Raw genomic sequence first — 56639 nt, 5'->3', positions numbered from 1 at the left:
GCCCCGTCAGGCCGGCGCAGCCGGCGAGGGAGGCGGTGGCACCGGCGGCGGCGCCACCGATCAGCTGTCGACGGTTCAGCATCATGGCTCGTCCTCCCGGGCGCTGTGCAGGGTCTGCAAGGCCTCCGGCGCGTCGTCGCGCGGACCCGTCGAAGGGTGCACCGGGGGAGTACCCGCTGCGACCGCGGCGACTCCACCCGGCTGGGCGTCTGGACGTAGGTTGGGCCGGTGCCCTCCCAGCTGCCCGACGGCGACCCCGTCCCCGCCGACGGCAGCCTGCCCCCCTCGGCGCTGGCGGAGGTGCCCGCGACCCCGCTGGGGATCTACCTGCACGTGCCCTTCTGCGCCACCCGTTGCGGCTACTGCGACTTCAACACCTACACCCCGCTGGAGCTCGGCGAGGGCGCGGCGGGTGCGCCCTCGGGAGCCACCCGGGCCGGCTACGTGGACGCCGCGCTGGCCGAGCTCGAGCTCGCCGCCCGGGTGCTCGGCCCCGACGCGCCACCGGTCAGCACGGTCTTCGTCGGCGGCGGCACCCCCACGCTGCTGCCGCCGGACGACCTGGGCCGGCTGCTGGACGGCGTCCGCAGCCGCTTCGGTCTGACGCCCGACGCCGAGGTGACCACCGAGTCCAACCCGGAGTCGGTGGACGCCGACGGGCTGCGCCGGCTGGTCGGGCACGGGTTCAACCGCATCTCGTTCGGGATGCAGTCGGTGCGCCCCCACGTGCTGCGGGTGCTGGACCGGGTGCACTCGCCCGGCCGGCCCCAGCAGGCCGCCCGGGAGGCCCGCGAGGCCGGCTTCGGCTCGGTCTCCCTCGACCTCATCTACGGCACCCCCGGGGAGAGCCTCGAGGACTGGCGGGCCAGCCTGGAGGCGGCCCTGGAGGGCGGGCCGGACCACGTCAGCGCCTACGCGCTGATCGTGGAGGAGGGGACCCGGCTGGCCCGGCGGATCCGCCGCGGCGAGGTGGCCATGACCGACGACGACGACCTCGCCGACAAGTACCTGCTGGCCGAGGAGGTGCTCACCGGTGCCGGCTTCAGCGCCTACGAGGTGAGCAACTGGGCCCGCACCCCCGACCACACCAGCCGGCACAACCTGGCCTACTGGCGGGGCACCAGCTGGTGGGGGATCGGCCCGGGCGCGCACAGCCACGTCGGCGGCGTCCGCTGGTGGAACGTCAAGCACCCGGCCCGCTACGCCCAGCTGCTGACCGCCGGCACCACCCCGGCCGCCGCCCGGGAGGTGCTCACCGCCGCCGACCGCCGGGTCGAGCAGGTGATGCTCGGCCTGCGGCTCGCCGAGGGGCTGGACGCCGCGGTGCTGACCGCCGGCGAGCGGGCCCGCGTCCCCGACCTGGTGGCCCGCGGGCTGCTCACCGGGACCGACCGGCTGCGGCCCACCCTGCAGGGCCGGCTGCTGGCCGACGGCCTGGTCCGCGACCTGCTCGACTGACCCCCGGGCCAGGGCGCGCCGACGCTCCTTCGCCGGGGAGCGGAGGTCCGTGACCTAGGCTCCTCGGGTGCCTCGACCGACGAACCGCTACGGCTCCGACGTCCTGCGTCCCGGCTGGCAGCAGCAGGGACGCAAGACCTCCACCGACCAGGTGCTCAGCGTGGGGATGGTCGTCGAGGACGCCGCCTCGGGCTTCTGCGGGGCGGTGCTGCGCTGGGAGAACGGCATCGTCGTGCTGGAGGACCGTCGCGGCAAGGTGCGCAGCTTCCCCCTCGGGGCGGGGTTCCTGCTCGAGGGCCAGCCGGTGGCGCTGCGGGCGCCGTCGCGCTCGACCGGGGCGGGGGCGGCCCGGGGCGCCACCCACACCGCCTCCGGCTCGCGGGTCGGGCCGCGTCGCCCCGCCCGGGTGGCGCTGCCCAGCCGGATCTACGTCGAGGGCCGCCACGACGCCGAGCTGGTGGAGAAGATCTGGGGCGATGACCTGCGCCACGTCGGCGTGGTGGTGGAGTTCCTGGGCGGGATCGACGACCTGCCGGCCGTGGTGGAGCAGTTCGCCCCCGAGCAGGGCCGCCGGCTGGGCGTGCTGGTCGACCACCTGGTCCCCGGCTCGAAGGAGTCCCGGATCGCCGAGCAGGTCTCGGCCGGCCGGTTCGGGCCGTGGGTGATGGTCAACGGGCACCGCTTCATCGACATCTGGGAGGCGGTCCGGCCCGAGCGGCTCGACATCGACGCCTGGCCCACCGTGCCGCGCGGCGAGGACTGGAAGAGCGGGGTCTGCGCCCGGCTGGGCTGGCCGCACCGGGACCAGGCCGACATCGCCCGCGCCTGGCAGCACGTGCTGGGCCGGGTCCGCAGCTGGAACGACCTGGACCCGCGGCTCAACACCGAGGTCGAGAAGCTGATCGACTTCGTGACCGCCGACCACCTCGAGACGGAGTAGCCCGCTCCGGCGCCCGGTGCCGGGCCGGGGCCGCCGGGCTCAGGCCAGCGCCAGCAGCAGCTCGGCCACCAGCCGGCGCCGCTGCTCCAGGGCCGCCACCTCGAACTGCTCGTGCTCGGCGTGCGCCCCGGCACCCCAGGGGCCCAGACCGTCCAGGGTCGGCACCCCCAGCGAGCCCGTGGTGTTGGTGTCGGCGCCGCCGGCCGCGGGCGCCGGGTCCAGCTCCACGCCCAGCACGGCGGCCACCCGCAGCGCGGTGGTGAGCAGCTCGTCGGACCCGGCCGGCACCCACGCCGGCCGGGAGCTGAGCACCTCGACCTCCAGCCGTGCCCCGGCCCGCACCGGTGCCATCGCCCGCACCGCGGCCATCACCTCCTGCTCCACCGCAGGGTCGGCGAAGCGCAGCCCGATCTCGGCCTCGGCGGCGTCGGTGACCACGTTGGTGCGTCCCGGGGCGGTCAGCGAGCCGACGTTGCACAGCACCCCGGGGCGGTCCACCAGCGCCCGCAGCCGCACCAGCTGGTCGACCAGCTCGTCCACCGCGGAGATCCCCGAGCCCGGGTCCAGCGCGGCGTGGGCGCTGCGCCCGCCCACCCGCAGCCGCAGCCGGGTGCTGCCGTGGCGCCCCCGCTTGAGCGGCCCGCCGGGGTGGGGCGACTCGAAGCCGAGCGCGGCGCGGGCGCCCTCGGCCAGCGAGCGCAGCAGCGGCGTCGAGGTCGGCGAGCCCACCTCCTCGTCGGCGACCACCACCAGCCGCACCGGCGGGTGCGGGCGGCCGGAGGCCAGCACGTCGGAGAGCGCCGCCGCGGCGACCACGAGCCCGCTCTTCATGTCGTAGCCGCCGGGCCCGCGGGCCACGCCGTCGGCGACCGTCCAGGGCATCCGCTGCAGCGTGCCGACGGGCCAGACCGTGTCGTAGTGCCCCACCAGGAGCACGGGCGCCGAGTCCGAGCCGTGGCCGTCCAGCTCCAGCACCAGGTGGGTGCCCATCTCGCCGGGGTGCTCGCGCAGCCGCCCGCCCAGCGGCGCCAGCAGCGCGCGGACCGCCTCCGCGGCGGCGGCGAGGGCCTCCAGGTCACCGGTCGGGCTCTCGACCGCCACCAGCGCCGCCACCCGGTCCAGCAGGTTGTCCGTCATGCATCCGTACCTTATCGGCGTGGTGCCGACGGCGACACCTCCTCGCCGTCGGGCACGTGTTCCCCGATTTGGACGGCCGTCCCACAGCGTGGGACGCTCGGGCAGCGAGGTCGCGGCGACCGTCACGACGCGCATACGTTCCGTATCGATGACATCCGAGGAGGGCACGGTGGGAGATCCCACGCTGGTCGAGGTGACCGGCGCCGAGGAGCTGGCCGAGGCCTCGGCGCTCTACCGGCGCGTCTTCGGCTACCTCGACCCCGGCACCGCGCTGAACCCGCGGCTGCTGCTGTCGATGCTGCGCCACGGCGGGATCGCGCTCGGCGCCCGCGACGGCGACGGCCGGCTGGTCGCCTTCGCCTACGGCTGGACCGGGCTCGAGGCGGGACGGCCCTTCCACTACAGCCAGGCGGTGGTGATCTCCCCGGAGTGGCAGTCCCGCGGCCTGGGCCGGCGGATCAAGCACGCCCAGCGCGAGCGCGCCCTGGCCCTGGGGCTGCAGCAGATGCGCTGGTCCTTCGACCCGCTGCTGGCCGTCAACGCCCACTTCAACCTCGACGTCCTCGGCGCGGTCGGCCACGAGGTCGTCCCCGACCTCTTCGGCCCCGGCGAGCACCGGCTGGTGGTGCAGTGGGACCTGCGTCACCCCCGGACGCCGCTGGACGTCCCCGGGCTGGACGACCTCGTGGGCCCAGACCTCGGCCCGGGTGGGGTGGCCGCCGCGGCGGGGCTGCGGCTGCTGGTCGTGCCGGCCCGCCCCCGCCGTGACCCGGGGCTCTCGACCCGGGTGGTGCACACCCTGCAGCAGCAGGCCGCCGAGGGCTTCGTGGCCGCCGGCTGCCGGCGTCTGGACGACGACCGCTCGGTCTACCTGCTGGCCCACCCGGAGGAGCGGTGACCGGCCGCGCCGACGTCCCGCCGCCCGAGGACACCCGGCTCAGCAGCCCCTCGCAGCGCTACGGCGCCCGGCTGGGACGCCCGACCACGGCCGAGGCCCTGCAGCAGCGGGTGGTGGAGCGCGAGCTGGCCACCCTGCAGCGCGGCCTCGGCGACCTGGTCGCCGACGGCTCGGTCCTGCGGGCGGCCCAGCAGGTGGTGGCCGCGCGGCGCCGGGTCGTCGCCGGCGCCGGCAAGTCCTACGCGCTGGCCCACCTGCTCAGCACCGACCTCGGGGTCGGGCTCTCCCAGGTGCAGCTCGTCGACGCCGCCTCCGGCCGCGGTCTGGACGTGCTCACCGACGTCCGCACCACCGACGTCCTGGTGGCGGTGTCGCTGCGCCGCTACCGTCCCGAGACCGCCTCGCTGGCCCGGCTCTTCGCCGAGCGGGGCGGCACCGTGGTGGCCCTCACCGACGCCGCCGACTCGCCCGTCGCGCAGGTGGCCGCCACCGTGATCACCGTCCCCACCACCAGCGCCAGCCACGTCGACTCCGCGACCGCCGTGGTGTCGGTGGCCCACCTGCTGACCACCCTCTCCACCGCCAGCGCGAAGGGCGCCCGTCGCCGGCTGGCGGAGCGGGAGGCCCTCAGCGACCAGCTCGCCCTCTACACCCGGGAGACCCCGTGACCGAGCAGACCACCACCCCGTCGAGCGACGCACCCCTGACCGTGGTGACCGCGGTGCTGCACCGGGTCCGGCTGCCGCTGGTGCACACCTTCCGCACCAGCAGCCACGCCAAGAGCCACCTCGAGCACGTGCTGGTGGAGCTGCACGCCTCCGACGGCACGGTCGGCTGGGGCGAGATCGCCTCACCCAGCGCCCCCTACTACTGCCCCGACACCGTGGGCACCAGCTGGCTGGTCGCCGAGCAGCACCTGCTGCCCACGCTGCTGGGCACCGAGCTGAGCGGCCCCCGCGACGCCTCGGCCACCTGGTCGCGGGTGCGCGGCCACCAGTTCGCCAAGGCCGGTGTCGACGCCGCGGTCTGGACGCTGCACTCCGCGCGCACCGGTCGCCCGCTGGCGGAGCTGCTGGGCGGCACCCGCACCGAGGTGGTGGCCGGAGTCTCGCTCGGCATCGAGGACACCCTCGACGAGCTGCTGGCGCAGGTGCAGCACCACGTCGACCTCGGCTACCCGCGGGTCAAGCTCAAGATCGCCCCGGGCTGGGACGTCGAGCCGGTCCGGGTGGTCCGCGAGGCCTTCGGCGACCTCGCCCTGCACGTCGACGCCAACGGCGCCTACTCCGGCAGCGAGGAGCACCTCGCCGTGCTGCGCCGCCTCGACGACTTCGGGCTGACCATGATCGAGCAGCCCTTCGCCCCCCGGAACTGGCTGACCTCGGCCCGGTTCGCCGCCGAGGTCGACACCCCGGTCTGCCTCGACGAGTCGGTGGAGGAGCTGGACGACCTGCGCACCATGCTGGCCCTGCGCGCCGGCTCGGTGCTCAACATCAAGGTGTCGCGGATGGGCGGGCTGACCGCCGCCGTGGCCGCCCACGACCTGGCGCGCGAGCACGGCGTCGACGTCTGGTGCGGGGGCATGCACGAGTTCGGCATCGGTCGCGCCGCCAACGTCGCGCTCTCCTCGCTGCCCGGCTTCACGCTGCCCAGCGACGTCTCCTCGTGGGACAAGTACTACGCCCGCGACGTCGTGGTGGACGGCGTCCGCGCCGACCGCGGCGTCGTCGCCGTACCCACCCGGCCCGGGGTGGGCTTCGAGGTGGACCCGGACACGCTGGCCGAGCACCGCCTCGACCAGCTCACCCTGCGCGCCTGAGCGCGCGCCCTGCACTGCACTTACTGCACTGCACTGCACAGCACAGCACGTACGACGAGGAAGAGGACGAGATGAGCAGCCCCACGACGGACACCCGTGAGGAGTCCGGCAACGCCTACGAGGTCGTCCTCTCACGGCGACGACGCGCCGTGCTGGGGGTGGTGAGCGGGATCGGTCTGGCGCTGGCGGTGGTCGCCGGCTTCCTGGGGCCGGCTCCCACGCTGTGGGGGCTGCTGCCCATCGTGCTCTACGCGGTGCTCTGCCTGCTCGGGATGGACATCGTGGTGGCCACCGTGGTGGCGCTGGTCAGCGGCCTGCTGGTGGCCCAGCTGAGCCCGCTGGAGACCGGCAACCTGCTGGGCGAGGGGCTGGGCGACTCGATCACCATGATCGGTCTGATCATCGTGCTCGGCGCGGCCACCGGCGAGGTGCTCAAGGTCACCGGGGTGGCGCAGACGATCGTGTCCTGGGTGATGCGGATGGTGGGGGAGAGCTCCCGCACCGCGGTCCTGGTGGGCATGATGCTGGCCTGCCTGGTGCTGGTGGCGGCCCTCGGCACGCTCGCCGGCGCCCTGGCCATCGCCGCCCCGATCCTGCTGCCGATCGCCGCCCGGCTCGGGTTCACGCGCTCGGCCACCGCGGCGGCGCTGTTCATCGGCGGCTGCGCCGGTCTGGCCGTGGCCCCCTTCGCCGGCTCCAACGTCGCGGTGATGACCGCCGCGGAGGTCGGCTACCTCACCTACCTCGGCTACGGCGCCGCGCCGCTGGCCGTGCTGTCGATCGTCTGGGGCGTGGTGGTCGTCCGCTGGATGCAGCGGCGCACCGAGGGCACCGGGGACGACTACGACCCGGCCTCCATCGGCGCCGAGACCACCGAGGTGCCCGCCCGCGCCGGCCGCGCCACCGCGGTGTTCACCGTCGCGCTGCTGGTCAGCGTCGTCTACGCCACCGTGACCGAGGCCGGCACCTCCTTCCCGCTGCTGGCCCTGCCGGTGCTCGGCGTGCTGACCGGCCTGGCCGGCGGGCTCGAGCCCGGCCGCATCCTCTCGGCCATGTACCGCGGCGGCGCCTCGCTGATCAGCATCCTCATCCTGTTCTGGCTGCTGGCGGCGCTGTTCGCCATCATCGACCTGCTGGCCCCCTTCGACGTGGTGCTGGCCGCGGTCGGGGACGACCTGGCCCAGGGCTCGGCCTTCGCCTTCACCCTGGTCGTCGCCGCCCTCGGGTGGGTCGGCGTCCCCGGGGCCACCGCCGCCCAGGTGGTGCTGCTGGACGAGGTGTTCGGCCCGCTGCAGTCCACCCTCGGCGTCTCCGCGGGCGCCTGGGTGGTCACCATGCTGTTCGCCTCCAAGGCCGACACCTACGGGCCCTTCCCCAACGGCAACATGGTCGGCGCGATGGGTCTGGCCCGCTCCACCAACCTGCGCAACATGCTGATCACGGGCTGGGCCGTGCTCGTCCCCGCCTGCGCGATGTACGCGCTGATCCTGTGGTTCACCACGTGAGCGCCGTCACCGCGCGGCAGCCCGAGCTGGTGGTGACCGGCGCGCTGGTGGTCGACGGCACCGGCGCGGACCCGGTGCGGACCGACGTGGCCGTCGCGGGTGACCGGGTGGTGGCGCTGGGTCCCCGGCTCCGCGACACCCGGGGCGCGGAGGTCGTGGCGGCGGACGGGCTGGTGCTCTGCCCGGGCTTCGTCGACCTGCACTCCCACGCCGACTTCACCGTGGGCGCCTGGCCGGCCGCCGACACCCAGCTGGCGCAGGGCGTCACCACCCTGCTCGTCGGCAACTGCGGGTTCAGCCCGTTCCCGGTGGACGAGGCGGGCTGGGTGCGGCGCGCCACCCGCTTCCTGGCCGAGGAGGAGCTGGCCTGGGACTGGGACGACGCCGACGGCTTCGCCCGCGCGGTGGAGCGGGTCCGGCCCGCGGTCAACGTGGCCACCCAGGTGGGGCACTGCACGGTCCGGGCCGCCGTGGTGGGACCCGACGAGCGGGCCGCCACGCCGGCGGAGATGGAGCGGATGGCCGCGGCCGTGCGCGCCGCCGCACGGGCCGGCGCCGTCGGACTCAGCACCGGGCTGATCTACGCCCCCGGCACCTTCGCCGACGAGGCCGAGGTGCGCGCCCTGCTGGCGGTGGCCGCCTCGGCCGGTCTGGTGCACTCCACCCACATCCGCGACGAGTCCGCCGGTCTGGTCGACGCCGTCCGGGAGGCCCTGGACCACTCGCGGGCCACCGGGGTCGGTCTGGAGCTCAGCCACCTCAAGGCGATCGGCCCCGCCTACCACGGCACGGTGGGCACGGTGCTGGACCTGGTGGACGAGGCGGTCGCGGACGGCGTCGACGTGCAGGCCGACGTCTACCCCTACACGGCCACCTCCACCTCGCTGATGTCCCGGCTGCCCGGCTGGGCCCTCGACGGCGGCCCCGAGGCCATGCAGGCCCGGCTGGCCGACCCCGCCACCCGCGCCCGGGTGGCGGCCGCGGTCGAGGAGCGCAGCGGACGGGCCTTCGACCCGGCTGGCGTGGTGCTCTCCTCGGTCAGCCCCGGCCCCTGGGCCTGGGCGGTCGGGCGCAGCCTGGCCGAGCTCGCCGCCGAGCGCGGGGTCGGCAGCACCGAGGTGATGCTGGACGTGCTCACCGCCCACGGCGCCGGGGTGGCGATGGTGAACCACGCCCTGGCCGAGGACGACGTGGTGCAGGTGCTGCGCCACCCCCGGGTGTCGGTGGCCAGCGACGGCTGGGTGCTGCGACCCGAGGGCGAGGGACGGCCCCACCCGCGCAGCTTCGGCACCTTCGCCCGGGTGCTGGCCCGCTACGTCCGCGAGCTGGGCGTGCTGACCCTGCCCGAGGCGGTGCACAAGATGACCGGCCTGCCGGCCCGCCGGATCCGGCTGGCCGACCGGGGCGTGCTGCGTCCGGGGGCCGTCGCGGACCTGGTGCTGCTGGACCCGGACCGGGTGGCGGACCGCTCGACCTTCACCGAGCCCTGGCAGCTGGCCACGGGTGTGGAGAAGGTGTGGGTCGCCGGCCGGCTGGCCTGGAGCGACCAGGCCGTCACCGGCGAGCGGGCGGGACGGCTGCTGCGCCGCCCCGCCCGGTGAGGCTCAGCCCTTCACCGCCCCGCTGGTCATCCCGGCCACGATCTGGCGGTTGAAGAAGATGTACATCACCAGCGGCGGCAGGGTGATCAGCAGGATGTCCATGAAGAGCAGGTTCCACTGGCTCAGCACCTGGCTCTGGAAGTTGTACAGCGTCAGCTGCACGGTGGCGTTCTCGTCGCCGGGCAGGAAGTAGAGCGGACCGGTGAAGTCGTTGAACACCGCGACCGCCTGCACCACGACGACCGTGATCACCACCGGCTTGAGCAGCGGCAGCACCACGGTGAAGAACAGCCGCATCGGCCCCGCGCCGTCGATGATCGCCGCCTCGTCCAGCTCGCGGGGCACGGTCGAGACGAACGCCCGGAACAGCAGCACGCAGAACGACAGCCCGAAGGTGGCGTTGATGAGCACCATGCCGGGGATGGTCTTGAACAGCCCGATGGTCTGCAGCACCCAGATGGTGGGCACCACGGCCGGCGGGACGATCAGCCCGGCCAGCACGAAGAAGTTGACCACCGGGTTCCAGCGGCTCGACCTGCGCTGCAGCACGTAGCCGACCATGGCCGCGACGACGACCATCAGCGCGACGCTGGCCACCGTCAGGATCGTGGAGTTGACGAAGGCCCGCACCACGACGCCGTCACGGGTGGTCAGCACCGCCACCAGGTTGTCCCACAGCGCCCACTCGCTCGGCAGGCTGAACGACAGCAGCGAGGCCTCCTCGGCGGTCTTGGCCGCCGTCACCAGGATGAAGGCGAACGGGACCAGGAAGACCACGACCGAGACCAGCACCGCGACCGCGCCGACGACGACTCCGCGGACCCGTCGCGCCCTCACCGGTCGACCTCCTTGCGGTTGAGCAGGATCGAGACGGGGATCATGATCGCGGTGACCACCACGAACAGCACGACGTTGCCGGCGGTCGACAGGCCGTAGAAGCCGGCCTGGTACTGCTTGTAGATCACCGAGGCGATCACGTCGCTGGTGAAGCCCGGCCCGCCGCGGGTGGTGGCCCAGATGAGCTCGAACGACCTCAGCCCGCCGATCAGCGAGAGCACCACCACCGTGGCCGTCGCCGGGCGGACCAGCGGCAGCGTGATCCGCCGGAACAGCTGCCAGCTGGTGGCGCCGTCGACCCGGGCGGCCTCGTAGTACTCCTGCGGGATGGCCACCAGCCCGGCGATGTAGATCAGGGTGGCGATGCCGACGCCCTTCCACACGTCGATCAGCGCCACCGAGAACAGCGCCCAGGCCGGGTCGGTGAGCCAGCCGGGACCGGTGATGCCGAGAGCGGCCAGCGACTCGTTGACCAGCCCGCCGAAGGGGTCGAGCAGCACCTTGAAGGTGATGCCGATGCCGATGGTGGAGACCAGCACCGGGAAGAACACCACCGAGCGCAGGTAGCCCCGGGCGATGATCTGGGAGGTGAGCAGCAGCCCCAGCGCCAGACCGAGCACCACCTTCAGGGCCGAGGTGACGAAGCCGTAGAAGAAGGTGTTGACGAAGCCCTGCACCAGCTGCGGCTCCTGGAAGAACTGCACGAAGTTGTCGAGGCCGATGAACTCGACGTCGAACAGCGTCCAGCGGGTCAGCGCGAAGTAGAACGAGGCGAAGGTCGGCACCGCGAAGAACACGACGTAGAGCGCACCTGCGGGCAGGTAGAACCACGACGGGTACATCGTGCGGATGCCGCCGCGCCCGTGCCCGGGTGGCTCCTCGAGCCTCGTCGCGCGGGGCAGCGCCGCCACCCGGGCCGCGGACGTGGTGGTCGACGCCATGGCGTCACCAGCCCTCGAGGCCGAGCTGCTGGGCCTGCTTGCGCACGTCCTCGTCGTACTGGGCGGCACCGTCGGCGGCGCTGGTGATCCCCGAGCCGACCGCCACGGTGATGTTCTCCAGGTTGGGGCCCTTGATGGGGGAGAGGAACTCCAGCGCGGGCGTGGTGGCGCCGGAGTCGAAGTACTCCTGGATGTCGGCGATGATCGGCGGGGCGTCCTCGGGTGCGGGGCAGGCGCTGGTCACGAACGGCCCGCCGGGCACGAGGACCTCCGACTGCACGGCACACCCCTCGGGTGAGTTGAAGAAGGTCACGAAGCGCTTGGCCGCCTCGAGCTTCTCGTCCTCGGTGGTGCTGGGGATGTAGATGGCGTTGGGCTGCCACACCGTGATCGCGGTGTTGGCCGCGTCGTCGGCCGGCAGCGCGAACACCCCGATGTCGTCGACCGCGTCGGGGTTGTTCTGCTGGATCGTGGAGATCGAGTCGGTGAGCATCGGGTAGTGGGCGCCCTCGCCCTCGGCGAGCATCCGCAGCCCGTTCTCGAAGGTCGCCGAGGGGAAGTCCTCGTTGAACAGGTCGGCCTCGAAGGCCTCCTGCTGGTGGCGGAAGCCGGCCAGCCCGGGCTCCTCGGCGTAGGAGCGGTTGCCGGCGGTGTACTCGGCGGCCCACTGCGGGTCCGCGGACTGCACGTTGGCGAAGTCGCCCAGCACGAACAGCTGGCTGGTCCAGGTGTCGCCGTAGGTCTGGATGATCGGCGCCACGTCGGGTGCCTCGGCGGCGATCGTCTCGTTGTTGGCCATGAACTCCGACCACGAGGTGGGCACCTCCAGCCCGAGCTCCTCGTAGAGGGCCCGGTTGTACATCACCGCGCCCACCCGCGAGGTGCCCACCGGGGCGCCGTACAGGCCGTTGGGGGTGCTCACCACCTGCGCGAAGTCCTCGCTGAGGTCACCCACCCACGGCTGGTCCGACAGCGGCACCAGCGTCTGGTCGGGGTTGAGGGCCTGCAGCAGCGAGCCGGAGTTGTAGGTGAAGACGTCAGACATCTCCTGGGTGGAGAGCTTGGTCTTGGTGAGGTTGTCGCCCTCGGTGCCCCCGGGCTGGGTCTGCAGCTTGACCACGACGTCGGGGTTCGCCGTCTGGAAGGCCTCGATCATGGCCTCGGCCAGCGGAACGCTCGTCCCACCGTCCTGGGTCAGGAACTCGATCTCGACCGTGCCGCCGTCGGCGGCGCCGCCGCCTCCGCCGCAGGCCGCCAGGGACGTGGCCAGCACCGTCGCTCCCACGGCGATCGCGGCTCGTCGGTTCCGTGCGTTCATCTTGACCTCCTTGTCAGATGGGTGACGCGCGTTGAAACGGTTCAACACCTGCTCGCCACGGTAGGTCGGCGCGGCAGGTGTGTCAAGGATCACACGGGCGGGCTGGTTCTGGTCCCGGTCGAGCGCCGTCGGGGTGTCGTGCCATCCGTCGGTCGGGTGGTTGACACGTCTGATGAAACGTTTTCATGATGGCGGTGCGACGACGGCGTCCCTCTGTCGTGGCCACCCCACCCCGCGACAGGAGCCAGCCGTGACCACCGTCCCGACCCTCACCGTCGAGCGTCCCAGCGGTGACGACTTCGTGCCCACCCCCACCCCGGCGCTGAGCTGGACCACCGTCACCGACACCCCCGACTGGGTGCAGACCGGTGCCGAGCTCCGGCGCGACGACGGGGAGCCGGTCGTGCTCGAGGGCCCCGACTCGGTGCTGGTCCCCTGGCCGTTCGCCCCGCTCGCCCCGCGGGAGGCGGCGGACGTGCGGGTGCGGGTGCGCGGCCGCGACGGCGGGCCGGGGGAGTGGAGCGAACCGGTCACCGTCCGCGGCGGGTTCCTCGCCGAGGGCGCGTGGCGGGCGGAGGCGGTCGGGCTGCCCGGGCCGACGGCGGTCGCCCAGCCCGGGCTGGCGCGCACCGAGTTCGAGGTGGCCGGCGAGGTCCGCTCCGCCACGCTGTACGCCACCGCGCTCGGGGCCTACCAGGCGGTCCTCAACGGCACCGACGTCGACGACCAGGTGCTCAAGCCGGGCTGGACGGCCTACCAGTACCGCATGGTGCACGAGACCACCGACGTCACCGCGCTGCTGGTGCCGGGCACCAACGCCCTGGGCATCCGCTTCGCCGGGGCCTGGGCCACCGAGCGCTACGGACCCCCGGGGCGGCAGCGGGGCTTCTACGCCGAGCAGCCGCAGGTGGCCGCCCAGCTCGTGGTGGAGTACGCCGACGGGCGCCTCGAGGAGGTGCTCACCGGTCCCGGGTGGCGGGTGAGCCCCGGCCCGGTGGTGGCCAGCGGCATCTACCAGGGCGAGCACGTCGACCTCCGGCGGCGGCAGCCGGGCTGGGACAGCCCGGGGTTCGACGACTCCGGCTGGGCCCCGGCCGAGGTCCGGCCGAGCCCGGTGGTGCCCGAGCCGCGGCGCTCGCCCGCGGTGCGACGCACCGAGGAGCGCGGCGTGGTCGACGTGATCACCACGCCGTCGGGCGGGACGGTGCTCGACTTCGGGCAGAACCTGGTGGGACGGCTGCGGGTCCGGGTGCGCGGCGGCGCCGGCGAGGTGCTCACCCTGCGCCACGCCGAGGTGCTCGAGCACGGCGAGCTCGGCACCCGGCCGCTGCGGCGGGCGGCGGCCACCGACAGCTGCACCCTCGCCGGCACCGGCGAGGAGGTGTGGGAGCCCGAGTTCACCTTCCACGGCTTCCGCTACGCCGAGCTGAGCGGGGTGGAGGTCGACCCGTCCGACGTCACGGCCGTCGTCGTGCACAGCGACATGGAGCGCACCGGCTGGTTCAGCTGCTCGCACCCGCTGCTGGACCGGCTGCACGAGAACGTGGTGTGGAGCCTGCGCGGCAACTTCCTCTCCCTGCCCACCGACTGTCCGCAGCGCGACGAGCGGCTGGGCTGGACCGGCGACATCCAGGTGTTCGCACCCACGGCCGCCTTCCTCTACGACACCCGCGGCTTCCTGGCCTCCTGGCTGCGCGACCTGGCGCTGGAGCAGCGTCACGCCGGCGGGGTGGTCCCCTTCGTGGTGCCGAACCCGCCGCCCCGCACCCCGCCGCGGCCGGCGGCGGCCTGGGGGGACGCCGCCTGCGTGGTGCCGTGGGTGCTCTTCGAGCGCTTCGCCGACCGGCAGGTGCTGGCGGACCAGCTGGACAGCGCCCGTGCCTGGACCGACGTGGTGGTGGCGCTGGCGGGGGAGAGGTCGCTGTGGGAGGGCTGCTTCCAGTTCGGCGACTGGCTGGACCCGGTGGCGCCCCCGGACCGCCCGGCCGCGGCCGCCACCTCGCCGGACCTGGTGGCCACGGCCTACGTCTTCCGCTCCGCGCAGCTGACGGCCCGGGCCGCCGCCGTGCTGGGCCACGACGAGGTCGAGCGGTGCTACCGGGAGGTCGCCGAACGCGTGCGGACGGCCTTCCTGGCCGAGTACGTCACCCCGGCGGGGCGGATGATGTCGGACGCGCAGACCGCCTACGCGCTGGCCATCGCCTTCGACCTCGCCCCGCCCGAGCAGCAGCAGGCCCTGGGCGACCGGCTGGCCGGGCTGGTCCGCGAGCAGGGCTACCGGATCGGCACCGGGTTCGTGGGCACGCCGATCATCTGCGACGCGCTGACCCGCACCGGCCACGCCGCCACCGCGGGCCGCCTGCTGACCCAGACCGAGAACCCGTCGTGGCTCTACCCGGTCACCATGGGGGCGACCACCATCTGGGAGCGGTGGGACTCGATGCTGCCCGACGGCACCATCAACCCCGGCCAGATGACCTCGTTCAACCACTACGCCTTCGGCGCGGTGGCCGACTGGCTGCACCGCTGCCTGGCCGGGCTGGCCCCGGCGGAGCCGGGCTACCGGGTGCTGCGCATCGCCCCCGTCCCGCTCGCCGGCCTCGACCACGCCGCCGCCGAGCACCGCACCCCCTACGGGCCCGCCCGGGCCGGCTGGCGGCGCGACGGCGACGAGCTGGTGGTGCAGGCCACCGTCCCGCCGAACACCACCGCGCGGGTCCGGCTGCCCGACGGGCGGGAGCTGACGGTCGGCTCGGGGGACCACGCCTGGACGTGCCCGGCGCGGGCGCCGGCGCAGCCCTCCACCCCCCTCGGCCTGGACTCGCCGCTGACCCGGCTGGTCGACGACCCGACGGGCTACGCGGCCTTCTTCGAGGGGCTCGCGGCGGTCGACCCGGCGCTGGCCGAGGACGTCCGTGCCCACACCCGCTGGGTCCCCGGCCGGACGGTGGAGGAGCTGCTCGGCCGCAAGGTCCCCGACGAGGCCCGGGCCGACATCGCACGGCGGCTCGCCGAGGTCGGCTCCCGCGGGTCCGGCTGAGACGCCCCGCTCAGCCCCGCGGCGGGGCGGTGGAGCCCCGGGCCACCAGGGAGACCTCGAGCAGCACGTGGGCCGGGCCCGCGTCGTCGCCCAGCAGCATGCCGGCGGCCAGCCGTCCCTTGTCGACGATCGGCTGCGCCACCGTGGTGAGGTCGCCGATGGCGGCCTCGTCGATGTCGTCGAAGCCGGCCACCGAGATCTGGCCCGGCACCTGCACCCCGCGCTCGCGCAGCTCGTGCTGCAGACCGAGGGCGAGCACGTCGCTGGAGCAGACCACCGCCGTCGGCCACGGGTCCACGGCCAGCACCGCGTCCGCGGCCGCCCGGCCGGTGTCGAAGGAGTTGTGGCGGGCGGAGAAGATCGTCACCTCCGCGTCGGGCAGCGCCGAGCGCAGGCCGGTGACCCGGTCGACGTAGTCCAGGTCGGCCAGCGCCTCGACGGCGGTGACCGGCGTCCCGGTCGAGGAGCTGGTGCCCACCACGCAGGCCACCCGCCGGTGGCCCAGACCGTGCAGGTGGGCACCCACCAGCTCGCCGGCCCGGACGTCGTCCACGGCCACCGAGTGGTCGCCCGCGCCGGGGTAGGTGGTGACCACCGGCAGACCGCGGCGGCGGGCGTGCTCCAGCACGCTGGGGTGGGTGTCGAAGGTGAGGGTGATGATGCCGTCGATGTTGGCCCGCTGGATCGCGCTCAGGTCCGGCCCGCCCTCGGGGTGCTCGGCGCTGAGCAGCAGCACGCTCACCCCGGCCCGCTCGCAGGCCTGGGTCACCCCGACCAGGAAGCCGATGGCGTAGGGGTCGGAGAAGGCGTAGGAGAGCTGGTTGGACAGCAGCACGCCGATCGCGCCGGCCCGGCCCGAGCGCAGCGACCGCCCGGCCGCGCTCGGCCCGGGGTAGCCGAGCTCCTCGGCGGTGGCCAGGATCCGCTCCCGCAGCGCCGCCGACAGCTGCCCGGGGCGGTTGTAGGCGTTGGAGACCGTCGAGGGCGACACCCCGCACGCCTCGGCGACGGTGCGGATCGTGATCCGGCCCATGGGTCTCCTCGCGTCGGGGCGCCTGCGCCCGGGCGGGCGTCGCGGCTGGTGGGCATTGTGGCACCTGGGACGGCGCGCCACCCGACGAGGCGGCCCGCGCGGGAGGTGGGGCACCCGGGCGGGCGGGCGCGGTCCCGGCCGTGGTTGGCTGTCCACCATGGACACCTCCGACGTGCTGCAGCTGATCGTCACGGTGGCCGAGGACGTGGTCACCCCCCGCTTCCGCCGCCTCGGCGAGGGCCAGGTGCGGGAGAAGAACCCCGGCGACCTCGTCACGGTGGCCGACACCGAGGCCGAGGCCGCGCTGACCGCCGCGCTCAGCGCCGCCCACCCCGACGCCCTGGTGGTGGGCGAGGAGGCGGTGGCCGCCGACCCGTCGCTGCTGGACGGGCTGGGTCGGGCCGAGCACGCCTGGGTGATCGACCCCATCGACGGCACCGCCAACTTCGTCCGCGGCTCGGAGGACCACGCCGTGATGGTGGCCGAGCTCCGCTCCGGGCGGGCGGTGCGGGCCTGGATCCACCAGCCCCAGCACCGCACCTCCTGGGTGGCCGAGCTCGGCGCCGGCGTGTGGCGCGACGGCCACCGGGTGCACCGCGAGCCGGTCGGCGACGACCCGGGCAGCTGGCGCGGGGTCAGCTCCCGGGCCCGCTGGCGCGACGCCTCCTTCCCGCCGCTGGGACCGATCGGCACCTCGGCCTGGTGCTGCGGGGTGGACTACCCGCGGCTGCTCACCGGCGAGACCGACTTCGTGGTGTACTCCGCGCCCCGGCCGTGGGACCACGTGCCGGGCACGCTGATGCTGCGCGAGCTGGGCGGTGAGGCCCGGCTGACCACCGGCGAGCACTACCGGGCCACCTCCGGGGGCGCTCCGCTGGTGGTGGGCGCGAGTCCCCGCGTCACCGACACGGTGGTCGACGCCCTCGCGGGGTGAGAGGCGCCCGGGGTCAGTCCGGGCGGCGGACGGGGGTGATCGGCAGGTCGCGGGACGGCCGCACGCCCCGCTCGGTGAGCCGCCGGTAGCCGGTGGGGACGCCGGCGGCGACGTGCTCGACCGGGAAGGGCCAGCTGCCCTGCGCGGCGGCCTGCTCCACCGGGGTGCCGGCCACCAGCAGCCGCTCGATCTCCCCGGCCACGGCCGCCACCTGACCGCGCTGCAGCAGCGCGTCGGAGAAGGAGAGGGCGGGACCGTGCCCCGGCAGCGCCCGGACGCGGCCGCCGGCCAGCAGACCGAGCACGGCGTCCAGGGTGGCCGGCCAGGCGTCCGGGGCCGAGTCCTCGCCCCACCACGGCGGACCCGCGGACTCCAGCAGGTCGCCGACCAGCACGACGCCGGCGTCGGCCACCACCACCACGACGTCGGAGGTGGTGTGGCCCTCGCCCAGGTGGGCCAGCTCGACCCAGCGACCGCCGAGGTCCACACCGGCCGCCAGCGCGAAGGGACGGTTGGGGGCCGCCAGCGCGGCCGGGTCCAGCCCGAGCCGGCGGGCCGCCGTGCGGGCCGGCTCCGCCCTCAGCGCCTCGGCCAGGCCCTCGTGGCCCCAGGTGGTCAGGTCGTCGAAGGCGGCGAGCCCGAAGGCGTGGTCGGAGTGGGCGTGGGTGGCCACCGCGCCGCGCACCGGCAGCCCGGTCAGCTCCTCGGCCTCGGCCCGCAGCGCCCGGCCCTGCTCCGGCGTGGAACCGGGGTCGACCACCAGCGCCGCCTCCTCGCCGGCCACCACCGCCACGGTGACCGAGTCCGGCTCGGCCACGGCCCTCCACACCCGGTCGGCCACCAGCTGCCACGACCCGGACCTACCCGCTCCTGGTTGCACAACGGCTAGACTGGCACTCTGCCGGGAGGAGTGCCAGTCGCCCCGTGCGGGGAGGAGGAGGACGTGCTGGAGGACAGGAAGCTGCAGGTGCTGCGGGCCATCGTGTCCGACTACGTCTCCAGCCAGGAGCCGGTCGGTTCCAAGGCCCTGGTCGAGCGCCACAACCTCGGCGTCTCGCCGGCCACCGTCCGCAACGACATGGCCGCGCTGGAGGAGGAGGGGTACATCACCCAGCCCCACACCAGCGCCGGGCGCATCCCCACCGACAAGGGCTACCGGCTCTTCATCGACCGCCTCGCCGGGGTCAAGCCGCTGTCGCCGGCGGAGCGCCGCGCCATCAGCACCTTCCTCTCCGGCGCCCTCGACCTCGACGACGTGGTGGGCCGCACCGTCCGGCTGCTGGCCCAGGTCACCCGCCAGGTCGCGATCGTGCAGTACCCGGTGCTCAGCAGCGAGTCGCTGCGCCACATCGAGCTCGTCTCGCTCAGCGCCGACCGGGTGCTGGCCATCGTCATCACCAGCACCGGCAAGGTGCACCAGCGCTCGGTGGACCTGCCCGGGCACGGCGAGGCCGACCTGGCCGAGCTGCGCACCCTGGTCAACGCGGCCACCGCCGGTGCCAGCCTGACCGACGCCGCCAGCAGCCTGGGCACGATGGCCGACCACGTCCCCCCGCACCTCGGCGCGATGGCCGCCCAGGTCAGCAGCACCCTGCTCGAGGTCCTCGGCACCAGCACGGCCACCCGCGTGGTGGTGGGCGGGGTGCCGAACCTGACCCGGTTCGGCGACGAGTTCGAGACGACGGTCAAGCCGGTGCTGGAGGCCCTCGAGGAGCAGGTGGTGCTGCTCAAGCTGCTGGGCGAGGCGGCCACCCCGGGCGACGTCACGGTGCGGATCGGGCAGGAGAACCCGTACCGTGAGCTGCAGACCACCTCCCTGGTGGCCAGCGCCTACGGCAGCGACGGCGACATCTGGGCCAGCCTGGGCGTGGTGGGGCCCACCCGCATGGACTACCCCTCCACCATGGCCTCGGTGCGAGCCGTGGCCCGCTACGTCGGCCGCTTCCTCGCCGAGAGCTGACCCGCCCGCCCACCCGACCACGGGCCACGCCGCTGGCCCCTCCCACCCGCGCACCCGGGAAGAAGGACGACGACACGACGATGAGCACCGACTACTACGAGGTCCTGGGCGTCCCGCGCGACGCGACCGAGGACCAGATCAAGAAGGCCTACCGCAAGCTGGCCATGAAGGTGCACCCCGACGTCGCCCAGACCGAGGACGCCAACGAGAAGTTCAAGCAGATCAACGAGGCCTACGAGACCCTCAAGGACCCCCGCAAGCGCGACATCTACGACCGCGGCGGCGACCCGAGCTCGATGGGCGGCTTCGGCGGCCAGGGCTTCCCCGGCGGGTTCGGCGGCAGCGCCGGCTTCGACTTCACCAACCTCGTCGACGCCATGTTCGGCGGCCAGGCCACCCGCGGCCCCCGCTCGCGGGTGCGCCGCGGCCAGGACGCGCTCGTCCGGCTGCAGCTGGACCTGGCCGAGGCGGCGTTCGGCATCACCAAGCCGGTCCGGGTCGACACGGCCGTGCTGTGCCCGGTCTGCAGCGGCAAGGGCGCGGCCGACGGCGGCGAGCCCACCCGGTGCCCCACCTGCCACGGCCAGGGCGAGGTCACCGCGGTGCAGCGCTCCTTCCTGGGCGACATCCGCACCACCCAGCCCTGCCCCGGCTGCCGCGGCTACGGGACGATCATCCCCAACCCCTGCCACGAGTGCGCCGGGGAGGGCCGCGTCCGCGCCCAGCGCACCATCAACGTCAAGATCCCGGCCGGGGTGGCCACCGGCAACCGGATCCACCTGGCCAACCACGGCGAGGTCGGCCCCGGCGGCGGTCCCGCCGGGGACCTCTTCGTCGAGCTGGCCGTGCGCAACCACGACGTCTTCCGCCGCGAGGGCGACGACCTGGAGATGGTGGTGCGGATCCCGATGACCGCCGCCGCGCTGGGCACCACGGTGACCGTGCAGACGCTGGCCGCCGACCGTCCCGACGACGACCTCGGCGAGCCCGAGGTCGAGCTGGAGGTGCCCGCCGGCACCCAGTCCGGGGCGCGGGTGGCCGTCCCCGGCCAGGGCGTGCCGCGGCTGCGCGGCGGCGGCCGGGGCGACCTGGGCGTCACCTTCCTGGTGCAGACCCCGACCCGGCTGGACGAGGAGCAGCGCGAGCTGCTGCGCCGCCTGGCCGAGCTGCGCGACGAGGCCACCGTGCAGCCCACGGTGCAGAAGACCGGCAAGGGCGTGTTCTCCCGCCTCCGCGAGGCCTTCGGCGGGCATGACTGACCCCTGCTTCCTGCACCCCCTGCAGCCGTCGCCGGCGGTGGGGGACACCGTGCTGCTGGACGGGCCGGAGGGCCGTCACGCCGCCACGGTCAAGCGGCTGGCCCCGGGGGAGTCGGTGGTGCTCGCCGACGGCGGGGGCCGCGGCGTCCGCGGCGAGGTGGTCTCGGCCGAGCGCTCCGAGGTCCGGGTGCTGGTCCGGGAGCTGCTGACCGAGACCCCGCGCCCCTGGCACCTGACGGTGGTGCAGGCCCTGCCCAAGGGCGACCGGGCCGAGCTGGCGGTGGAGGTGCTGACCGAGGTCGGGGTGGACGTGGTGGTGCCCTGGCAGTCGGCGCGCTCGGTCGTGCGCTGGCAGGGCGAGCGCGGCGAGCGGTCCCGGGCGAGGTGGCAGGCCAGTGCCCGCGAGGCGGCCAAGCAGTCGCGCCGGCTGAGCGTCCCGGTGGTCGAGCCGGTGCACAGCACCCGCCAGCTGGTGCCGCGGCTGGCCGGGGTCGACCACGTGCTGGTGCTGCACGAGTCCGCCGCCCGGACGCTGGCCGCCGACCCGCCGCCGGTCGGCGGTTCGCTGGCGCTGGTGGTCGGGCCCGAGGGCGGCATCACCGATGAGGAGCTGTCCGCCCTGGCCGGGGCCGGCGGGCGCCCGGTGCTGCTCACCGACACCGTGCTGCGCACCTCCACCGCCGGGGTGGTGGCCGTCGCGCAGCTGCTGGCGCTGGCCGGCCGGTGAGCCGGGGGCCCACCGGCCGGCGCGCGGGTGGTGCCCCTCAGCTGGTCAGCAGCCGCAGCCCCTCGCGCTGCAGCACCTCGTTCAGCGGCTGGAAGTAGGCGGCGTTGCGCTGGCCCACCTTCTCGCCGCAGACGAGGCTGCCGCCGGAGCTGTAGAGGGCGCCGCCGCTGCTGACCCCCTGGGCCTGCGTGCCGGAGACGTTGGCGCCGCCGGAGTCGCCCTGCTCGACGCAGGCGGTGTGCTCGGTCAGCCCGCTGACGATGTCACCGCCGCCGTAGTTGACCGTGCGGTTGAGCCCGGTGACCCGTCCGCAGGTCCAGTCGGTGGTCCGTCCGCTCTTGCACAGGTTGGCGCCCACCGCGGCCGCCGTGGACCCGGCGACCCGGACGGAGGAGCCGTCGTAGGTGTCGACCGCGGCCACCAGGGTGTGCGTGCTGGCGGCGGCGATGGTGCCCCAGTCGTCGCCGGGGAAGCGGGTGCTGCGGTGCGTGCCGAGTGTGGTGCCCCGGAAGGTGAAGCGGCTGGCGCCCTCGGTGCAGTGCCCCGCGGTCACCACCACCGGGCGGCCGGCGGAGTCGCGGGCGCCGAAGCCGGTGGAGCACACGTAGGCGTTGTCGATGACGTACTCCTGGCCGCCCAGCACCGAGGCCAGCGGACGGATCTCGGCCCCGCTGCGCACGACCTCCGCGCCCAGCTCCTCGGCCTCGGCCACGAAGGCCTCGGTGGCGGCGTCGTCGGCGCCGGCGGCCACCTCGACGGTCACGGCGTTGGAGCGGGGGTCGGCGCCCCAGCTGAGCACGCCGCCGGCCCCGCCGGTGCGGGCCAGGCGGTCGAGCCGGGCCTGGACGGCGTCAAGGTCGGCCTGGCTGCGCCGGACGGTCTCGGGCCTGGCGCCCGCGGCACGGACCTCGGCCGCCGCCTCGTCGGTGGTGACCGCCACCACGAGCTCGTCGCCGGCGATCCAGCTGCCGGCGTGCTCGCTGTCGGCGAGGGAGGCGTCGAGGCGGGCGGCCTTGGCGCTGAGGGCGTTCTCGGTGGCGATCTGCTGGCGGGCCTGGGCCACGGTGGTGCCCTCGCTGCGGGCGAGCGCCTGCTCCATGCCGGAGCGGGCCTCGGCCGAGGCGGGGGCCGGTCCGACGCCGCCGACCACCGCGCAGGCGGTGAGGGCGGCGACGGCCAGGGTGAGCACGCGGGGGCGTGCGGGACGGGGGTGGGTCACGGCTGAGCCTTCCTGTGGCGTCGCTTCGGGGGCCGAGCGACAGGGGGGTGGGTCACTCTGCCGATCCGCCCGGAGGCGGAGCGTGGCGCCGACGCTAAGCACCGGCCCGGACGCCGTCAAGGGCGGTCCTGCGTCCGGGCGGCCGGCGGTGTGGCTCGGCCGGGGCCGGGTAACGTCGCGACGGCCCCGTCATGCGGGGCCGTGTGCGTGACGAGCCGGCCGGTGACCGACCGGCCGCGAGCGAGGAGAGGAGAACAGCATGGTGAGACCGGCCTTCAAGGCGTCCCAGGAGCTGGCCGACCACCTTCAGGCGGTGCACGTGGACCTGATCGAGCTGCACCTGCAGGGCAAGCAGGCCCACTGGAACGTGGTCGGCCGCAACTTCCGCGACCTGCACCTGCAGCTCGACGAGATCGTCGACGCCGCCCGCCAGTTCTCCGACGACGTGGCCGAGCGCATGCGCGCGCTCTACATCACCCCCGACGGCCGGGCGACCACGGTGGCCGAGAAGACCTCGCTGCCGCCCTTCCCCGAGGGCGAGGTGGACACGACCACGACCGTCGACCTGGTGGTGGCGGCCATGTACGCCGCCTGCGCCCGGATGCGGGAGGTGCACGACGCCGTCGACGCCGAGGACCCGACCAGCGCCGACATCCTGCACGGCATCCTGGAGCGGCTGGAGCAGCTGGCCTGGATGGTCGGCGCGGAGAACCGCGAGGCCAACGTGACCCCGCCGCCGCCGATCCGCGAGGGCGCCGGGACCCCGCTCACCTGAGCGGTCCCGCCCAGGACCACCGACCCGACACAGCGAGGAGCACCATGAGCGACTACTCAGACGACATCGTCCCCGACGAGGCCGAGCAGCTGGACCAGGGCGAGTTCCACCGCACCCTGGAGGACGAGAAGCCCGGCGACGACCCGCTCGACCAGGGCTTCACGGCCCCCGACGGCTGGTCGGCGGCCGAGGGCTTCGGCAACACCGTCGCCGAGCAGCGCGAGGGCGAGACCCTCGACCAGCGGATCGCCCAGGAGGAGCCCGACATCGGCGTGGACGACGACCTGCCCGCCCCGCAGACCCTGGACTCCGACACCACCGCGGAGGACGTCGTGGCCGAGGACGCGGAGTTCCTCGACGACGCCCAGGTGGGCGACGAGCGGGCCGGCCGGCTGACCTCCTCCTCCGGCGGGGAGGGGATGGGCGTGCCCGACGTCGAGAAGGACCTGGTGGCCACCGACGTCGGCATCGACAACGCCGGTGCCGGGGCCGAGGAGGCCGCCGTGCACGTGGTGGACGACGACACCGTCACGCTGCCCGACGACCCGGACCTGCGGGTCTGACCACCCCGGGTGGCGTGCGGAGCCGGCCTCCGCGCGCCACCTGGCCGCTTCCGGCAACTCCCTGGGGCGCCGGGCGTCGGCGACGTAGGATGGCGGCACAGACACGATCGCCGGAGGCCACTGACGTCCCGGCGGAACCACGGAGGACCATCCTGACGACACCACAGGGCGCGAGCATCCACCCCACCACCGGTGAGGGGCCGGCGCTCGCCACCACCGCGGAGGTCGGCGGCACCCGCCGCATCACCGTCCCCACCTCCATCGACATGGTCAACGTCCTCGGCCCCCGCGACGAGTTCCTGCGGATCCTCGAGCGCGAGCTGGACGCCGACATCCACGTGCGGGGCAACGAGGTCACCCTCACCGGCGCCCCCGAGGCCATCGCCCAGGGCGCCGACGTGCTGACCGAGATGATCACCGTGCTGCGCACCGGCCAGGGTCTGGCCGCCGACACCGTCGAGCGGCTGGTCTCGATGATGGGCCAGAGCGCCGACACCACCCCGGCCGAGGTGCTGACCCAGAACATCCTGTCCAACCGCGGCAGGACGATCCGGCCCAAGACGCTGAACCAGAAGCGCTACGTCGACGCCATCGACCGCCACACCGTCGTGTTCGGCATCGGCCCCGCCGGTACCGGCAAGACCTACCTGGCCATGGCGAAGGCGGTGCAGGCGCTGCAGCGCAAGGACGTCAACCGCATCATCCTGACCCGGCCGGCGGTCGAGGCGGGGGAGAGCCTGGGCTTCCTGCCCGGCACGCTGAACGAGAAGATCGACCCCTACCTGCGTCCGCTCTACGACGCGCTGCACGACATGGTCGACCCCGACTCGATCCCGCGGCTGCTGACCTCCGGCACCATCGAGGTGGCCCCGCTGGCCTACATGCGCGGGCGCACCCTCAACGACGCCTTCATCATCCTCGACGAGGCCCAGAACACCTCGATGGAGCAGATGAAGATGTTCCTGACCCGGCTCGGGTTCGGGGCCAAGATGGTGGTCACCGGCGACATCACCCAGGTCGACCTGCCCGGGGGCACCCGCAGCGGTCTGCGCGCGGTGCAGGGCGTGCTCGAGGGCGTGGAGGACATCGCCTTCTGCCAGCTCACCAACCACGACGTGGTGCGGCACAAGCTGGTCGGGCGGATCGTCGCCGCCTACGACCAGTTCGAGTCGGTGCAGGCCGAGCAGAACGGCGCACGCCGCCGCTCGAACCGGTGACGGGCCCGCGGTGACGGTCGAGCTCAACAACGAGTCGGGCCAGCAGGTCGACACCGCTGGCCTGGTGGCCCTGGCGACGTTCGTGCTGGACCGGCTGCGGATCCACCCGCTGGCCGAGCTGAGCATCGTGCTGGTCGACGAGGAGACCATGTCGGCCTACCACGAGCGGTTCATGGGCGAGCCCGGTCCCACCGACGTGCTCTCCTTCCCGATGGACGAGCTGCGCGCCCCGCTGGACGACGAGGACCCGCCGGAGGGGCTGCTGGGCGACATCGTGCTGTGCCCGAGCGTCACCAGCCGGCAGGCCGCCGAGCACGGCCGGACCGCCGAGCAGGAGGCGGAGTACCTGCTGGTGCACGGCCTGCTGCACCTGCTCGGTCACGACCACGCCGAGCCCGAGGAGAAGAAGGTCATGTTCGACCTCAAGGACGCGCTGCTGGCCGCCTGGGCCGACGAGCGCCCGCTCGCCCGGGGGCGCTGAGGTGGACGACGACCAACCCCCGCCGGCGGCCCGGAGGGCGGCGCGGTGACCCAGGCCGACGTCGTGCTGCTGGTCTCCGCCGGCGTGCTGGCCGTGGTGGCCGCCCTGCTGGCGGCGGCCGAGTCCGCGCTCGCCTCCTTCTCCAAGGCCCGCGCCCAGGAGCTCGTCGACGACGGGCGTCCGGGTGCGGCCCGGCTGCTGGTGGTGGTGCAGGACCCGGCGCCGTACCTCAACACCGCGCTCTTCCTGCGCACCATCTGCGAGATCACCGCGATCGTGCTGGTCGCCGACGTGGTCTTCGCCCACCTCGAGCCGACCTGGCTGCAGTACCTGGTGGCCGCCGGGTCGATGATCGTCGTCTCGTTCCTGCTGTGGGGCGTCGCCCCGCGCACGCTGGGCCGCCAGCACGCCGACCGGGTGGCCTGCGCCGCCGCCGGGCCGCTGGGGGCGCTGACCTCGGTGCTCGGCCCGGTGCCGCAGCTGCTCATCCTCATCGGCAACGCGCTCACCCCGGGCCGCGGGTTCAGCGACGGGCCGTTCTCCAGCGAGGCCGAGCTGCGTGAGCTGGTGGACATGGCCGAGGCCAGCGAGCTGATCGAGGCGCGCGAGCGCCGGATGATCCATTCCGTCTTCGAGCTCGGCGACACCATCGTCAAGGAGGTGATGGTGCCGCGCACCGAGATCGTCTCGATCGAGGAGCACAAGTCGCTGCGGCAGGCGGTCTCGCTGGCGCTGCGCTCGGGCTACAGCCGGATCCCGGTCACCCGCGACGGGCTGGACGACGTCGTCGGCGTGGTCTACCTCAAGGACCTGATGCGCCGCCAGTTCGACAACCCGCGCGCCGAGACGTCGGAGCGGGTGTCGAAGGTGATGCGGCCGGTGACCTGGGTGCCCGACTCCAAGCCGGTGGACGCCCTGCTGCGCGAGATGCAGCTGACCCGCAGCCACCTGGTCATGGTGGTCGACGAGTTCGGCGGCACCGCCGGGCTGGCCACCATCGAGGACATCCTGGAGGAGATCGTCGGCGAGATCGTCGACGAGTACGACCGCGAGGTCGATCCCGTCACCGAGCTCGGGCCGGGCCGCTACCGGGTCACCTCGCGGCTGGCCGTCGACGAGGTCGGAGAGCTGTTCGGGATCCGGCTCGAGGACGAGGACGTCGACACCATCGGCGGGCTGCTGGCCAAGCACCTGGGACGGGTCCCGATCGCCGGCTCCTCGGTGGTCGTCGAGGGCCTGGAGCTGGTGGCCGAGCGCGCCGGCGGGCGGCGCAAGGGCATCGGTACCGTGCTGGTGCAGCGCGCGCCCGAGGAGGGCGGGCCGGCCGCCGAGCCGGACGACACCGACGGCGCCGAGCAGCCCGAGCCCGACCCACGACCCGTCCAGCACACGCCGGACACCACCAGAGCAGGAGCCGATGACCACCACACCGCCTGAGTTCCGCTCGGGGTTCGCCTGCTTCGTCGGCCGGCCCAACGCCGGCAAGTCCACGCTGACCAACGCCGTCGTGGGCAGCAAGGTGGCCATCGCCTCCTCCAAGCCGCAGACCACCCGGCACGCGGTCAAGGGCATCGTCACCCGCCCCGACGCGCAGCTGGTGCTGATCGACACCCCCGGGCTGCACAAGCCCCGGACCCTGCTGGGCGAGCGGCTCAACGACGTCGTGCGCGCCACCTGGTCCGAGGTCGACGTGATCGGCGTCTGCCTGCCCTCGGACCAGCGGATCGGGCCCGGCGACACCTACCTGGTGCAGCAGGTCGCCGCGCTCAGCCGCCGTCCCAAGCTGGTGGCGCTGGCCACCAAGACCGACCTCGTCTCCGGGCCCCGGCTGCGCGAGCACCTGATGTCCATCGGCGCGCTGGAGGCCGAGCTGGGGCTGCGCTGGGAGCACATCATCCCGGTGTCGGCGCTGACCGACGACCAGGTCGACGTGGTCACCGACGAGATCATCGGGCTGCTGCCGCCCGGCCCGGCCTACTACCCGGACGGCGAGGTGACCGACGAGCCCGACGAGGTGCTGGTGGCCGAGCTGATCCGCGAGGCCGCGCTGGAGGGCGTCCGCGACGAGCTGCCGCACTCGATCACCGTGGTGGTGGACGAGATGGGGCTGCGCGAGGGCCGCCCCGAGGACAAGCCGCTGCTCGACGTCTTCGCCACCATGGTGGTCGAGCGCGACTCCCAGAAGGGCATCGTCATCGGCCACCGGGGCTCGCGGCTGCGCGACGTCGGCACCGCCGCCCGCATGCAGATCCAGACCCTGCTCGGCACCCCGGTCCACCTGGACCTCAAGGTCAAGGTCATGAAGGACTGGCAGCGCGACGCCAAGTCCCTCAACCGCCTCGGCTTCTGACCCTCCGTCACGCGCCGCCCCGCCCCCGTCCCAGCGCCCCGCACCCTGCCCGGCTGTATGTCGTCGGGGTCACGGTCGGCGTGGCGCGGCGTGTCGCCGTGTCCGGGCGCCACGGCGTACACGTCTTCAGGGCCGCGGCCGCGAGCCCGGCTCAGGCGGCCCGCAGCCGGGCCCGGACACGCGCCCGGACGGGGATGAGGGCGATCACCCTGGGAACGTGTACGCCGTCGGGCCGTGACAGCCCGACACGCCGCGACACGCCGACCGTGACCGCGACGACATACACGCGGGCAGGGCGGCGGCGGTCGGGAGGTGCGGAAGCCGGGAGCGGGGAAGTGCGGCGGGTCAGGTGCGGTCGGAGCGGCCGGAGTGGGTGCTGGGGTCCTCGCCCTCGGTGAGCGGCGGCACGTGCTCGAGGCGGCCGGCGACGCCGGCGGCGGCCCGGCTGAGCCCGCCGGCGAGCTGGGCCACCCGGCCGTCCCGGGTGCGGGCGGTGCGGTCCAGCAGGTCGCGGGAGCGGTCGAGCACGGTCATCGGCAGCGCGGCCGCCACGTTGCCCGGCGGGCGGCGGGCCACCACCGGGTGCGGGCGCGTCGGCGCGATCCGACGCACCACCTCCCACGACAGCCCGAGCTGGACGAGCCCGCGGCGCCCCAGCTTCTCCTGCAGCCGGGGGAGCAGCTCGTCCTCCTCGTCGCGGACGTCCTCGCGCAGCAGCTCGACGATCCTCGGCCACAGCTCCTCGTGGCGGCCGTCGCCGGGCGTGGTCTGCTCCAGCTCGCTCCACAGCTCGTTGATCTCCTGGTGCTCCTGCTCGATCTGCAGGGTGAGCTGCTCGCCCTCCGGCAGCACCCGGCGGATCGCGGGCCACAGCACCGACTCCTCGGCGAAGGCGTGCGGGAACACCAGCCGGGCCAGGTCGGTGAGCAGGTCCAGGCGCTCGTCGCCCTCGGCGGCGTCGATGGCGTGCACCAGCCGGTCGAGCTCCTGGTGGTCGCGCTGCTGGCGGACGAGCACGCTGCGCGGCCCGCCCAGCTGGCGCTCGGTCTGACGGGCGATCGACGTCACCACGGCTGCTCCTCCTTCGCTCGGGCACTGACCTCCTCCGGCTACCCCGGCAGCGCGGGTCCATGCGGCCCGTGCCCGCCCGGCCGGCCCGGCGCCCCCGCCCCGCCCGTGCCGCGCGTCCACCATCCGACCCCGCGGGATTGGCGGGCCGGGCCGCCTGGGCTATGGTGCGGGTGTGGCACGGTTCCTCCTCCTCACCTGCCGCAGCGGGGCTCAGTACACCTGACCGGCCTCCTCGCTGCGGAGTTCGTCGTGCCGTTCCCACGGACCCAGGAGCAGAGGACACCCGATGACCATCCCCACCACCAGCCGTTCCACCCGCCCGCAGCCGCGCCCGGTGCAGCAGCCCAGCCCGATGCCGTTCGGCCGCTACACCGCCTTCCAGCCCGTCGACGTCCCCGACCGGACCTGGCCGACGAAGAAGATCACCCAGGCGCCGCGGTGGCTCTCCACCGACCTGCGTGACGGCAACCAGGCGCTGATCGACCCGATGACCCCCGCCCGCAAGCACCGCATGTTCGAGATGCTGGTGCGGATGGGCTACAAGGAGATCGAGGTCGGCTTCCCCTCCGCCAGCCAGACCGACTTCGACTTCGTCCGCCAGCTGATCGAGCAGGACCTGCTCCCCGACGACGTCACCATCTCGGTGCTGACCCAGGCGCGGGAGGACCTGATCGAGCGGACCGTGGAGTCGCTGGTCGGGGCGCACCGGGCCACCGTCCACCTGTACAACGCCACCGCCGAGCTGTTCCGCCGGGTGGTGTTCAAGATGGACGAGGCCGAGTGCATCGCGCTGGCCACCCGCGGCACCGAGCTGGTGATGAAGTACGCCGAGGAGAAGCTGGCCGGCGTCGAGTTCGGCTACCAGTACTCCCCGGAGATCTTCACCCAGACCCCCACCGACTACGCGGTGGAGGTCTGCAACGCGGTGATGTCGGTCTGGCAGCCGGGCCCGGGCCGCGAGATCATCCTCAACCTGCCGGCCACGGTCGAGATGTCGACGCCCAACACCTACGCCGACCAGATCGAGTACTTCTCCCGCTCCATCGACCACCGCGAGCACGCCGTCATCTCGCTGCACCCCCACAACGACCGGGGGACCGCGGTGGCCGCCACCGAGCTGGCGCTGATGGCCGGTGCCGACCGCGTCGAGGGCTGCCTGTTCGGCCACGGCGAGCGCACCGGCAACGTCGACCTGGTGACCCTGGGGATGAACCTGTTCAGCCAGGGCATCGACCCCAAGATCGACTTCTCCGACATCGACGAGATCCGTCGCACGGTGGAGTACTGCACCAACCTGCCGGTCCACCCGCGCCACCCCTACGCGGGCGACCTGGTCTACACCGCCTTCTCCGGCTCCCACCAGGACGCCATCAAGAAGGGTCTGGAGGACCTCGAGCGCAAGGCCGCCGAGCAGGGCGTGGACGTCCACGAGGTCGCCTGGGAGGCGCCCTACCTGCCCATCGACCCCCACGACGTCGGCCGCTCCTACGAGGCCGTGATCCGGGTCAACTCCCAGTCCGGCAAGGGCGGGATGGCCTACATCATGAAGTCCGAGCACCGCCTCGACCTGCCCCGGCGGCTGCAGATCGAGTTCTCCCGGGTGGTGCAGCAGCGCAGCGACACCGAGGGCGGCGAGATGTCGGCCGACCTGCTGTGGGACATCTTCCGCGGCGAGTACCTGGAGCCCGCGGGCCCGCTGGTGCTGGCCGAGGTGCACACCCGCTCCGGGGTCGAGGTCGACGACCAGATCGAGGCCCGGGTGGTCGACCGCGGCACCGAGCGCACCGTCAGCGGCGAGGGCAACGGCCCGGTGTCGGCCTACGTGGACGCGCTGTCCAGCATCGGCTACCCGGTCCGGGTGCTGGACTACACCGAGCACGCCCTCTCCGCCGGCGGCGACGCCCTGGCCGCGGCCTACCTCGAGTGCGAGGTGGGCACCGGCGAGCAGGCCCGCGTGGTGTGGGGGGTCGGCATCGACGCCAACATCACCCGCGCCTCGCTCAAGGCGGTCACCGCCGCGGTGAACCGGGTCGGCTGAGCGAGGTGGGTCCGCACGAGCTCGCCGTCGGCGTCGGCGTCGCCGAGCTCGAGCTGCCGGACCCGGTGCGGATGGTGGGCTACGCCGCCCGCACCGAGCCCAGCACGGGCACCCACGACCCGCTGACCGCGCGCGCCCTGGACCTCACCGACGCCGTGCTGGTGGTGCTCGACGTCTGCGGGCTCACCGCCGCCACCTGCCGGCGGGTGGCCGAGCAGGTGCGGCCGGACGATCCCGGCGCGGTGCACCTGCTGACCACCCACACCCACGCCGGCCCGGAGTGCACCCCGGGCCGGCTCGGCGGGTGCCGGCCCGAGGTCGAGCAGGCCCTGGTGGAGGCCGCCGTCACGGCCTGCCGGCGGGCGGCGGCCGCCCGCGTCCCCTGCACCCTGCACCGCGGCTCGGCCCGGGGCGCCGGGGTCGCGCGGAACCGCCGCCACCCCGACCGCGAGGTCGATCCGCCGGTGGACGTGCTGCGGTGCACCGACGCCGACGGACGGGTGCGTGCGGTGCTGGTCGGCTACGCCTGCCACCCGGTGGTGCTGGACGCCAGCAACCGCCAGCTGTCGGCGGACTTCGTGCACGGGCTGCGGACCGAGGTCGAGGAGGCCCTCCCCGGCGCCGTCGCGGTCTTCGCCACCGGCTGCGCCGGCGACCTCAACGACGGCCACCCGGCCGAGGCCTCCTACACCACCGAGCCGGACCCGGCGCGCGGCTTCGCCGCCGCGGAGGAGATCGGCCGCCGGCTCGGCCGGCTCGCGGTCGCGGCCCCGACCCGGCCGCTGAGCTCGCCGGTCGTGACCGTCCGCCGCGGCGAGGTGGAGCTGGAGCTGCAGCAGCTCGAAGACGCCGCCGTGAGCGCCGACGTCGAGCGGTGGCGCCGGCGCGCCCGGCAGGCGCCGGCCGGGGAGCGGGCGCTGCTGGCCAGCTGGATCGACTGGGCCGAGCACCGGGTGCCGGCGGACCGGTACACGGTGCCGGTCGCCCTGCTCGGACTCGGCGACCTGTCGCTGGCGCTGCTGCCGGGCGAGCCGTTCTGGCGGACCGCGGAAGAGCTCACCGCGGCGCTGCCGGGTGACGTGGTGGTGCTGGGCTACGCCGACGACTGCCCCGGCTACCTGCCGACCCGCGAGGAGTACCAGCACGGCGGCTACGAGGTGGCCGACGCCCACCGCTACTACGGGATGCCGGCCCCGTTCGCCCCCGGCTCGGCCGAGCGGCTGGTCGCATCCGTGGTCTCGCTGGCCGCCTCGCCGACCTGGTTGGGCACGGCCCCGCCGTAGCGGCGGTCCCGGGCGGCGTAGACCTCGAGGGCGTGCCAGAGGTCGCGGCGGTCGAAGTCGGGCCAGAGCCGGTCCAGGAAGACCATCTCGGCGTAGGCGGACTGCCAGAGCAGGAAGTTGGACGTGCGCTGCTCGCCCGAGCTGCGCAGGAACAGGTCCACGTCGGGGATGTCGGGCTCGTCGAGGAACTGCCGGAACCGGTCCTCGGTCAGCCGGGACGGGTCCAGCCGCCCCTCGCGGGCCAGCTCGGCGATCCGGCGGGCGGCGTCGACGATCTCGGCCCGGCCGCCGTAGTTGACGCAGAACTGCAGGGTCAGCACGTCGTTGTCCGCGCTCTGCTGCTCGGCCGTCTCCAGCTCCTCGATCACGCTCTTCCACAGCCGCGGACGCCGCCCGGCCCACCGGATCCGGACCCCCATCGCGTCGAGCTGGTCCCGGCGGCGGTGGATCACGTCGCGGTTGAAGCCCATCAGCCAGCGGACCTCGTCGGGGGAGCGGCGCCAGTTCTCGGTGGAGAAGGCGTAGGCCGACAGGTAGGGGATGCCGACCTCGATCGCCCCGGCGATGACGTCGAAGAGGGCGTCCTCGCCACGGGCGTGCCCGTCGGTGCGGGGGAGCCCCCGGGCCTTGGCCCAGCGGCCGTTGCCGTCCATCACGATCGCGACGTGGCGCGGCAGCGAGCCCGCCGGCAGCCGGGGAGGACGGGCCCCGCTCGGGTGCGGGTCCGGTGCGCGCCGGGCCGGCCGCGGCGAGGGGGGTCGTCTGCGTGCCACGGCGGGAACTCTAGTCCGCGGGGTCGTCCAGCGGGGCGACCGCCAGCGCCAGCCGCACCCGGGGCACCTCGGGGCCGTTGGCCTCCGACCGCCGGCTCCAGCGCTCGGCCAGCGCCAGCAGCTCGGTGCGGAGCTCCTCCACCTCCTCCGGGCGCAGCCGGTGGGTGCCGGTGGAGAGCAGCGAGCGGTCCTGCTCACCGGGCAGGCCCGCGGTCAGGTCGTCGGCCAGGATGCCCAGCTGCGCCCGCACCGTCAGCTCCAGCGCCGAGCGCTGCGCGGGGTCGTCGGGGCGGCCGAGGTTGAGGCTGCGGTGGCTGCGGCGCCACGGCCGGGTCCGCTGGTCGCCCTCGCCGGGGGCGCGCTCGATCAGCCCGTGCCGCTCGAGGAAGCGGAGGTGGTGGCTGGCCGCCGAGGGCGTCAGGCCGGTCAGCCGGGCCACCTCGGTGGCCGTCAGCGTCCGGGTGCTGCCGATCTCCATCAGCACCCGCATCCGCACCGGGTGACCGAGCGCGCGGAGCAGCGCCGGGTCGGAGACGTCGAGGGTGTCCTGCAGCGGGCCGGCGTCCATGTCCCCAGCGTAGCTGTGAAGCGTTGACTTCAGGATTTATGAAGCCTACGCTTCACGATCATGAAGTCAACGCTTCGTATCTCTCCGGCGCAGGCCGCCGACCTCCGCTGGCTGCTCGCCGGGCGCTCCGCCGCGACCTTCGGCTCGGCCGCCGCCTTCCTGGCGCTGACCCTGCAGGTGGCCGCCGCCGGCCAGCCGCTGCTGCTGACCGCGCTCTACCTGTCCAACGCCGTGCCGGCCATCGCCATGGCGCCGCTGGCCGGACGGCTGGTCGACCGGGTCGACTCCCGCCGGCTGCTGCTCGTGCTGGGGGTGGTCCAGGTGCTGCTGGCCGCGACCCTCGCGGTCCTCCCGCACACGCCGGGGGAGGGGATCCTGGGCGGGCTGCTGCCGCTTCTGGTCGCCCAGATGGTGCTGCAGGCGTCGCTCGCGGTGACGCTGCCGTGCTGGGCGGCGCTGGTGCCCCACGTGGTGGGGGAGCAGGCGGTGGCGCGCGTCAGCGGTCACCAGCTCTCGCTCTCCGCGCTGGCCGGGGCGGCCGGGGCCGGGGTCGCGGCGCTGCTGCTGGAGCAGCTGGGGTTCGCCGCCACCGTGCTCGTGCAGGCCGGCGCCTTCGCGCTGGAGACGCTGGCCGCGGCCCGCGTCCGCACGGTCCGCCGGCCGCAGCCGGCCGCACCGCGGGGAGAGCGGGCCCGGGGCGGCTGGCAGGTCGTCCGGGCCGACCGGGTGCTGCTCACCGTGCTGCTGTCCTCGGTGGCGGTGGTGCTGGCCGTGGAGGCCACCAACGTGCTGCGACCGGTGCTGGTCACCGTCGACCTGGGGGCCCCGGCGTGGCTGTACGCCCTCGGCACCTCCGCGGCCTTCGCCGGCCAGGTGGTCGGCGCGCAGCTGGCCGGGCGGATCGGCTCCGAGCGGACCCGGGTGCTCAGCTGCGCCACCGGCACCCTGGCCATGGGCAGCGGTCTGCTGCTGACGGGCCTGCTGGCCGACGCCTGGGCCGCCGCCGCCCTCGGCCTGCTCGTGGCGGCGGGCTCCGGGGCCTACAACACCTCCGTGGGTGCGCTGCTGGTGCTGCGCGCCCCCGACGCCTCCCGCGGCCGGGTGCTGGCCACGTTGACCGGCTGCACCCGGACCGCGTCCGTGCTGGCCCTCACCCTCGGCGGGCTGGCCGCCGGCTGGTGGGGGGCGGCGGGCTCCTACGTCGCCCTCGGCGGCCTCGCGGTGGCCGTGGGCGCCGTCATGGTCGTCGTGCTCCGGCGGGCGCTGCGCGACGAACCCGCCGCGGCCGCGCTCGTCCCCGCCGTCCCCTGACGGCCCCCACCCGGGCGGTCGCCCGGCTCAGGGCTGGGCGGAGGGCGGGGGCATCGGCGGGCGGTAGCCCGGGCGTCCCGCCATCGCCACCGACCGCAGTGCCGCCCGCCCCACCGCCCGTCCGGCCCGCTGCACCGCGCTGGGACGCTGCCCCGAGATGGCCGGCGGCATCACCACCACCGGGCAGGAGGCGGCGTAGACGATCCGCTGGGCGAACAGCGGCGCCCCGGTCATTGCCCGGGGGGCGTCGATCACCAGCAGGTCGGCGTCCTGGGCGGCGGCCAGCAGCACCGACTGGCTGCTGCCCCGCACCAGCCGGACCTCGGCCTGGTGGTCCTCGCCGAGCACGGCGGCGACGTCGCGGCGCAGGATCTCCAGCGCGTTCTGCTCCACCGCCGACTCGCGCTGCACCCGGCTGCCGATGCCGCCCGAGGTGGTGGGCGGCGGCGAGGGCATCCGCCAGGCCCGGACGGCCACCAGCCGCCCGCCGTTCTGCCGGGCCTGCGCCGCCCCCCAGACCAGCGCGGTGGGGGAGCCCGAGGTGGCGCTCACCCCCACCACCACGGTGTAGGGCCGGTCCGGCGCGCCGGCCCCGCTCTCGTCCTGAACGCTCATCCGTGCCTCCTCACACCGGGAGGTGGATCGTCTCGTTGCCGTGCTCGTCGTAGGAGCTCAGCGGCGGGGCGATCTCCTCCAGCGACTTGTTCTCCGCGTCGACACCGAAGACGGCGGCCACCAGGGCCCCCACCAGCATGATGGCCGAGGCGATCAGGTACCCCCAGAACAGCCCGGTCCGGTCGGTGCCCTCACCGATCAGCCAGCCGTAGAACACCGGGCCGATGGCGCCGAAGACCTGGGCCAGGGCGAAGAAGTACGAGATCGCCTGACCGCGCACCTCCAGCGGGAAGATCTCCGACACGGTCAGGTAGCCGGCCGAGGCCCCGGCCGAGGCGAAGAAGAAGGCCAGGCACCAGAAGGCGGTGTGCGCCCCGGCCGAGAGCACCTCGGCGTTGAACAGGAACGCCGAGACCGTCAGCACCACCGCGGCGAAGGCGTAGCAGCCCCCGATCATCTTGCGCCGCCCCACGGTGTCGAACAGCGGGCCGAGCAGCAGTGGACCGAGCAGGTTGCCGACCGCGAACGGGAAGAAGTAGAGCGCCGCGCTCGAGGGGGTCTGGCCGTAGAAGTTCTGCAGCACCAGCGAGTAGGTGAAGAAGATCGCGTTGTACAAGAAGCTCTGGGTGATCATCAGGGTGGCGCCCAGCACCGTCCGCCTCGGGTACAGCGTGAAGAACACGTAGGCCAGCTGCCGCAGCCGCAGGCCCTCGCGGGCCTTGACCCACATGCCGTCGCGCTCCTCGTCGAGGTCGGGCAGCTGCTTGCCGCTGGCGCGGACCTCGTCCTCGATGCCGCGGACGACCTGCTCGGCCTCCTCGCCGCGGCCGTGGGTGACCATCCAGCGCGGGCTCTCGGGGATGTGGCGGCGCAGGTAGATGATGCCCAGACCGAGCACCGGGCCGATCAGGAAGGCGATCCGCCAGCCGATGTTGCTGCCGACGATGTCGGGGTCCAGCAGGAACAGGCTGGCGAACGCGCCGATGCCCGCACCGAGCCAGTAGGTGCCGTTGATGGCCAGGTCGACCCGTCCCCGGAACCGGCCGGGGATCAGCTCGTCCACCGCGGAGTTGACCGCCGAGTACTCACCGCCGATGCCCATGCCGGCCACGAAGCGCAGCACCAGGAAGACCCAGACGTTGGGGGAGAAGGCGGCCAGACCGGAGGCGATCAGGTACACCGCCAGGGTCATCACGAACAGCTTCTTGCGCCCCAGGGTGTCGGTGAGCCGGCCGAAGAGCAGCGCACCCACCACCTCGCCCAGCAGGTAGACCGTGCCGGCGAGCCCCACCTGGGTGGTGCTCATGCCGAGGGACTCCTCGAAGCCGCCGGCCGCGACGATCTGGACCTCCAGACCGTCCAGGATCCAGGCGGTCCCCAGCCCGAAGATCACCATCCAGTGGAACTTGCTCCAGGGCATGTCGTGCATCCGGGCCGGGATGAGGCTCCTGACCGGTCTTTCCTCCGACTGCGTCGTCGACACCGTTCCTCCCACCTTCTCGGGTAACCGTCGTCGGCACAGTACGCCCGCCGAAACCCGGTGGTGAGGGGCCCCTGCCCTGACCGAGGATGCCGCTGTGAGCACCGTGGTCCCGGACCGTCAGTTCCACCTCGCGTCGGTCGCCGTCTCCGACGCGGCGGGCGTCCGCGCCCTCTTCGGCGAGGTCGCCCGGATCAGCGAGCGCAACGCCCAGCAGCTGTACGGGCACACCGACCTGGTGGACTCCCCGGAGGCTCTGCACGTCGCCCACCTGGACCGCGACGACACCGACCGGCGGCTGCTGGTGGCCGTGGCCGGGCCCGCCGGCGGTGCGGGGGAGGAGGACGCCCCCGGGGTGCCCGAGCTGGCCCAGCCGGCCGGCACGGTGCTGGGCTGGGGCCAGGCCTCGCTGCCGCTGCGGGACAACCTGCACACCGCCGAGCTGTTCGTGGAGGTCGACCCCGCGGCCCGCCGGGTCGGCGTGGGCACCGCCCTGGTGCGGGCGCTGGAGGCGCAGGCCCGGGAGGCCGGCCGGCACACGCTGCTGAGCTGGACCACCCACTCCGAGGAGGCCGACCCGGCCGACCCGGACGCGCTCACCGCACCCACCGGCGTGGGCAGCCTGCGCAGCAGCGACCCGTCGGCCGCCTTCGCGCTCGGCCACGGCTACCGGCTGGAGCAGACCGAGCGGCACTCGCAGCTGGACGTGCCGGTGCCCGCGGAGGTGCTGGACCCGCTGCGCCGGCGCGCCGAGGACGCCGCCGGCGGCTACCGCGTGCTGACCTGGACCGGGCCGACCCCTCCCGAGCACCGGGCCGGCATGGCCCGGCTCCACCAGCGGATGAGCGTGGACGTCCCCACGGCCGACCTGGAGATCGGGGAGGAGGTCTGGGACGTCGAGCGCGTCGTCCGCTCCGACGAGCGGGCCGTGCGGATGGGGCGGACGGTCCTCACCGCCGTCGCCCAGCACGTGGCGAGCGGGGAGCTGGTGGCCTACACCCTGCTGTTCTGCCCGCAGGAGGACGAGGCGGTGGCCTGGCAGGGCGACACCCTCGTCCACGGCGAGCACCGCGGGCACCGGCTCGGCCTGCTGGTCAAGGTGGCCAACCTCGACCAGCTCGCCCGGCAGCGTCCCGGCACCCGCCGCATCCACACCTGGAACGCCGGGGAGAACCAGTGGATGCTGGCCATCAACGTGGCCCTCGGGTTCCGCCGCGTGGCCACCGAGGGCGCCTGGCAGAAGCGCCTCCGGAGCTGACCCGGGAGGGGCCGCCCCGCGGCTGGGGCTGCGGGGGACAATGGGCGGGTGCCGACCTACCGTGACGAGGCGATCGTCCTGCGCACCCACAAGCTGGGTGAGGCGGACCGCATCATCACGATGCTGTCGCGCCAGCGGGGCAAGATCCGCGCGGTGGCCCGGCAGGTGCGCCGCACCACCTCCAAGTTCGGCTCGCGGCTGGAGCCCTTCGGTCACATCGACCTGCAGCTGGCCCAGGGCCGCTCGCTGGACGTGGTCACCCAGGTCGAGCTGCGCCACGCCTGGGGCGACCCGCTGTCGCGGGACTACTCCCGCTGGACCGCCGGGCAGGTGATGCTGGAGACCGCCGACCGGCTGGTCACCGAGGAGCGGGAGCCGGCCCTGCAGCAGTTCCTGCTGCTGGCCGGGGCGCTGCGGGTGCTGAGCGCCGGCACCAGCGACGGCGAGCGTCCGCCCACCATGGTGCTGGACTCCTACCTGCTGCGCTCGCTGGCCGTGGCCGGCTACGCGCCCTCCTTCGGCGACTGCGCCCGCTGCGGGGTGGCCGGCCCGCACCAGTCCTTCTCACCCGCCGTCGGCGGCGTGGTCTGCGTCCGCTGCCGCCCGCCGGGGTCGGCCGTCCCGGCGCCCGCGACGCTGGCCCTGATGGCCGCGCTGCTGGCCGGTGACTGGCCCGCCACCCGCGACGTCGAGCCCGCCCGGCAGCGGGAGGCCAGCGGGCTGACCGCCGCCTTCGTGGCCTGGCACCTGGAGCGCGGGCTCCGCTCGCTGCCGCACCTGGAGCGGCAGTGAGCCCGGGGCCCGGGCCCCTCGACGGCGGTGGGGGCCCGCCGCTGCTGACCCGTCCGCCGGCGCCGCGGCCGGCCTCCTCGCACGCCCCCGGGGACGGTCCGTGGTGGCTGGTGCCCGCGGTCGGGCTGCCGCTGCTGCTGGTGGTGGTGCTCGTCGCCGTGCTGGGGGTGGGCATCCGGCCGCAGCGCAGCCCGCTGTCCGGCGCCGGCGACCCCTACTTCCCCCAGGCCGGTGCCGGTGGCTACGACGCCCTGTCCTACCTGATCGACCTGACGGTGGAGGGGCCGGTGCTGGCCGGCAGCACGACGGTCACCGCCCGCGCCACCCAGGACCTGGACGTCGTCCACCTGGACCTGGGCCTCCCCGTCACGGCGGCCACCGTCGACGGCGAGCCCGCGCTGGTCGAGACGGTCGACGGCACCGACCTGCGGGTGGAGCCCGCCGACGGCATCGAGGCGGGCCAGGAGTTCGTGGTCCGGGTCGACTACGCCGGCGACCCGGGTGAGGTCTCGGTGCCGGGTGTGGCCGAGGACCAGTCCCCGCTTCACCGCCAGGGCGAGGAGCTGGGCATCGCCGGGGAGCCCGCCAGCTCGGCCTGGTGGTTCCCCGCCGACGACCACCCCAGCGACCCGGCGCTGATGGAGGTGCGCGTCCGGGTGCCGCGCGGCGTGGAGGTGATCAGCGTGGGCGAGCTGGTGGACCGCGACGCCGGGGACGAGGAGGACTGGGACACCTGGCACTGGCGGGCACGGGAGCCGATGGCCACCTACCTCAACTTCTTGATGGTGGGCCAGTACCGCCTGGAGCAGGGCACCGTGTCGGGACGGCCCTACGTCTACGCCGTGAGCGAGCGGTTCAGCCCCGAGCAGCAGACCGACCTGCTGGGGGAGCTGGCCGAGACCCCGCAGTGGATCGCGGAGCTGGAGACCGACCTGGGTCCCTACCCCTTCAGCGAGATGGGCGGCGTGGTACCCCCGTTCTCGTTCTGGTTCGGCGGGCTGGAGACCCAGACCCGGCCGATCTACCTGGGACGGGCGCTGGCCGCCGACGGCCACGCCGACACCCTGATGGTGCACGAGCTGGCCCACATGTGGTTCGGCGACGCGGTCACCCTCAGCCGCTGGGACGACATCTTCAACAACGAGGGCTGGGCCTCCTACCTGCAGTGGGTGGTGACCGAGCGCCGCGGCGGGCCCACCACCAACCAGCAGATGGTCGCCACCTACGAGCAGCTGGCCGACGACCCCGGTTTCTGGGCCGTCCCGCTGGACGACCCCGGCCCGCAGCGGATCTTCGCCACCGTCTACGAACGCGGCCCGATGGCGCTGCAGGCGCTGCGGAACCTGATCGGGGAGGAGGCCTTCACCACGCTGATGCGCGACTGGGCCCAGCAGCGGGGCGCCCGCAGCGTGGAGGACTTCCTCGACCGGGCCCGCGCCACCACCGACGTGGACCTCGACCCCTGGTACCAGGCCTGGTTCCGCGGCACCACCGCCCCCGAGCGCACCCCGGAGAACGGCTTCGGCGCCTGAGCGTGACGGCCGGGCCGGTCAGGCCTCGCCCATCACCAGCCCCTCGATGGTGTGCTTCTGGGTGATGGGGCGCAGCTCGTCGACCACCGGGCAGTGCAGGTGCTGGCGGACCCGCTCGGGCAGCGCGGCGTGGTAGTCGCGGGTGACCGCCATGTCGTGGTGCTCGGCGTTCCCCGCGCCGGGGGCGTCCATGCCCAGCACGAGCACCGGCCGCCAGCTCTGCGAGACGTTGGCGGTGCCGCGGTGGATGGTCAGCGCCGACCGCGCCGAGATGTCGCCGCGCCTGGGGTACTTGCGCACCGCCCGCTCGGCGTAGCGGGGGTACAGCTCCTTGGGCGGGAACATCAGGTGGTCGAAGTCCTCCGACCAGTCCCACTGGGTGCCCGGCGCGATCTCGAAGGGGCCCATCTCGTCGACGGTGTCCACCGCAGTCAGGTTGAACGCCAGCGAGGTCAGCCGGCCGCCGGTGCGGGTCTCCTCCGGCATCGGGAAGTCGCGGTGCCACGGCTGGTTCACCGCGCCGGGGAAGGGGATGTCGAAACCCAGCTCGACGATCTCGTAGTCCGGCCCCAGGACGGCCTCGCTCACCTTGCGCACCCACGGGTGGTCCACCAGGTCGACGAAGCCGCGCAGCTGCTCGGGGTGGATCTCGACGTAGTAGCGGTTCGGACCGCGCCCCACCGCGCCGCCCTCGCGGCTGCGGGCCTCCTCGAAGGCCGTGCTGATGTCCTCGGCCATCTGGTCGGCCCACTCGACCGAGAACGCGCCCCGGCAGGCGGTGATCCCGTCGGTGTAGAGACTGCGCACGATCGCGGCGGTCTCCTCGTCCGCGCCGGCCGGGATGGGCAGGGTCTCAGCAGGTCCTACCACCGTCACGCTCATCGTGTCGCCTCTCCGTCGAGTGGAGATCACTGTGGCACGCGGCTCCGAGGAGCGGCAAGGGACGTCTCCGGGCGGAAGCCGCGGGGCCCCTCGGGAGGGGAGCGGGGAGCCTCAGCAGTCGGCGCAGGTGCCGTAGACCTCGAGGTCGTGGCGGATGTCGCGGAAGCCGTGGGCCTCGGCGGCGCGGGCCGCCCAGCGCTCCACCTCCGGCGCCGAGACCTCGACGGTGCGCCCGCAGCTGCGGCAGACCAGGTGGTGGTGGTGGCCGGTGGAGCACTGGCGGTAGAGCAGCTCGCCCTCGTCGGTCCGCAGCGTGTCGACGCTGCCGGCGTCGGCCATCGACTGCAGGGTCCGGTACACCGTGGCCAGACCCACCGGGGACGTCCCCTCGCGCAGCACGGCGTGGATCTGCTGGGCGCTGCGGAAGTCGTCGAGCCGCGCCAGGGCGTCGGCCACGGCAGCCTGCTGCCGGGTCCGTCGCTGCGGCGTGCCGGTGTCCATCTGGTCCTCCTGGTGGGCGGTCGCGGGGCTCGGGGGCGCGTCGAGCCTACGCGCCGCCCGACGTGCGGCGGCGACGCTCCAGCACGGCGGCCAGCGGCCAGGTGGCCACGAAGACGGCGATGGCGATCAGCACGATGAGGGCCCCGGGGGCGACGTCGGCGTAGAAGCTGCCGACCGCACCACCCACCGCCACCAGGGCGCCGATGCCCATGGCCGCGAGCAGCCCGGCCCGGAAGCCGCGCACCACGCCCTGCGAGGCGGCCACCGGCACCACCATGAGGGCGCTGACCAGCAGCAGCCCGACCGTCCGCATCGACACCGTGACCGCGACCGCCGCGAGCACCACGACGAGGAAGTTGAGCGTGCGCACCGGCAGCCCCAGCACCCGGGCGTGGTCCTCGTCGGCGCAGACGGCGAACAGCTGCGGGCTGAGCCCGAGCGCCGGCACCAGCACGACGGCGGTCAGCACCGCCACCACCACCACGTCGGCCGGGGTCAGCGAGGTCAGCGAGCCGAAGAGGTACTGCGAGAGCGCGCCGGCGCCGGCACCGGTGATCCCGGCCATCAGCACGCCGGCGGCCAGCCCGCCGTAGAAGAGGATGGCCAGGCCGACGTCCCCGGAGGCGCGTCCGCGCTGGCGCAGCAGCTCGACGAGCACGCCGCCGAGGACGGCCACCACCACCGCGGTCGGCAGCGGCTGGCTCTGGGTGAGCAGGGCCAGCCCGACGCCGGCGATCGCGATGTGGCCCAGGCCGTCGCCGAGCAGCGCGAGCCGGCGCTGCACCACGTAGGTGCCGATGGCCGGGGCCATCAGCCCGGTGAGCAGGGCGACCAGCAGCGCCCGCTGCATGAAGTCGTAGGACAGCAGGTCCATCAGTGCGGTCCTCGGTCGTCGTGGTGGTGGTCGGGGCTCACCGGCTGGGTCAGGAAGGCACGGCCGCCGTCCGGCGGGCTGAGCTCGTCGGTCTCGTGCCCCGGCGTGGCCGGGACGCCGCTGACGGGTCCGTCGTGGCTGACCCGGCCGTCGGCGAGCACCACCGCCCGGCTCAGCAGGGGGGCCAGCGGCCCCATCTCGTGCAGCACCACGGTGGCGCTGAGCCCGTCCGACACCAGCCCGGCCACCACCTCGGCGATGGCCTGCTGGTTCTCCGCGTCGACCCCGGCCAGCGGTTCGTCCATCACCAGCAGCTGCGGCTCTGCGGCCAGCGCCCGGGCGATCAGCACCCGCTGCTGCTGCCCGCCGGACAGGTGGACCATCTCGTCGCGCTGGCGCCCGGACAGCCCCACCCGCTCCAGGGCGGCGTCGGCCTGCTCCTTGTCGCGGCGGCTGCGGGGCAGGAACGGGCGTCGGTGGCCGAGACGGCCCGAGGCCACCACCTCGCCGACCGTGGCGTTGCGCAGCGTCAGCGAGGAGCGCTGGGGCACGTAGCCGATCGCCGACCAGCGGCGGAAGCGGGCCACCGGGGTGCCGAAGAGCTCCACCGAGCCGCGCTGCAGCGGCACGAGGCCCAGCAGGGCCCGCACCAGGGTGGTCTTCCCCGAGCCGTTGGCGCCCATCAGGGCCAGCACGGTGCCGGGCGGCTGGGTCAGGCTGACGCCGTGCAGCACCGGCTGGCCGCCCAGGCTGACGTGGACGTCCCGGGCCAGGACGACGGCGCCCTCGGGCGCCGTCGGGTTCTGAGGCAACGAACGCCCCTTCCTCAGCTGCAGCCGTTGGCGGTCCGCAGGGCCTCCAGGTTGGCCCGCTGGACCGCAATGTAGTCGCTGCCGCGGGACTGCTCGGTCAGCCCCTCCAGGGGGTCGAGCACGTCGGTGCGCAGCCCGAGGTCCCCGGCCACGGCCTCGGCGACGGCGGGGGAGGTGAGGGTCTCGGTGAAGATGGTGGTCACCTGGTGCGCCTTGGCCTCGGCGTGGATCTCGGCGATCCGCGCCGGGGACGGCTCGGCGTCCGGGCTGATGCCGCTGATCGCGATCTGGGTCAGGCCGTAGCGGTCGGCCAGGTAGCCGAAGGCGGCGTGGGTGGTGATGAACTCCTGCCGCTCGCAGCTCTGCAGACCCGTCTGGAAGTCCTGGTCGAGGTCCTCCAGCTCGGCCACCAGCTGGGCCGCCGCGGCCTCCACCTCGCCGGCCGACTCCGGCTGCGCGGTGGCCAGCCGGTCCGCCACGACGTCGGTCACGGCCACCATGGTGGTGGGGTCGAGCCAGGAGTGCGGGTCGGTGCTGCCGGCCTCGGCGGAGTGGTCGTGCCCCTCGTGACCCTCCTCGGCGCCGTGCTCCTCCTCCGCGTGCTCCTCCTCCGCGTGCCCCTCCTCCGCGTGCCCCTCCTCAGCGTGCTCGTGCGCGTGCTCCTCCTCCGCGCCGTGCTCGTGGCCGTGCTCCTCGGCGGTGGCCTCCTCCTCGCCGATGGTGCGCAGGGTGACCAGCTCGGCCACGTCGACCACGTCGGCGGGCGGGTTCTGCGCGATGGCCTCGTCCACGGCGGGCTGGAAGCCGGACTGGTACACCACCAGGTCGGCCTCGGCCAGCTCGATCAGCTGACGGGGGGACAGCTCGAGGTCGTGGGGCTCGGCGCCGGGGGCCGTCAGGCTGGTCACCGTCGCCTGGTCGCCGGCCACCCGCTCGGCCACGAACTGGAAGGGGTAGAAGGCCGTCACCACCTTGAGGCCGTCGCCGTCCCCGGCCGGGGCGGCCCCGCCCCCGCAGGCGGTGGCCGTGAGGAGGACGGGGAGCGCGAGCGCGCACAGGGACAGACGACGACTCAATGACATGAGAATGATTCTCGTTGTGTGGGCCGGTGCCGTCAAATCGGCGGCGCCGCGACGTCCGTCCCGACCGCTAGGGTGCGGAGCAGGCAGACGTCCACCGACCAGGGGAGCAGTGATGGTCCACCTCGACGCCGCGTCCCTTCCCCGGCTGGACGCCCGCGTCTCGGTGCCCGGCTACGACCGGTCCCGGGTGCGGCCCGGCATCGTCCACATCGGGGTGGGGGCCTTCCACCGTGCGCACCAGGCGATGTACCTCGACCGGCTGCTCGAGCTGGGCGGCGACCCCGGCTGGGGGGTGTGCGGGGTCGGCGTGATGCCCCGGGACGCGGCCGTCCGCGACGTGCTGCGCGACCAGGACCACCTCTACACCCTGCTCACCCGGGCGCCCGACGGCACCGAGCGGGCGCGCGTGGTGGGGTCCGTGGTCGCCCACCACCACGTGCCCGACGACCCGGAGGCCGCGCTGGCCCGGATGGCGGACCCGGCGACCCGGATCGTCTCGCTGACCATCACCGAGGGTGGCTACTCCGTCGACGACGCCACCGGCGAGTTCGACCCCCGCGACGAGCAGACGCTGGCCGACCTGGCCGACCCCGCCCGTCCGCCGGGCAGCGCGCTCGGCCTGCTCGCCGGGGCCCTGCGCCGCCGCCGGGACGCCGGCACGGTGCCGTTCGCCGTCGTCTCCTGCGACAACATGCCGGGCAACGGCACGGTCTGCCGGCGGGCGCTGCTGTCGTTCACCGCGCGGACCGACCCGGGGCTGTCGGCGTGGATCGAGGAGCACGTCGCCTTCCCCAGCTCGATGGTGGACCGCATCACCCCGGCCACCACCGACGCGCTGCGCTCGCAGCTCGCCACCCGCTACGGCGTCGAGGACGGCTGGCCGGTGGTCGCGGAGGACTTCGCCCAGTGGGTGCTGGAGGACCGCTTCCCCGCCGGCCGGCCCGCGCTCGAGCGGGTGGGGGTGCAGCTGGTGCAGGACGTCGAGCCGTACGAGCTGATGAAGCTGCGGCTGCTCAACGCCTCCCACCAGGCGATGAGCCACCTGGGCGTGCTGGCCGGGCGGCGCTGGGTGCACGAGGTGGGCCGGGACCGGGCCTTCAGCCGGTTCCTGCGCGACTACATGGACCTCGACGCGCGACCGACGCTCCCGGAGGTCCCCGGGGTCGACCTCGACGCCTACTGCGAGGAGCTGCTGGCCCGCTTCGGCAACGAGGCCGTCTGCGACACGCTGGCCCGGCTGGCCACCGACTCCTCCGACCGGATCCCCAAGTTCCTGCTGCCGGTGCTGCGCGAGCGCCGGGCCGCCGGCGCCGACGTGCGCCGGATGGTCCTGGTGCTCGCCGCCTGGAGCCGCTTCCTCGAGGGCCGGGCCGAGGACGGTACGCCCATCGAGCCCTCCGACCTGCGGCTGGCCGAGCTGCGCAGCCACCTCGCCCGCGAGGCCGAGCAGCCCGGCGCGTTCCTCGACTGCCGCCCGGTGTTCGGCGCCCTCGGCCAGGACGAGGAGGTGCGCGCGATGTACGTGGCGGCGCGGCGCCGGCTGGCCGAGCGCGGTGCGCTGGCCTGCGTGCAGGAGCTGCTGCGGTGATCGTGCTGACCCGGTTCCGGGTGGTCGAGCCCGACGTCCCGGAGTTCCTGGCGGGGGCCGAGCGGGCGATCGCGGTCCTCTCGGTGCGTCCGGGGTTCCTCGGCGTCGACCTGGGGCGCAACCTGGACGAGCCCGAGCTGTGGACCATCACCACCCGCTGGGTCGACGTGGGCTCCTACCGCCGGGCGCTGGGCGGGCTGGAGTCGAAGATGGTGGTGGTGCCGCTGCTGAGCCGGGCCATCGACGAGCCGACGGCCTACGACGACTGGGAGCTGGTGGGACGCAACCGCCCCCGCGGCGGGGACTGATCCGCAGGAGTCAGTCCGCGGCCTCGCCGTGGCGGTAGAGCAGCCCCGGCCAGAGCACCCACAGGCTGGTGAACAGCACCAGCGTGGCCGCGGCGGCGACGTGGGCCGGGGTGTGGCCGAGGACCACGTCGAACATCAGCCAGACCACGCCGGTCAGCGTGAGGGCCAGCACGGCCAGGCCCGCGGTGGCGGTGCGGTGGGCCCGGTCCACCAGCCAGGGCCGCAGCCCCCGGCGGAACAGCACCCGGTGGAACGCCGCCGGGGCGACCAGCAGCGAGGTGGCCAGCACGGAGCCGCAGAGCACCACCAGGTAGACCGTCCGCTGGGCGTCGGTCACGTCGTCGAAGCGGGGGCCGAAGGGCACGGTGAGCAGGAAGCCCAGCAGGATCTGCACCCCCGTCTGGGCCACCCGCAGCTCCTGCAGCAGCTCGTTCCAGTTCCGGTCCAGCCGCTGGTCCTCGGTCTCGCCGGCGTGCCGGCGCGCGGGCAGCGGCTCAGCGGCCATCGTGCTGCCGGCCCGCCCCGTCGGCCTCGGAGGTTCCCTGCTCGCCCTCCTCGTCGGGGATGCCCATCACGCTGCGGTAGAACCCGAGCTCGGCGGTGTGCCAGGCCGCCACGTTCTCGGGACGCCGGAAGCCGTGACCCTCGCCGGCGAAGGTCAGGTAGTCGTGCAGCAGCCCCTTCTCGCGGGCGGCGTCGACGACGACCTGGGACTGCTCGGGCGGGACGACCTTGTCGTCGAGCCCCTGCAGCACCAGCAGCGGCACCGACAACCGGTCCACGTGGGTGAGCGGGGAGCGCTCGCGGTAGACGTCGGCGGTCTCCGGCAGCGGCCCCACCATCCGGTCCAGGTAGCGGGACTCGAACTTGTGGGTGAACTCGGCGAGGGCGGCGAGGTCGGCCACGCCGAAGAACGAGGTGCCGCAGGCGAACGGGTGCTCGGGCGCGGTGAGCACGGCGAGCGTGGTGAACCCGCCGGCGCTGCCGCCGCGGACCGCCATCCGGTCGGCGTCCACCAGCCCGCGACGGCCCAGCTCGGTGGCGACCGCGATCACGTCGGCCACCTCGATCTCGCCCCAGCGCCCGCGCATGGCGTCGCGGTAGGCGCGGCCGAAGCCGGTGGAGCCGCGGTAGTTGACGTCGGCGACCGCGAACCCGCGGGTGGTCCAGAAGGCGATCGCGGCCGTCCGCACCGGCGGGGTGTGGCTGGTCGGGCCGCCGTGCAGGAACACCACCAGCGGCGGCCGCGAGCCCTCGGGCGCCGTCACGTCGGCGTTGGCGGGCAGGTGGAGGAAGGCGTGGGTGGTCTCCGCCCCCTCGCCGACCGTCACCGGGCGGATCTCGCCCAGGTCGCCGGCGCGGGTGGTCGGTCCGGGCAGGTCGTCCACGTCGACGACCGAGCCGTCCAGGCCGCGCAGCCGGACGGCGCGGCGGCCGTCGGGGTCGACCTCGCGGGTGGCGACCGCGCCGGCGTGACGGACCAGCTGCTGCACCTGCCCGGTGGCGGTGGGCCACTCGACCAGCTGCCCGACCACGCTGCCGTCCGGCCGCCGGGACAGGTCCACCCGGACCAGGTCGGCGGCGGCCTCGCGGGTCCGCACCAGCACCACCGCGTCGCCGACCACGGCCATGCGGTCGCCGCCGTGCACCCACCGCGGGCCACCCAGCTCGGCCTCGGCCTCGGTCAGCCGGGTGCTGGCACCGCTGCCCAGGTCGTGGTGGTACAGCTCCCACCACCCGGTGGAGTCCTCGGTGAAGACCAGGTCGGAGCGCCACCAGTCGAGCTCGCAGACCGCCACGTCGTCCCCGCCGGCCACCCGGCGCACGTCCACCAGGCTGTCGCCCTCGAGCCGGCCCGCCCACAGCGCCGCCCCGTCCCAGGGCATGTCCGGGTGGTCCCAGGCCAGCCAGGCCAGCCAGCCGTCCGGACCGACCCGCGGTGCGGTGACGAAGTCGGCATCGCCCACCAGCACCTGCTGGCTGCCGTCGCGGGGGTCGAGCAGGACGAGCTCGTTGCGCACCTCGGTGGCGGTGTCACCGTCGTGGCTCTCGCGGACCGCCACCACGCGGCGGTCGGGGAGGGTCACCCCCGCCGCCCAGCGCACCCGGGCGCCGGTCTCGGGCGTCACCGGCTCGCTGCGCCCGGCGGCGTCGACGCGGTGCAGCCGCTGGTCGGCGAAGTCGACCACCAGCACGGAGCCGTCACCACCGCCGGCCGTGTCGGTGACCACGGCGCCGCCGCCGTACTCGTGCACCCGGCTGCGGACGTCGTGCGGGCCCAGCTCGACCAGCCCGGTCTCGGCGTCCCAGCCGTGCAGCCGCTGCTCGCCGCTGGCGGGGTCGCTGCGGGTGAACAGCAGGCTGCGGCCGACGGAGGTCAGGTCGTCCAGGCGGGCGGAGCGGGCCAGGTCGACCGGTGCGACCGGGGACGGCCAGCTGCCGGGCGGGAGGGTGCGTCGCGTCGGGGTGCTCACCCGCCACAGCCTGTCACGCCCCGGCGCGCTCCGTCGCGGTCCCCGGGGAGTCCGGCGGCTCGGGCAGCCCGGCGGCGAGCAGGTCGAAGGCGGCGGCGATGGCCTCCGACAGCGGGGCCTCGGAGTCGGAGATGGCCCACCGGTGCACCGCCGAGCGGCGGGCCGCGTTGGCCACCGAGGCCACCAGCGCCGGGTAGGGGTCGGTGTGGTGGTCGCGGCCGGTCCGCTGGGCGATGGCCTCGGCCACCCGGCGGTCCCACTTGGTGCTGTTGCCGAACACCTGCGAGAGCAGCGAGGGGTTCGCCCGGGCCACCTGGATCCGCAGCGTCCACAGGTCGCGGTCGGCGGCGGTGACCTCGGCGAACTGCAGGTAGACCTCCCGCATCACCGTCAGCGGCGGCTCGCCGGCCGGGCGCTCCCGGATGGCGGCGAGCATGGCCTCGGCCAGCTCGGCGTCCACGCCGACCAGCGCCGACTCCTTGGTGGGGAAGTAGTTGAAGAAGGTGCGCGGCGAGACACCCGCGGCCTGGGCGATCTCCTCGGTGGTGGTGCCCTCGAGGCCGCGCTCGTCCACCAGCCGCAGCGCGGCCAGCCGCAGGTTGTGCCGGGTGACGCGCTTCTTCTCGTCGCGGAGCCCGCGCGGGTTCGCCTCGCCCATGGCGCCGAGCATAGGAGTTCGACCCCCGGAATATTTTTGCAGTCACTGCACGTTCTGACCTACTGTGTGCAGCATGCAAGCATCCCTGGCGACCCGGACGGCGGAGGACGTCCCGGCGCTGGAGGAGGAGCTCCGGTCCCTGTTCCGGCTGCTGCGGCGCTGGCAGCACCGCAGCGCCGAGGTCGGCCTCGAGCTCGACCAGCACACCTACACGATGCTGTCGGCCGTGCGGGAGCACGGACCGCTGCGCATCCAGGAGCTCGCCACCGCCCTCGGTCTGGACGCCTCCACGGTCAGCCGGCACGTCACCGCCCTGGAGCGGTGCGGTCTGCTGACCCGCGTCCCCGACCCCGACGACGGCCGCGCGCGCCGCATCATCCTCACCGCGACCGGGGCCGCCACCTGGTCCCGCGACCGCGACGCCCGCCGCGACCTCGTCCGGCGGATGCTCGCCCGTTGGCCCCTCGACGACCGTCGGCGGCTGACCTCACTGCTGACCCAGCTCAACGGCGAGCTCACCGGGTTGCTGTCCGAAGAGCTCGACCCACCGAGCGCGCCCGCCCCAGAGAAGGATGTCCTGAACCGATGACCACACCACCCGCCACCGCGGCGCCCGCGACGGGGCTGCACCCCAGGGTCCGCACCATCTTCGTCGGCCTGATGTGCGGCATGCTGGTCGCCTCGATCAGCCAGACCATCGTCTCCCCGGCGATGCCGATCATCGTCGCCGAGCTCGGCGGCATCGAGCACTACAGCTGGCTCGCCACCGCCGCCATGCTGGTCGCCGCGGTGACCACCCCGATCGTGGGCAAGCTGTCCGACCTCTACGGCCGGCGCGGGTTCTACATCGCCGGGCTGGTGGTGTTCATGGTGGGCTCGGTGCTGTCCGGGCTGGCCCAGAACTTCGGCTGGCTGGTGGCCGCCCGCGCGCTGCAGGGCGCCGGCATGGGCGTCCTGATGCCGCTGTCGCAGACCATCATCGGCGACGTCATCCCGCCGCGGCAGCGCGGCAAGTACCAGGGGCTGATGGGTGCGGTGTTCGGCTTCTCCTCGATCGCCGGACCGCTGGCCGGCGGCGCCATCACCGACCACTTCGGCTGGCGCTGGCTGTTCTTCATCACGATCCCGGTCGGTGTGGCCGCGCTCTTCTTCATCGTGAAGTTCCTGCACCTCGACCACGTGCAGCGGCGGGCCAAGGTCGACGTCAAGGGCGCCGTGCTGCTGTCGGTGGCCCTGGTGGCGATCCTGCTGGCCACCTCCTGGGGCGGCACCAGCTACCCCTGGGGCTCGTGGCAGGTGATCGGCCTGTACGCCGTGGGCGCCCTCGCCCTGGCGGTGTTCATCCCGCTGGAGCTGCGCACCGAGGAGCCGATCCTGCCGCTGCGGATGTTCCGCAGCCGCGTCTTCACCTTCTCGGCGGTGGCCAGCCTGGCCGTGGCCATGGCCATGTTCGGCGCCATCTTCTACATCCCCGTCTACGCCCAGGGCGTGCTCGGGGTGAACGCCACCAACTCCGGCCTGATCGTGATGCCGATGAGCGTGGCCATGATCGGCACCTCGATGGTCATCGGTCTGCTGATCACCCGCACCGGCCGGTACAAGGGCCTGATGCTGGCCGGCACCGTGGTGGTGCTGGTGGGCTTCTGGCTGCTGACCCGGGTGCACTACGGCTCGTCCAACCTGCAGCTCACCGCCGCCATGGTCGTGATCGGCCTGGGGCTGGGGGCCTGCATGCAGACCTACACGCTGGTGGTGCAGAACGCGGTGGAGGCCCGCGACATGGGTGTGGCCACCGCGGCGACCCAGTTCTTCCGCAGCGCCGGTGCGACCGTCGGCGTCGCCGTGCTGGGCACCGTCATGACCACCCAGCTCGCCCCGGCCATCGGCCGTCACCTGCCCCCGGGAGCCGGCGCGGCCGCCGGTCAGGTCGACGCCGGGTCGGTGCTGGACCCGACCGTGCTGGCCGGGTTGCCGCCGGCGGTCGCCGAGGCCATCCGGATGGGTCTGGGCGAGGCCATGCACGTGGTCTTCCTGACCGCGCTGCCGCTGGCGGCGCTGGCCATCGTGGCCACCGTGTTCATCCCGGCGCTGCCGCTGCGGGACACCCTCGCCCCGGCGGTCGCCGTCGAGACCGAGACCGCCGAGGTCCCGCCGGTCCCGGCCCACGCGGCCGCGGGGGAGACCGCCCCCGACGGGTCGGGCGAGCCGGCCCGGCACGCCGTCGACGAGGCCGTCGAGGTCCGCTGAAGTCGGGCGGGGCGGGCTCCCCGCCCCGCTAGACTTCCCGATCGCAGGTCGGACGCCAGCCGGGCGCCCGACGCACGCACCTCGCGTGCACCGACCTAGGAGCGCAGCTCGTGGCTTCCCCCTCCCGTGTGGACAACGTCATCTCCCTCGCGAAGCGTCGTGGCTTCGTCTTCCCCTGCGGCGAGATCTACGGCGGCACCCGCTCCGCCTGGGACTACGGCCCGCTCGGCGTGGAGCTGAAGGAGAACATCAAGCGGCAGTGGTGGAGGTCGATGGTCACCAGCCGCGAGGACGTGGTCGGGCTGGACTCCTCGGTGATCCTGCCGCGTCAGACCTGGGTGGCCTCGGGCCACGTCGGCGAGTTCACCGACCCGCTGACCGAGTGCCAGTCCTGCCACAAGCGGTTCCGGGTGGACCACATGCAGGAGGCGCTGGCGGCGAAGAAGGGCATCGACGACCCCGACTCGGTCCCGCTGTCCGAGATCGCCTGCCCGCACTGCGGCACCCGCGGGCAGTGGACCGAGCCGCGCGAGTTCAACATGATGCTCAAGACCTACCTCGGGGTGATCGAGGACGAGTCCGGGCTGCACTACCTGCGCCCGGAGACCGCGCAGGGCATCTTCATCAACTTCATGAACGTGCTCAACACCTCGCGCAAGAAGCCGCCGTTCGGCATCGCCCAGACCGGCAAGAGCTTCCGCAACGAGATCACCCCCGGCAACTTCATCTTCCGCACCCGCGAGTTCGAGCAGATGGAGATGGAGTTCTTCGTCGCCCCGGGCGAGGACGAGAAGTGGCACCAGTACTGGATCGACACCCGCACCCAGTGGTACGTCGACCTGGGCATCGACCCGGCCAACCTGCGCCACTACGAGCACCCGAAGGAGAAGCTGTCCCACTACTCCAAGCGGACGGTCGACATCGAGTACCGCTTCGAGTTCGCCGGCAGCGAGTGGGGTGAGCTGGAGGGCATCGCCAACCGCACCGACTTCGACCTCACGACCCACTCCCAGCACTCGGGGCACAAGCTGGAGTACTTCGACCAGGCCAGCGGCGAGCGCTGGACGCCCTACGTCATCGAGCCCGCGGCCGGGCTGTCGCGCTCGCTGATGACCTTCCTGGTCGACGCCTACACCGAGGACGAGGCCCCCAACACCAAGGGTGGCGTCGACAAGCGCACGGTGCTCAAGCTGGACCCGCGGCTCGCCCCGGTGAAGGCCGCGGTGCTGCCGCTGTCGCGCAACGAGGCCCTCTCGCCCAAGGCCCGCGACCTGGCCGCCCAGCTGCGCCAGCACTGGAACGTCGAGTTCGACGACTCCCAGGCGATCGGGCGCCGCTACCGCCGCCAGGACGAGATCGGCACCCCGTTCTGCATCACGGTCGACTTCGACACCCTCGAGGACGACGCGGTGACGATCCGCGAGCGTGACGCGATGACCCAGGAGCGGGTCGCCCTGTCCCAGGTCGAGGGCTACCTGGCCGCCCGGCTGATCGGCTGCTGAGCCGACCCGCTCAGCGCAGCAGCGCCTCCAGCTCCGGGCCGGGGGTGACGCTCAGGCCGCTCGGCGTGCGCTGGCTGATCCGCGTCCAGCGGTCGGCGCGCACCCAGTAGACGTCGGGGCTGATGGGCCCGGGTTCGGCGTCGTGGCGCGCGACCGCCAGCTGGACGAGGGTGTTCGTGGTGACCACCCAGTCCGGCGGGCCGCCCACCGGCGTGGCCATCAGCAGGTGCCGGCTGGGGACGGCCACCAGGTGGCCGTGCCCGTACGGGTCGGGACCGAGCCAGCCCTGGCTGGCGGGCAGCAGCGCGGCCGAGGCGACGAAGAAGCTGTCGCCGGCCAGGCAGTGCACCGGCCGGCCGTCGGTCTGGGCCTCGAAGCGGTCCAGCGGCTCGGCGCCGAGGTGGTCGGCCAGGTTGGCCAGCGCCTGGCGGCCGAGGTCGTCCGCGGCGACGCCCGTGGCGAGCAGGGCCTCGGCCGTCGGGGCGGTCACCCGGTCGGGCTCGTCGAGCACCAGCAGGCTGACGAGGTCGTCGGTCAGCCGCCGCTGCAGGGTGCCTGGGACGGCGTCCTCCACCCGGCGCAGCCGCGGCAGCAGCGCGGCCAGGTCGACCGGGGGTGCTCGCGCTCGGACGCGGCGTCCACGACGTCGAGGTGGTGCGCGACCAGCGCGGGCCACTCCTCCTGCGGGCGGGGCGCGACGAGGCGGACCAGGTTCTCCAGCCCGTAGGCGCGCTCGCCGGTGCGGGCGACCCCGTTCTCGATCCGGCCCGGGCGCCCGCGGCGGGCCAGCTCGTCGACGACGAGGGAGCGGAACCGGTCGGCCGCGGCGCGGTCGAGCCGGGCGAACTCGGCGTCGGGGGTGCTGCTGCGGTGGACGATCACGGAGCCGACGGTAGGCCGCCGCGGGCTCAGCCACGGCGTGCGCGGGCGCCGACTACCATGGGCGGGCCATGACCGAGACCACCACCCTGACCCCTCCGCTGCGCCTGGGCCCCCTCGAGGTGCCGGTGCCGGTGGTGCTGGCACCGATGGCCGGTGTCACGAACGTGGCCTACCGCACGCTGTGCCGGGAGCAGGCCGAACGCGGCGCCGACGAGGTGGCCGGTGACGGTGCGCCTCGTCCGGCCGGGCTGTTCGTCTGCGAGATGATCACCAGCCGCGGGCTGGTGGAGCGCGACCCGAAGACGCTGTCGATGCTGGGCTTCGACGCGGGGGAGTCGGTCCGCTCGGTGCAGCTGTACGGGGTCGACCCGCGGTACATGGGTGAGGCCGCCGACATCCTCTGCGGCGAGTTCGGGGTCACCCACGTCGACCTGAACTTCGGCTGCCCGGTGCCCAAGGTCACCCGCAAGGGCGGCGGGGGTGCGCTGCCCTGGAAGCGGGACCTGCTGGCCGCCATCCTGCGGGCCACGGTGAAGGCCGCCGGCAAGCACGGCGTGCCCGTCACCGCCAAGACCCGGATGGGCATCGACGCCGACCACCTGACCTACCTCGACGCCGGGCGGATCGCCCAGGACAGCGGCGTCGCCGCGATCGCCCTGCACGGGCGGACGGTGGCCCAGTCCTACTCCGGCACCGCCGACTGGGACTCGATCGCCCGGCTGGTCGAGGCCGTCGACATCCCGGTGCTGGGCAACGGCGACATCTGGGAGGCCGACGACGCGCTGCGGATGCTCGAGCACACCGGCGCGGCCGGGGTCGTGGTCGGCCGCGGCTGCCTGGGCCGGCCGTGGCTGTTCTCCGACCTGAGCCGCGCCTTCCTGGGCCGCCCCGCGACGGCGCTGCCCACGTTGGGCGAGGTGGCGGCCACCGTCCGCCGTCACGCCGAGCTGCTGGCGGAGATGATGGGGGAGGAGCGCGGCCTCACCGACCTGCGCAAGCACATGGCCTGGTACTTCAAGGGCTTCCCGGTGGGCGGGGACGTCCGCCGCGGCCTGGGCACCGTCTCCTCGCTCGCCGACCTGGACGCCTGCCTGGCCCAGCTCGACCCGCAGGCCCCGTTCCCCGTGGCCGAGCTCGGCGCCCCCCGCGGACGGCGCGGCAACCCGCGCCACCGGGTGGTGCTGCCGGAGGGGTGGCTGGACGACACCTGCGGCACCGACCTCGACCTGGCCGGCGCCGAGGACGACGTCTCCGGGGGCTGACCCGGCGACTACGCTGACCACCGATGTGTGCTGAGCAGACCCATGCCCTGATGCCGCGGGCCGTCGCCTGGGCCGAGACCATGGCCGGGCACGCCGGGGAGGACGTGGTCAGCGCCCACCGCGACTCCGGCGCCCGGCTGGGGCCGGTGCCCGTGCGCGACCGGGTGGCCCGCGAGGAGGCCGAGGCGGCGACGCTGGCCCCGGGTGCAACCCGCGCCTCGGGCGCAGGGGAGCGCGCCCGCCCCGAGCAGCCCGACCCCGAGCGCACCTGCTTCGAGCGCGACCGGGACCGGATCCTGCACTCCACCGCCTTCCGCCGGCTGGCCGGCAAGACGCAGGTGGTGGTGTGGCCGAGCGACCACCAGCGGACCCGGCTGACCCACGCGCTGGAGGTGATGCAGGTCGCGAGCTCGATCGCCCGCGGGGTGGGGGCCAACGTGGCGCTGACCGAGGCGATCGCGCTGGGTCACGACTGCGGGCACGGTCCCGGCGGGCACGCCAGCGAGGACGCCTTCGACCTCTTCCTGCCCGAGGGCTACGACCACGGCCCGTGGGGCGCCGACGTCGTGCTGACCCCGCTCAACCTCTGCGCGCAGACCCTCGACGGCATCCGCAACCACTCCTGGTCCCGGCCGGCCCCGAGCACGGTCGAGGGCGAGATCGTCTCGTGGGCGGACCGCATCGCCTACTGCGCCCACGACCTGGAGGACGCGATCCACGCCGGCATCCTGTCCCGTCGCGACATCCCGGCCGAGGTCGTCGAGCTGTGCGGGGCGACCCAGCGCGAGCAGCTGGGCACCTTCATCCGAGCCGTCATCGCCTCCGTCACCACGC

At 74.2% G+C, this 56639-nt stretch carries 53 protein-coding genes and 1 pseudogene (1 of these 54 running past the window's edge); 31 read left to right on the top strand and 23 right to left on the bottom strand.

Annotated features, from left to right (window positions below):
• Positions 1 to 82 carry the start of an ABC transporter substrate-binding protein gene (locus GC722_RS16265; protein ID WP_231747894.1) on the bottom strand. It extends 1214 nt beyond the left edge of the window, so only the first 82 of its 1296 coding nucleotides appear in the window; it begins with the start codon at positions 80 to 82; its stop codon lies beyond the left edge, outside the window.
• A gap of 146 nt (positions 83 to 228) precedes the next feature.
• On the opposite strand from GC722_RS16265, the gene hemW reads away from it, so the two are divergent.
• Together hemW and GC722_RS16255 are read left to right on the top strand one after the other, a co-directional pair.
• Entirely contained in the window at positions 229 to 1458 is a 1230-nt protein-coding gene (hemW, locus tag GC722_RS16260; protein ID WP_331714971.1) for a radical SAM family heme chaperone HemW, read from the top strand.
• Positions 1459 to 1525: 67 nt separating this feature from the next.
• Positions 1526 to 2398 carry a DUF3097 domain-containing protein gene (locus tag GC722_RS16255; RefSeq protein WP_331714970.1) on the top strand — a complete coding sequence of 291 codons (873 nt, stop codon included), beginning with the start codon at positions 1526 to 1528 and terminating at the stop codon, positions 2396 to 2398.
• Between the two features lie 39 nt (positions 2399 to 2437).
• Here the strand turns inward: GC722_RS16255 and GC722_RS16250 are convergent, their stop codons facing one another.
• Positions 2438 to 3535 (bottom strand): M20/M25/M40 family metallo-hydrolase, encoded by a 1098-nt coding sequence (locus GC722_RS16250; protein ID WP_156611819.1) that lies wholly within the window; start codon positions 3533 to 3535, stop codon positions 2438 to 2440.
• 169 nt (positions 3536 to 3704) lie between these two features.
• Between GC722_RS16250 and GC722_RS16245 the strand changes: the two genes are divergently transcribed.
• The 5 genes from GC722_RS16245 (at position 3705) to GC722_RS16225 (ending at position 9358) form a co-directional block, all read left to right on the top strand.
• Positions 3705 to 4433 carry a hypothetical protein gene (locus tag GC722_RS16245; protein ID WP_156611817.1) on the top strand — a complete coding sequence of 243 codons (729 nt, stop codon included), beginning with the start codon at positions 3705 to 3707 and terminating at the stop codon, positions 4431 to 4433.
• On the top strand, positions 4430 to 5101 hold the full coding sequence (locus GC722_RS16240; RefSeq protein ID WP_331714969.1) for a MurR/RpiR family transcriptional regulator: 672 nt from the start codon (positions 4430 to 4432) through the stop codon (positions 5099 to 5101). The genes GC722_RS16245 and GC722_RS16240 overlap by 4 nt, the downstream gene beginning before the upstream one ends.
• Positions 5098 to 6252 carry an o-succinylbenzoate synthase gene (gene menC / locus GC722_RS16235; protein ID WP_331714968.1) on the top strand — a complete coding sequence of 385 codons (1155 nt, stop codon included), beginning with the start codon at positions 5098 to 5100 and terminating at the stop codon, positions 6250 to 6252. Before GC722_RS16240 ends, menC begins: the two co-directional genes overlap by 4 nt.
• Before the next feature lie 71 nt (positions 6253 to 6323).
• Positions 6324 to 7757: a Na+/H+ antiporter NhaC family protein gene (locus tag GC722_RS16230; protein ID WP_156611814.1), complete on the top strand. Its 1434-nt coding sequence runs from the start codon at positions 6324 to 6326 to the stop codon at positions 7755 to 7757.
• Entirely contained in the window at positions 7754 to 9358 is a 1605-nt protein-coding gene (locus GC722_RS16225; protein ID WP_197430219.1) for an N-acyl-D-amino-acid deacylase family protein, read from the top strand. Before GC722_RS16230 ends, GC722_RS16225 begins: the two co-directional genes overlap by 4 nt.
• A 3-nt stretch (positions 9359 to 9361) precedes the next feature.
• On the opposite strand, the gene GC722_RS16220 is transcribed toward GC722_RS16225, so the two are convergent.
• From GC722_RS16220 to GC722_RS16210, 3 genes are read right to left on the bottom strand one after another with little or no spacing between them, the layout of a single operon-like run.
• Positions 9362 to 10195: a carbohydrate ABC transporter permease gene (locus GC722_RS16220; RefSeq protein WP_331714967.1), complete on the bottom strand. Its 834-nt coding sequence runs from the start codon at positions 10193 to 10195 to the stop codon at positions 9362 to 9364.
• A complete protein-coding gene (locus tag GC722_RS16215) occupies positions 10192 to 11136 on the bottom strand; it encodes a carbohydrate ABC transporter permease (RefSeq protein WP_156611812.1) in 945 nt (314 codons plus the stop codon). Before GC722_RS16215 ends, GC722_RS16220 begins: the two co-directional genes overlap by 4 nt.
• Before the next feature lie 4 nt (positions 11137 to 11140).
• Complete coding sequence (locus tag GC722_RS16210) at positions 11141 to 12454, bottom strand: ABC transporter substrate-binding protein (protein ID WP_156611811.1); 1314 nt, start codon at positions 12452 to 12454, stop codon at positions 11141 to 11143.
• Positions 12455 to 12704: 250 nt separating this feature from the next.
• Here GC722_RS16210 and GC722_RS16205 point away from each other — a divergent pair, with 250 nt between their 5' ends.
• Positions 12705 to 15494 (top strand): alpha-L-rhamnosidase, encoded by a 2790-nt coding sequence (locus GC722_RS16205; RefSeq protein WP_197430218.1) that lies wholly within the window; start codon positions 12705 to 12707, stop codon positions 15492 to 15494.
• 10 nt (positions 15495 to 15504) lie between these two features.
• On the opposite strand, the gene GC722_RS16200 is transcribed toward GC722_RS16205, so the two are convergent.
• Positions 15505 to 16527, bottom strand: coding sequence for a LacI family DNA-binding transcriptional regulator (locus GC722_RS16200; protein WP_156611807.1), 1023 nt, complete (start codon positions 16525 to 16527; stop codon positions 15505 to 15507).
• A 157-nt stretch (positions 16528 to 16684) separates the two neighbouring features.
• On the opposite strand from GC722_RS16200, the gene GC722_RS16195 reads away from it, so the two are divergent.
• A complete protein-coding gene (locus tag GC722_RS16195) occupies positions 16685 to 17461 on the top strand; it encodes an inositol monophosphatase family protein (RefSeq protein WP_156611804.1) in 777 nt (258 codons plus the stop codon).
• 13 nt (positions 17462 to 17474) lie between these two features.
• On the opposite strand, the gene GC722_RS16190 is transcribed toward GC722_RS16195, so the two are convergent.
• Entirely contained in the window at positions 17475 to 18278 is an 804-nt protein-coding gene (locus tag GC722_RS16190) for an MBL fold metallo-hydrolase (RefSeq protein ID WP_197430217.1), read from the bottom strand.
• A gap of 126 nt (positions 18279 to 18404) precedes the next feature.
• On the opposite strand from GC722_RS16190, the gene hrcA reads away from it, so the two are divergent.
• The 3 genes from hrcA (at position 18405) to GC722_RS16175 (ending at position 21407) form a co-directional block, all read left to right on the top strand.
• Positions 18405 to 19421 (top strand): heat-inducible transcriptional repressor HrcA, encoded by a 1017-nt coding sequence (gene hrcA, locus GC722_RS16185; RefSeq protein ID WP_331714966.1) that lies wholly within the window; start codon positions 18405 to 18407, stop codon positions 19419 to 19421.
• A gap of 80 nt (positions 19422 to 19501) precedes the next feature.
• Complete coding sequence (gene dnaJ, locus GC722_RS16180; RefSeq protein ID WP_156611799.1) at positions 19502 to 20680, top strand: molecular chaperone DnaJ; 1179 nt, start codon at positions 19502 to 19504, stop codon at positions 20678 to 20680.
• Positions 20673 to 21407 (top strand): 16S rRNA (uracil(1498)-N(3))-methyltransferase, encoded by a 735-nt coding sequence (locus GC722_RS16175; RefSeq protein WP_156611796.1) that lies wholly within the window; start codon positions 20673 to 20675, stop codon positions 21405 to 21407. The genes dnaJ and GC722_RS16175 overlap by 8 nt, the downstream gene beginning before the upstream one ends.
• Positions 21408 to 21444: 37 nt before the next feature.
• Here the strand turns inward: GC722_RS16175 and GC722_RS16170 are convergent, their stop codons facing one another.
• Positions 21445 to 22626: an alpha-lytic protease prodomain-containing protein gene (locus GC722_RS16170; RefSeq protein ID WP_156611794.1), complete on the bottom strand. Its 1182-nt coding sequence runs from the start codon at positions 22624 to 22626 to the stop codon at positions 21445 to 21447.
• 259 nt (positions 22627 to 22885) lie between these two features.
• Here GC722_RS16170 and GC722_RS16165 point away from each other — a divergent pair, with 259 nt between their 5' ends.
• The 6 genes from GC722_RS16165 (at position 22886) to era (ending at position 28012) form a co-directional block, all read left to right on the top strand.
• Entirely contained in the window at positions 22886 to 23401 is a 516-nt protein-coding gene (locus GC722_RS16165; protein WP_156611792.1) for a Dps family protein, read from the top strand.
• 44 nt (positions 23402 to 23445) lie between these two features.
• The gene (locus GC722_RS16160) at positions 23446 to 23964 is read left to right on the top strand and encodes a DUF5709 domain-containing protein (protein WP_156611790.1); all 519 of its coding nucleotides are present in this window, start codon (positions 23446 to 23448) and stop codon (positions 23962 to 23964) included.
• 266 nt (positions 23965 to 24230) lie between these two features.
• Positions 24231 to 25181 carry a PhoH family protein gene (locus GC722_RS16155; protein ID WP_156612134.1) on the top strand — a complete coding sequence of 317 codons (951 nt, stop codon included), beginning with the start codon at positions 24231 to 24233 and terminating at the stop codon, positions 25179 to 25181.
• 10 nt (positions 25182 to 25191) lie between these two features.
• Entirely contained in the window at positions 25192 to 25662 is a 471-nt protein-coding gene (gene ybeY, locus GC722_RS16150) for an rRNA maturation RNase YbeY (protein ID WP_331714965.1), read from the top strand.
• A gap of 45 nt (positions 25663 to 25707) precedes the next feature.
• On the top strand, positions 25708 to 27099 hold the full coding sequence (locus GC722_RS16145) for a hemolysin family protein (RefSeq protein ID WP_331714964.1): 1392 nt from the start codon (positions 25708 to 25710) through the stop codon (positions 27097 to 27099).
• Positions 27080 to 28012, top strand: a complete 933-nt coding sequence (gene era / locus GC722_RS16140) for a GTPase Era (RefSeq protein ID WP_156611788.1) — start codon at positions 27080 to 27082, stop codon at positions 28010 to 28012. The genes GC722_RS16145 and era overlap by 20 nt, the downstream gene beginning before the upstream one ends.
• Positions 28013 to 28357: 345 nt before the next feature.
• On the opposite strand, the gene GC722_RS16135 is transcribed toward era, so the two are convergent.
• Positions 28358 to 29083, bottom strand: coding sequence for a hemerythrin domain-containing protein (locus tag GC722_RS16135; protein ID WP_197430216.1), 726 nt, complete (start codon positions 29081 to 29083; stop codon positions 28358 to 28360).
• A 286-nt stretch (positions 29084 to 29369) separates the two neighbouring features.
• Between GC722_RS16135 and leuA the strand changes: the two genes are divergently transcribed.
• The gene (gene leuA / locus GC722_RS16130) at positions 29370 to 31121 is read left to right on the top strand and encodes a 2-isopropylmalate synthase (protein ID WP_156611784.1); all 1752 of its coding nucleotides are present in this window, start codon (positions 29370 to 29372) and stop codon (positions 31119 to 31121) included.
• A 5-nt stretch (positions 31122 to 31126) separates the two neighbouring features.
• On the top strand, positions 31127 to 32404 hold the full coding sequence (locus GC722_RS16125; protein WP_156611782.1) for a neutral/alkaline non-lysosomal ceramidase N-terminal domain-containing protein: 1278 nt from the start codon (positions 31127 to 31129) through the stop codon (positions 32402 to 32404).
• Here GC722_RS16125 and GC722_RS16120 read toward each other — a convergent pair.
• Positions 32377 to 33057, bottom strand: a pseudogene (locus GC722_RS16120) (isoprenyl transferase); the annotation flags it as partial. The gene GC722_RS16125 and the pseudogene GC722_RS16120 overlap by 28 nt on opposite strands.
• 130 nt (positions 33058 to 33187) lie before the next feature.
• Positions 33188 to 33745, bottom strand: a complete 558-nt coding sequence (locus GC722_RS16115) for a winged helix-turn-helix domain-containing protein (RefSeq protein WP_156611780.1) — start codon at positions 33743 to 33745, stop codon at positions 33188 to 33190.
• Positions 33746 to 33805: 60 nt separating this feature from the next.
• Between GC722_RS16115 and GC722_RS16110 the strand changes: the two genes are divergently transcribed.
• The gene (locus GC722_RS16110; RefSeq protein ID WP_156611778.1) at positions 33806 to 35056 is read left to right on the top strand and encodes an MFS transporter; all 1251 of its coding nucleotides are present in this window, start codon (positions 33806 to 33808) and stop codon (positions 35054 to 35056) included.
• A 27-nt stretch (positions 35057 to 35083) separates the two neighbouring features.
• Here GC722_RS16110 and GC722_RS16105 read toward each other — a convergent pair whose 3' ends face one another.
• The gene (locus GC722_RS16105) at positions 35084 to 35671 is read right to left on the bottom strand and encodes a universal stress protein (protein ID WP_156611776.1); all 588 of its coding nucleotides are present in this window, start codon (positions 35669 to 35671) and stop codon (positions 35084 to 35086) included.
• A 10-nt stretch (positions 35672 to 35681) separates the two neighbouring features.
• Complete coding sequence (locus tag GC722_RS16100) at positions 35682 to 37100, bottom strand: MFS transporter (RefSeq protein ID WP_156611773.1); 1419 nt, start codon at positions 37098 to 37100, stop codon at positions 35682 to 35684.
• A gap of 148 nt (positions 37101 to 37248) precedes the next feature.
• On the opposite strand from GC722_RS16100, the gene GC722_RS16095 reads away from it, so the two are divergent.
• Genes GC722_RS16095 through GC722_RS19400 form a run of 3 tightly spaced genes read left to right on the top strand, consistent with a single transcriptional unit; the run spans position 37249 to position 40733 of the window.
• Positions 37249 to 38409 (top strand): GNAT family N-acetyltransferase, encoded by a 1161-nt coding sequence (locus GC722_RS16095; RefSeq protein ID WP_156611772.1) that lies wholly within the window; start codon positions 37249 to 37251, stop codon positions 38407 to 38409.
• Positions 38410 to 38457: 48 nt separating this feature from the next.
• Positions 38458 to 39201 (top strand): DNA repair protein RecO, encoded by a 744-nt coding sequence (gene recO, locus GC722_RS16090; RefSeq protein WP_331714963.1) that lies wholly within the window; start codon positions 38458 to 38460, stop codon positions 39199 to 39201.
• A complete protein-coding gene (locus GC722_RS19400; protein ID WP_156611770.1) occupies positions 39198 to 40733 on the top strand; it encodes a M1 family metallopeptidase in 1536 nt (511 codons plus the stop codon). The genes recO and GC722_RS19400 overlap by 4 nt, the downstream gene beginning before the upstream one ends.
• Positions 40734 to 40751: 18 nt before the next feature.
• On the opposite strand, the gene GC722_RS16080 is transcribed toward GC722_RS19400, so the two are convergent.
• From GC722_RS16080 to GC722_RS16060, 5 genes are all read right to left on the bottom strand, one after another.
• Positions 40752 to 41615 carry a phytanoyl-CoA dioxygenase family protein gene (locus GC722_RS16080; RefSeq protein WP_156611769.1) on the bottom strand — a complete coding sequence of 288 codons (864 nt, stop codon included), beginning with the start codon at positions 41613 to 41615 and terminating at the stop codon, positions 40752 to 40754.
• A gap of 111 nt (positions 41616 to 41726) precedes the next feature.
• Positions 41727 to 42116 carry a Fur family transcriptional regulator gene (locus tag GC722_RS16075; RefSeq protein WP_156611767.1) on the bottom strand — a complete coding sequence of 130 codons (390 nt, stop codon included), beginning with the start codon at positions 42114 to 42116 and terminating at the stop codon, positions 41727 to 41729.
• A 46-nt stretch (positions 42117 to 42162) separates the two neighbouring features.
• A complete protein-coding gene (locus tag GC722_RS16070) occupies positions 42163 to 42990 on the bottom strand; it encodes a metal ABC transporter permease (RefSeq protein ID WP_156611765.1) in 828 nt (275 codons plus the stop codon).
• Positions 42990 to 43802 (bottom strand): metal ABC transporter ATP-binding protein, encoded by an 813-nt coding sequence (locus GC722_RS16065; RefSeq protein ID WP_197430215.1) that lies wholly within the window; start codon positions 43800 to 43802, stop codon positions 42990 to 42992. The genes GC722_RS16070 and GC722_RS16065 overlap by 1 nt, the downstream gene beginning before the upstream one ends.
• A 14-nt stretch (positions 43803 to 43816) precedes the next feature.
• A complete protein-coding gene (locus tag GC722_RS16060) occupies positions 43817 to 44884 on the bottom strand; it encodes a metal ABC transporter substrate-binding protein (RefSeq protein ID WP_156611760.1) in 1068 nt (355 codons plus the stop codon).
• A 112-nt stretch (positions 44885 to 44996) separates the two neighbouring features.
• Between GC722_RS16060 and GC722_RS16055 the strand changes: the two genes are divergently transcribed.
• Positions 44997 to 46472 carry a mannitol dehydrogenase family protein gene (locus GC722_RS16055; RefSeq protein ID WP_156611758.1) on the top strand — a complete coding sequence of 492 codons (1476 nt, stop codon included), beginning with the start codon at positions 44997 to 44999 and terminating at the stop codon, positions 46470 to 46472.
• On the top strand, positions 46469 to 46780 hold the full coding sequence (locus GC722_RS16050) for an antibiotic biosynthesis monooxygenase family protein (RefSeq protein WP_331714962.1): 312 nt from the start codon (positions 46469 to 46471) through the stop codon (positions 46778 to 46780). Before GC722_RS16055 ends, GC722_RS16050 begins: the two co-directional genes overlap by 4 nt.
• Before the next feature lie 10 nt (positions 46781 to 46790).
• On the opposite strand, the gene GC722_RS16045 is transcribed toward GC722_RS16050, so the two are convergent.
• From GC722_RS16045 to GC722_RS16035, 3 genes are read right to left on the bottom strand one after another with little or no spacing between them, the layout of a single operon-like run.
• Positions 46791 to 47285 (bottom strand): DUF6328 family protein, encoded by a 495-nt coding sequence (locus tag GC722_RS16045; RefSeq protein WP_156611755.1) that lies wholly within the window; start codon positions 47283 to 47285, stop codon positions 46791 to 46793.
• Positions 47275 to 49254 (bottom strand): S9 family peptidase, encoded by a 1980-nt coding sequence (locus GC722_RS19395; RefSeq protein ID WP_156611753.1) that lies wholly within the window; start codon positions 49252 to 49254, stop codon positions 47275 to 47277. The genes GC722_RS16045 and GC722_RS19395 overlap by 11 nt, the downstream gene beginning before the upstream one ends.
• A 13-nt stretch (positions 49255 to 49267) precedes the next feature.
• A complete protein-coding gene (locus tag GC722_RS16035) occupies positions 49268 to 49912 on the bottom strand; it encodes an acyl-CoA-like ligand-binding transcription factor (RefSeq protein WP_156611751.1) in 645 nt (214 codons plus the stop codon).
• 73 nt (positions 49913 to 49985) lie between these two features.
• On the opposite strand from GC722_RS16035, the gene GC722_RS16030 reads away from it, so the two are divergent.
• The 3 genes from GC722_RS16030 (at position 49986) to GC722_RS16020 (ending at position 53661) form a co-directional block, all read left to right on the top strand.
• Positions 49986 to 50501 (top strand): MarR family winged helix-turn-helix transcriptional regulator, encoded by a 516-nt coding sequence (locus GC722_RS16030; protein ID WP_156611749.1) that lies wholly within the window; start codon positions 49986 to 49988, stop codon positions 50499 to 50501.
• Positions 50498 to 52159, top strand: a complete 1662-nt coding sequence (locus tag GC722_RS16025) for an MDR family MFS transporter (protein WP_156611747.1) — start codon at positions 50498 to 50500, stop codon at positions 52157 to 52159. The genes GC722_RS16030 and GC722_RS16025 overlap by 4 nt, the downstream gene beginning before the upstream one ends.
• Before the next feature lie 110 nt (positions 52160 to 52269).
• Complete coding sequence (locus GC722_RS16020; RefSeq protein ID WP_331714961.1) at positions 52270 to 53661, top strand: glycine--tRNA ligase; 1392 nt, start codon at positions 52270 to 52272, stop codon at positions 53659 to 53661.
• 10 nt (positions 53662 to 53671) lie between these two features.
• Here the strand turns inward: GC722_RS16020 and GC722_RS16015 are convergent, their stop codons facing one another.
• Positions 53672 to 54235 carry a hypothetical protein gene (locus GC722_RS16015; RefSeq protein WP_156611744.1) on the bottom strand — a complete coding sequence of 188 codons (564 nt, stop codon included), beginning with the start codon at positions 54233 to 54235 and terminating at the stop codon, positions 53672 to 53674.
• Entirely contained in the window at positions 54196 to 54543 is a 348-nt protein-coding gene (locus tag GC722_RS16010) for a hypothetical protein (RefSeq protein ID WP_156611742.1), read from the bottom strand. The genes GC722_RS16015 and GC722_RS16010 overlap by 40 nt, the downstream gene beginning before the upstream one ends.
• Positions 54544 to 54611: 68 nt before the next feature.
• On the opposite strand from GC722_RS16010, the gene dusB reads away from it, so the two are divergent.
• Both dusB and GC722_RS16000 read left to right on the top strand, forming a co-directional pair.
• Entirely contained in the window at positions 54612 to 55805 is a 1194-nt protein-coding gene (gene dusB / locus GC722_RS16005; protein WP_156611740.1) for a tRNA dihydrouridine synthase DusB, read from the top strand.
• An 80-nt stretch (positions 55806 to 55885) separates the two neighbouring features.
• The coding region (locus GC722_RS16000) for an HD domain-containing protein (RefSeq protein WP_231748010.1) at positions 55886 to 56639 on the top strand (754 nt) is incomplete at its 3' end.

The organism is Auraticoccus cholistanensis (genome assembly GCF_009742705.1).
Classification (GTDB): Bacteria; Actinomycetota; Actinomycetes; order Propionibacteriales; family Propionibacteriaceae; genus Auraticoccus; species Auraticoccus cholistanensis.
Note: the sequence above shows the minus strand (reverse complement) of the source record. Positions and strands in the feature narration are given on the sequence as shown.

Coding starts and splice junctions, on each gene's coding strand:
- GC722_RS16055 (WP_156611758.1), top strand. CDS start 44,997: ATGGTCCACCTCGACGCCGCGTCCCTTCCCCGGCTGGACGCCCGCGTC.
- GC722_RS16105 (WP_156611776.1), bottom strand. CDS start 35,671: ATGAGCGTTCAGGACGAGAGCGGGGCCGGCGCGCCGGACCGGCCCTAC.
- GC722_RS16100 (WP_156611773.1), bottom strand. CDS start 37,100: ATGCACGACATGCCCTGGAGCAAGTTCCACTGGATGGTGATCTTCGGG.
- GC722_RS16070 (WP_156611765.1), bottom strand. CDS start 42,990: ATGGACCTGCTGTCCTACGACTTCATGCAGCGGGCGCTGCTGGTCGCC.
- GC722_RS16195 (WP_156611804.1), top strand. CDS start 16,685: ATGGACACCTCCGACGTGCTGCAGCTGATCGTCACGGTGGCCGAGGAC.
- GC722_RS16210 (WP_156611811.1), bottom strand. CDS start 12,454: ATGAACGCACGGAACCGACGAGCCGCGATCGCCGTGGGAGCGACGGTG.
- GC722_RS16230 (WP_156611814.1), top strand. CDS start 6,324: ATGAGCAGCCCCACGACGGACACCCGTGAGGAGTCCGGCAACGCCTAC.
- GC722_RS16030 (WP_156611749.1), top strand. CDS start 49,986: ATGCAAGCATCCCTGGCGACCCGGACGGCGGAGGACGTCCCGGCGCTG.
- era (WP_156611788.1), top strand. CDS start 27,080: ATGACCACCACACCGCCTGAGTTCCGCTCGGGGTTCGCCTGCTTCGTC.
- GC722_RS16165 (WP_156611792.1), top strand. CDS start 22,886: ATGGTGAGACCGGCCTTCAAGGCGTCCCAGGAGCTGGCCGACCACCTT.
- GC722_RS16175 (WP_156611796.1), top strand. CDS start 20,673: ATGACTGACCCCTGCTTCCTGCACCCCCTGCAGCCGTCGCCGGCGGTG.
- GC722_RS16035 (WP_156611751.1), bottom strand. CDS start 49,912: ATGGGCGAGGCGAACCCGCGCGGGCTCCGCGACGAGAAGAAGCGCGTC.
- GC722_RS16160 (WP_156611790.1), top strand. CDS start 23,446: ATGAGCGACTACTCAGACGACATCGTCCCCGACGAGGCCGAGCAGCTG.
- GC722_RS16250 (WP_156611819.1), bottom strand. CDS start 3,535: ATGACGGACAACCTGCTGGACCGGGTGGCGGCGCTGGTGGCGGTCGAG.
- GC722_RS16080 (WP_156611769.1), bottom strand. CDS start 41,615: ATGAGCGTGACGGTGGTAGGACCTGCTGAGACCCTGCCCATCCCGGCC.
- GC722_RS16075 (WP_156611767.1), bottom strand. CDS start 42,116: ATGGACACCGGCACGCCGCAGCGACGGACCCGGCAGCAGGCTGCCGTG.
- dnaJ (WP_156611799.1), top strand. CDS start 19,502: ATGAGCACCGACTACTACGAGGTCCTGGGCGTCCCGCGCGACGCGACC.
- dusB (WP_156611740.1), top strand. CDS start 54,612: ATGACCGAGACCACCACCCTGACCCCTCCGCTGCGCCTGGGCCCCCTC.
- GC722_RS16200 (WP_156611807.1), bottom strand. CDS start 16,527: ATGGGCCGGATCACGATCCGCACCGTCGCCGAGGCGTGCGGGGTGTCG.
- GC722_RS16060 (WP_156611760.1), bottom strand. CDS start 44,884: ATGTCATTGAGTCGTCGTCTGTCCCTGTGCGCGCTCGCGCTCCCCGTC.
- GC722_RS16215 (WP_156611812.1), bottom strand. CDS start 11,136: ATGGCGTCGACCACCACGTCCGCGGCCCGGGTGGCGGCGCTGCCCCGC.
- leuA (WP_156611784.1), top strand. CDS start 29,370: ATGACCATCCCCACCACCAGCCGTTCCACCCGCCCGCAGCCGCGCCCG.
- GC722_RS16045 (WP_156611755.1), bottom strand. CDS start 47,285: ATGGCCGCTGAGCCGCTGCCCGCGCGCCGGCACGCCGGCGAGACCGAG.
- GC722_RS16115 (WP_156611780.1), bottom strand. CDS start 33,745: ATGGACGCCGGCCCGCTGCAGGACACCCTCGACGTCTCCGACCCGGCG.
- GC722_RS16155 (WP_156612134.1), top strand. CDS start 24,231: ATGGTCAACGTCCTCGGCCCCCGCGACGAGTTCCTGCGGATCCTCGAG.
- GC722_RS16025 (WP_156611747.1), top strand. CDS start 50,498: ATGACCACACCACCCGCCACCGCGGCGCCCGCGACGGGGCTGCACCCC.
- GC722_RS16110 (WP_156611778.1), top strand. CDS start 33,806: ATGAAGTCAACGCTTCGTATCTCTCCGGCGCAGGCCGCCGACCTCCGC.